The organism is Streptomyces sp. McG3 (assembly GCF_018619185.1).
In the GTDB taxonomy this organism is placed as follows: domain Bacteria; phylum Actinomycetota; class Actinomycetes; order Streptomycetales; family Streptomycetaceae; genus Streptomyces.
Genome location: NZ_JAAXYC010000017.1, coordinates 1 through 54,486 on the forward strand (window position 1 = coordinate 1; position 54,486 = coordinate 54,486).

The 54,486-nt window shown below is 71.7% G+C and carries 36 protein-coding genes and 1 pseudogene; 22 read left to right on the forward strand and 15 right to left on the reverse strand.

The genetic code is table 11. The annotated features are described in order from the left end of the window. Positions 1-45: 45 nt before the first annotated feature. Together HET64_RS04870 and HET64_RS39785 are read left to right on the forward strand one after the other, a co-directional pair. A complete protein-coding gene (locus tag HET64_RS04870) occupies positions 46-2,835 on the forward strand; it encodes a glycoside hydrolase N-terminal domain-containing protein (protein ID WP_215102685.1) in 2,790 nt (929 codons plus the stop codon). 153 nt (positions 2,836-2,988) lie between these two features. Continuing rightward, complete coding sequence (locus HET64_RS39785; protein ID WP_215102687.1) at positions 2,989-5,358, forward strand: SpoIIE family protein phosphatase; 2,370 nt, start codon at positions 2,989-2,991, stop codon at positions 5,356-5,358. A gap of 24 nt (positions 5,359-5,382) precedes the next feature. Here the strand turns inward: HET64_RS39785 and HET64_RS04880 are convergent, their stop codons facing one another. Beyond that, entirely contained in the window at positions 5,383-6,417 is a 1,035-nt protein-coding gene (locus HET64_RS04880) for an Lrp/AsnC family transcriptional regulator (RefSeq protein WP_215102689.1), read from the reverse strand. A 155-nt stretch (positions 6,418-6,572) separates the two neighbouring features. Between HET64_RS04880 and HET64_RS04885 the strand changes: the two genes are divergently transcribed. Together HET64_RS04885 and HET64_RS04890 are read left to right on the forward strand one after the other, a co-directional pair. Then, positions 6,573-8,006 (forward strand): MFS transporter, encoded by a 1,434-nt coding sequence (locus HET64_RS04885; RefSeq protein WP_215102691.1) that lies wholly within the window; start codon positions 6,573-6,575, stop codon positions 8,004-8,006. Positions 8,007-8,067: 61 nt separating this feature from the next. Then, the gene (locus tag HET64_RS04890; protein ID WP_215102693.1) at positions 8,068-9,246 is read left to right on the forward strand and encodes a M20 family metallopeptidase; all 1,179 of its coding nucleotides are present in this window, start codon (positions 8,068-8,070) and stop codon (positions 9,244-9,246) included. Between the two features lie 84 nt (positions 9,247-9,330). Here the strand turns inward: HET64_RS04890 and HET64_RS04895 are convergent, their stop codons facing one another. From HET64_RS04895 to HET64_RS04915, 5 genes are all read right to left on the reverse strand, one after another. Beyond that, entirely contained in the window at positions 9,331-10,029 is a 699-nt protein-coding gene (locus HET64_RS04895) for a phosphonatase-like hydrolase (RefSeq protein WP_215102695.1), read from the reverse strand. A gap of 87 nt (positions 10,030-10,116) precedes the next feature. After that, entirely contained in the window at positions 10,117-10,935 is an 819-nt protein-coding gene (phnE, locus tag HET64_RS04900) for a phosphonate ABC transporter, permease protein PhnE (protein WP_215102697.1), read from the reverse strand. Continuing rightward, positions 10,932-11,645 carry a phosphonate ABC transporter ATP-binding protein gene (locus tag HET64_RS04905; protein WP_215102699.1) on the reverse strand — a complete coding sequence of 238 codons (714 nt, stop codon included), beginning with the start codon at positions 11,643-11,645 and terminating at the stop codon, positions 10,932-10,934. Before HET64_RS04905 ends, phnE begins: the two co-directional genes overlap by 4 nt. Then, positions 11,645-12,547, reverse strand: coding sequence for a phosphate/phosphite/phosphonate ABC transporter substrate-binding protein (locus HET64_RS04910; protein ID WP_215102701.1), 903 nt, complete (start codon positions 12,545-12,547; stop codon positions 11,645-11,647). Before HET64_RS04910 ends, HET64_RS04905 begins: the two co-directional genes overlap by 1 nt. Before the next feature lie 166 nt (positions 12,548-12,713). After that, positions 12,714-14,774 (reverse strand): alkaline phosphatase, encoded by a 2,061-nt coding sequence (locus HET64_RS04915; RefSeq protein WP_215102703.1) that lies wholly within the window; start codon positions 14,772-14,774, stop codon positions 12,714-12,716. A 132-nt stretch (positions 14,775-14,906) separates the two neighbouring features. Between HET64_RS04915 and HET64_RS04920 the strand changes: the two genes are divergently transcribed. Next, positions 14,907-15,635 (forward strand): GntR family transcriptional regulator, encoded by a 729-nt coding sequence (locus HET64_RS04920; protein ID WP_251144792.1) that lies wholly within the window; start codon positions 14,907-14,909, stop codon positions 15,633-15,635. 9 nt (positions 15,636-15,644) lie between these two features. On the opposite strand, the gene HET64_RS04925 is transcribed toward HET64_RS04920, so the two are convergent. Both HET64_RS04925 and HET64_RS04930 read right to left on the reverse strand, forming a co-directional pair. Continuing rightward, a complete protein-coding gene (locus HET64_RS04925; protein ID WP_215102705.1) occupies positions 15,645-16,727 on the reverse strand; it encodes a zinc-binding dehydrogenase in 1,083 nt (360 codons plus the stop codon). A gap of 64 nt (positions 16,728-16,791) precedes the next feature. Continuing rightward, on the reverse strand, positions 16,792-17,220 hold the full coding sequence (locus HET64_RS04930) for an SRPBCC family protein (protein ID WP_215102707.1): 429 nt from the start codon (positions 17,218-17,220) through the stop codon (positions 16,792-16,794). A gap of 378 nt (positions 17,221-17,598) precedes the next feature. On the opposite strand from HET64_RS04930, the gene HET64_RS04935 reads away from it, so the two are divergent. Then, positions 17,599-20,568 carry a family 16 glycoside hydrolase gene (locus HET64_RS04935; protein ID WP_215102709.1) on the forward strand — a complete coding sequence of 990 codons (2,970 nt, stop codon included), beginning with the start codon at positions 17,599-17,601 and terminating at the stop codon, positions 20,566-20,568. A gap of 414 nt (positions 20,569-20,982) precedes the next feature. Here the strand turns inward: HET64_RS04935 and HET64_RS04940 are convergent, their stop codons facing one another. Next, complete coding sequence (locus tag HET64_RS04940; protein ID WP_215102711.1) at positions 20,983-21,276, reverse strand: barstar family protein; 294 nt, start codon at positions 21,274-21,276, stop codon at positions 20,983-20,985. A 158-nt stretch (positions 21,277-21,434) separates the two neighbouring features. On the opposite strand from HET64_RS04940, the gene HET64_RS04945 reads away from it, so the two are divergent. The 4 genes from HET64_RS04945 (at position 21,435) to HET64_RS04960 (ending at position 24,211) form a co-directional block, all read left to right on the forward strand. Continuing rightward, on the forward strand, positions 21,435-21,896 hold the full coding sequence (locus tag HET64_RS04945; RefSeq protein ID WP_308369805.1) for a ribonuclease domain-containing protein: 462 nt from the start codon (positions 21,435-21,437) through the stop codon (positions 21,894-21,896). A 220-nt stretch (positions 21,897-22,116) separates the two neighbouring features. Next, positions 22,117-22,287, forward strand: a complete 171-nt coding sequence (locus HET64_RS04950; protein ID WP_215102713.1) for a hypothetical protein — start codon at positions 22,117-22,119, stop codon at positions 22,285-22,287. 64 nt (positions 22,288-22,351) lie between these two features. Beyond that, positions 22,352-23,248, forward strand: coding sequence for an aminoglycoside phosphotransferase family protein (locus HET64_RS04955; RefSeq protein ID WP_215102715.1), 897 nt, complete (start codon positions 22,352-22,354; stop codon positions 23,246-23,248). Positions 23,249-23,788: 540 nt separating this feature from the next. Further along, positions 23,789-24,211 carry a hypothetical protein gene (locus HET64_RS04960; RefSeq protein WP_251144793.1) on the forward strand — a complete coding sequence of 141 codons (423 nt, stop codon included), beginning with the start codon at positions 23,789-23,791 and terminating at the stop codon, positions 24,209-24,211. 55 nt (positions 24,212-24,266) lie between these two features. Here HET64_RS04960 and HET64_RS04965 read toward each other — a convergent pair whose 3' ends face one another. After that, the gene (locus tag HET64_RS04965) at positions 24,267-25,535 is read right to left on the reverse strand and encodes a pyroglutamyl peptidase (protein WP_215102717.1); all 1,269 of its coding nucleotides are present in this window, start codon (positions 25,533-25,535) and stop codon (positions 24,267-24,269) included. 245 nt (positions 25,536-25,780) lie between these two features. On the opposite strand from HET64_RS04965, the gene HET64_RS04970 reads away from it, so the two are divergent. The 12 genes and pseudogenes from HET64_RS04970 (at position 25,781) to HET64_RS05025 (ending at position 40,539) form a co-directional block, all read left to right on the forward strand. Further along, the gene (locus HET64_RS04970) at positions 25,781-26,599 is read left to right on the forward strand and encodes a FadR/GntR family transcriptional regulator (protein WP_215102719.1); all 819 of its coding nucleotides are present in this window, start codon (positions 25,781-25,783) and stop codon (positions 26,597-26,599) included. A gap of 197 nt (positions 26,600-26,796) precedes the next feature. Further along, positions 26,797-28,116 carry an ABC transporter substrate-binding protein gene (locus HET64_RS04975; RefSeq protein ID WP_215102721.1) on the forward strand — a complete coding sequence of 440 codons (1,320 nt, stop codon included), beginning with the start codon at positions 26,797-26,799 and terminating at the stop codon, positions 28,114-28,116. Continuing rightward, positions 28,116-29,096 (forward strand): carbohydrate ABC transporter permease, encoded by a 981-nt coding sequence (locus HET64_RS04980; RefSeq protein WP_215102723.1) that lies wholly within the window; start codon positions 28,116-28,118, stop codon positions 29,094-29,096. The genes HET64_RS04975 and HET64_RS04980 overlap by 1 nt, the downstream gene beginning before the upstream one ends. Further along, positions 29,093-29,938: a carbohydrate ABC transporter permease gene (locus HET64_RS04985; RefSeq protein WP_215102725.1), complete on the forward strand. Its 846-nt coding sequence runs from the start codon at positions 29,093-29,095 to the stop codon at positions 29,936-29,938. Before HET64_RS04980 ends, HET64_RS04985 begins: the two co-directional genes overlap by 4 nt. 38 nt (positions 29,939-29,976) lie before the next feature. After that, positions 29,977-31,191 (forward strand): D-mannonate dehydratase ManD, encoded by a 1,215-nt coding sequence (gene manD, locus HET64_RS04990; RefSeq protein ID WP_215102727.1) that lies wholly within the window; start codon positions 29,977-29,979, stop codon positions 31,189-31,191. Positions 31,192-31,354: 163 nt separating this feature from the next. Then, on the forward strand, positions 31,355-32,455 hold the full coding sequence (locus HET64_RS04995) for a LacI family DNA-binding transcriptional regulator (protein WP_215102729.1): 1,101 nt from the start codon (positions 31,355-31,357) through the stop codon (positions 32,453-32,455). A gap of 77 nt (positions 32,456-32,532) precedes the next feature. Next, entirely contained in the window at positions 32,533-34,143 is a 1,611-nt protein-coding gene (locus HET64_RS05000) for an FAD-dependent oxidoreductase (protein WP_215102731.1), read from the forward strand. Positions 34,144-34,361: 218 nt separating this feature from the next. Next, complete coding sequence (locus HET64_RS05005) at positions 34,362-36,491, forward strand: hydantoinase/oxoprolinase family protein (RefSeq protein WP_215102733.1); 2,130 nt, start codon at positions 34,362-34,364, stop codon at positions 36,489-36,491. Continuing rightward, positions 36,488-37,120 (forward strand): hypothetical protein, encoded by a 633-nt coding sequence (locus HET64_RS05010; protein ID WP_215102735.1) that lies wholly within the window; start codon positions 36,488-36,490, stop codon positions 37,118-37,120. The genes HET64_RS05005 and HET64_RS05010 overlap by 4 nt, the downstream gene beginning before the upstream one ends. 4 nt (positions 37,121-37,124) lie before the next feature. Continuing rightward, the gene (locus HET64_RS05015; RefSeq protein WP_215102737.1) at positions 37,125-38,405 is read left to right on the forward strand and encodes a TRAP transporter large permease subunit; all 1,281 of its coding nucleotides are present in this window, start codon (positions 37,125-37,127) and stop codon (positions 38,403-38,405) included. Positions 38,406-38,434: 29 nt separating this feature from the next. Then, positions 38,435-39,473, forward strand: a pseudogene (locus HET64_RS05020) (hypothetical protein). 103 nt (positions 39,474-39,576) lie between these two features. Further along, positions 39,577-40,539, forward strand: coding sequence for an alpha/beta hydrolase (locus tag HET64_RS05025; RefSeq protein ID WP_215102739.1), 963 nt, complete (start codon positions 39,577-39,579; stop codon positions 40,537-40,539). On the opposite strand, the gene HET64_RS05030 is transcribed toward HET64_RS05025, so the two are convergent. The 5 genes from HET64_RS05030 to HET64_RS05050 all read right to left on the reverse strand — a co-directional run. Next, positions 40,529-41,719, reverse strand: a complete 1,191-nt coding sequence (locus tag HET64_RS05030; RefSeq protein WP_215102741.1) for a cytochrome P450 — start codon at positions 41,717-41,719, stop codon at positions 40,529-40,531. The genes HET64_RS05025 and HET64_RS05030 overlap by 11 nt on opposite strands. A gap of 48 nt (positions 41,720-41,767) precedes the next feature. Next, complete coding sequence (locus HET64_RS05035; protein ID WP_215102743.1) at positions 41,768-42,826, reverse strand: NADP-dependent oxidoreductase; 1,059 nt, start codon at positions 42,824-42,826, stop codon at positions 41,768-41,770. Next, positions 42,823-44,547, reverse strand: coding sequence for an NAD(P)/FAD-dependent oxidoreductase (locus HET64_RS05040; protein WP_215102745.1), 1,725 nt, complete (start codon positions 44,545-44,547; stop codon positions 42,823-42,825). Before HET64_RS05040 ends, HET64_RS05035 begins: the two co-directional genes overlap by 4 nt. Further along, the gene (locus HET64_RS05045; protein ID WP_215102747.1) at positions 44,544-46,226 is read right to left on the reverse strand and encodes an NAD(P)/FAD-dependent oxidoreductase; all 1,683 of its coding nucleotides are present in this window, start codon (positions 46,224-46,226) and stop codon (positions 44,544-44,546) included. Before HET64_RS05045 ends, HET64_RS05040 begins: the two co-directional genes overlap by 4 nt. Further along, positions 46,216-54,486, reverse strand: an 8,271-nt coding sequence (locus tag HET64_RS05050) for a non-ribosomal peptide synthetase (RefSeq protein WP_215102749.1), incomplete at its 5' end; no start/stop codon positions are given. The genes HET64_RS05045 and HET64_RS05050, both read right to left, overlap by 11 nt.

Sequence of the window (54,486 nt, forward strand, 5' to 3'; positions counted from 1 at the left end):
GTCAGATGAGTATAAGAGACAGCACCTCCCCCCGCCGAGGCTTTGATGTCACGCCGCGGAGTGCTCCGCGCGGCGGCCTCGGTGAGTGCCCTCCTCGCGCTCTCGTCCCTGCCGGAGTTCACATCGAACGCCGCCGCCGTCACGCGCCCCGACACCCTGTCGCTGATCCCGGACGCCGACGCGGTCACGCTCCGGTACACGCGCCCAGGTACGGAGAGCAGGATCATCGAGGAGGGCCTGCCCATCGGCAACGGCCGGCTCGGTGCCCTGGTCACCGGCGACCCGTCCCGAGACGTCCTGATCCTTTCGGACGCGACCCTGTGGACCGGTCACTCCAACGCCGCTCTCCAGTCGGACGGGCAGTTCCCCTACGAGGCATCCACCTTCGGCACGTTCGGGATGCTCGCCAAGGCGTACCTCGACATACCCGCCCACACCGGGTCCGCGATCAGCGGCTACCGCCGCGGCCTCGACATGAGCAACGGACTGGTCACCGCGGAGTACCGGGCCGGCGGCGTCACCTACCGGCGCGAGGTCTTCTCCAGCCACCCCGACGACGTGATCGTGGTGCGTCTGACCCAGAGCGGTGGCGGGACCTGCACCGGATCGATCACGCTGGCCGGAACCCGCGGCGAGACCGTGACGACCAACGCCGGCGCGGCCGAGGCGTCGTTCGAGGCGACCCTGCCCAACACGCTCGAGTACGCCACGGTCCTCAAGGCCGCCGGCCGGGGCGGCACCGTCTCCGCGACCGGCTCGAAGGTGACGTTCAGCGACTGCACCGAGGTCGTGCTGGTCCTCTCCGGCGGCACGAACTACAAGGCGGACGCGTCCGTCGCGTACAAGGACACCTCGATGGTGCCGCTCACCGTCGCCCGCACCAAGGCTTCGCAGGCGGCCGCCGTGACCGGCTCGGCGCTGGTCGCCACACACGTGGCCGACTTCCAGCGGCTCGACCAGCGGATGACGGTGAACCTGGGGACCTCCAGCGCCGCCCAGCGGGCGATGGACACCCCGGCCCGGCTCGCCGCCCGGGCCGCCGCCGATTCCGCCCCCGACCCCGAACTCGAAGCCTCCTATCTGCAGTTCGGCCGCTACCTGACGATCACCGGTTCACGCGACAGCCTTCCGACCAACCTCCAGGGCCTGTGGGTCGACAGCAACGAGCCCCCGTGGTTCAGCGACTACCACACCGACATCAACGTCCAGATGAACTACTGGCTGCCCGACCGGGTCGGCCTGCCCGAGTGCTTCGACGCCTTCACCGACTACTGCGTGGCCCAGCTGCCCGGCTGGGAGGCGACGACCACCGCGCTCTTCCAGGACTCCCGCAACCGTTTCCGCAACACCTCCGGCAGGGTCGCGGGCTGGACCACGGCCATCAGCGCCAACATCTGGGGCGGCAACGGATGGTGGTGGCACCCCGCCGGCAACGCCTGGATGTGCAACTCGCTCTTCGAGCACTACGAATACACCTTGGACAGCGCCCACCTCACCAGGATCTACCCCCTGCTCAAGGGCGCCTGCGAGTTCTGGGAGTCCCGGCTCGTCACGATGACCGTGGCGGGGCACGAGGTCCTGGTCGACGACCACGACTGGTCGCCCGAGCACGGACCGGAGGACGCCCGCGGCATCACGTACGCCCAGGAACTGGTCTGGCAGCTGTTCGCCAACTACCGCACCGCCGCCGCCGAACTCGGCAAGGACGCCTCGTACGCCGCCACGATCGCCGGACTCCAGAACAGGCTCTACCTGCCCGAGGTCAGTGCCACGAGCGGGTGGCTGGAGGAGTGGATGAGCGACGACAACCTGGGCGACACCACCCACCGCCACCTCTCCGCCCACGTGGGCCTCTTCCCCGGCGACCGCATCAACCTCCAGGACTCCTCCGACGCGCTCATCAGGGGTGCCACCAAGTTGCTGGAGGCACGGGGCCTGGCGAGCTACGGCTGGGCGAGCGCGTGGCGGGCCATGTGCTGGGCCCGGCTGAAGCACGCCGACAAGGCGTACGCCCTCATGCTCTCCGTGCTGAACCCGACGGGCACGGCCGCCGCCGGCACCGCCATCAACATGTTCGACATGTACCGCTACGGAAGCGGCTACATCTTCCAGATCGACGGCAACTACGGCACACCGGTCGCGATGATCGAGATGCTGGCGCAGTCCAGGCCCGGACACGTCGAACTGCTGCCCGCACTGCCCGAGGCGTGGGCGGCGGAAGGCTCGGTCACCGGCGTCGGCCTCCGCGGCGGCCTCAGCCTGGACATGAGCTGGAAGTCCGGCAAGGTCACCAGCGCCACCGTGCGCGGGGCGGCGGGCCGGTCCACCACGATCGTCCACGGCGGCTGGAGCCGGCGGGTCACGATCCCCTCCGCCGGGTCGTTGACGGTCACGCCGCCCGCGCAGTACACCGTCTTCCAGCTGATCAACCGCCGGTCGGGACGGGCCATGGACATCCCGGGGGCCTCGACGGCCACGGGCACGGGGGTCGTCCAGTACACCCCGAGCTCCGCGGTGAACCAGCGTTTCCGGTTCACCCCGGTCGGCGGCGACGTGTACGAGATCCACACCACGCACGCCGGCACCCCGCTGGCGCTGGGCATCAGCGGCGGAGGGTCGGCCGACGGCGCGAAGCTCATCCAGTGGCACTCGCTGCACGACACGAACATGCAGTGGAAGATCACCGACACCGGTGACGGCCATGTCGTCATCACCTGCCTCCGCAGCGGCAAGGTGCTGGGCGTGAGGGGCGGCTCGGCGTCCAACGGCGCGGCGATCGAGCAGCAGACCGCCGACGGCGGCACCGGCCAGCAGTGGCGGCGAGTCGGCAAGTGAGCCCGTCGCGTCCGACGACGCTCGATCACGAGGGACGCCCGCGGGCGTCCGGCGTCCCTCGTGTCACATCGTGGCTCCCCCGCGTGCCTGCCCGCGCGAGCGGGCGCATGCTGTGAGGAGGACCGGAAGCCTCTTGCCCGACAAGGGGGCCCTGTGGGATCGAGAGACGAGGCGGGGCACGCCGACCGCCCGAGCCGCGCATCCCCCCTCGACGGCCTCGCGGCAGCCCTGCTCGATGCCGAGGGCGGTATCACGTGGTGGTCACGGGCAGCGCACGAGCTGCTCGGCTGGACCGGTCAGGAGATGGCCCGTCGGCCCGCGAGGTGGCTTCTGGCCGACGCGGAGGACGATTTCTGCCGCACCGAGCGGGCCGTCGTGCACCGGACGGGCCTGCGGCACCGTGCCGGGCACGTGGTCGAAGCGGACATCCACATAGCCGGGGCGGGGGACTCGGACCAAAGGCTGCTCCTCGCTCTGCCGCTCGAAGGGCCGGACAGCTGCCACGAGGACCGGGACATCGCCAGGGCCCTCCTCGCCCAGGACTCCATCGGTGTCGCGCAGTTCGACATGAGGATGCGGCTCGTACGGACGAACGCGGCCATGGACGCGCTGCGGCCCCGGGACGCGGAGGACGGCTGGCTGTGCCGGCTCGTCGCGCGCGACGGCGGCGGTACGGCCCGGGCCGCCTTCGAGCACGTGGCGGCCACGGGGTCCTCCGTCGCCGCCCGTGTCCACGCGCTCGGCCACGACGCCGCCGCGTCGGCGCTGTCGCTGTCCTGTTTCCGGGTCGACGGCGCCCTGGGTGTGCCGGTCGGCGTCCTGGTCGAGGCGACAAGGGTGCCCGAGACCGGTCCGGCCCGCCTCGGCGACGCCTGCCGCACGGCCTTCGACATCGGTCAGTCGCTCGATGTCGTCCAGGTGGCAAAGGACCTCACCGCGGTGCTGGTGCCGGCCCTGGGCGACCACGCCGCGGTCGACTTCCCCGACGACGTGCTGCAGGGCCGCGACCCGGCGTACGGGTACCACGGTCAGGAGGCGGCCGCGCCACGCCGTGTGGCGGTGAAGTCCGCGCACGGCGCGTGGCCGGGCCCGCTGGTCCAGGTCGGCGAGGAGGTTCCGCGCGTCGAGGAGTCTCCGGAGACCGCGGCCAAGTCCGTCGGCGGCGTGCTCGTCGCGGACGCCGCGCTCGCCCGGCGGATCCTCGGCAACGACCCCGTACTGCTGAGGAAGTTCATGCCGGAGGGCATGCACGACTCCCTCGGCTGCCCGCTCTACCGGGGCGGGCGGTTCTTCGGCTACGCGCAGGTGTATCGCAGCGGCGCCTCCCCGCCGTTCGACGACACGGACATCGAGCTGATGCACGACCTGTGCGCCCGGACCGCGACCGCCATCGACAACGCCTTCCGCTTCACTCGCGAGCATCAGACGGCGGTCGTCCTCCAGCGCAGCCTCCTGCCGCCGTCGGCGACCCGCAGCGTGGCCGCCGAGACGGCGGGCGTCTACGTTCCGGCCGGCGGAGCCGTGAGCGTGGGAGGGGACTGGTACGACGCCTTCAACCTCTCCTCACTGCGGGTCGGGCTCGTCGTGGGCGACGTCGTGGGACACGGTCTCGAAGCCGCCGCCACCATGGCCCGCCTGCGCACGGCGGTCCAGACGCTCGCCGATCTGGATCTGCCGCCCGACGAACTGCTCACCCGACTCGACGATCTGGTCAGGCGGATGCAACTGGAGGCGGACGAGCCCGACACCGTGGGCGGTTCCTGTCTGTTCGCCGTGTACGACCCGGTCGACCGGACCTGCCGGATGGCCTCTGCCGGTCACCCACCGCCGGCCCTGGTGACACCCGACGGCGACGTCGGCTTCGTACCCGTCGCACCGGGTCCGCTCCTCGGCGTCGGCGACAACCCCTTCGAGGTCACGACGGTGACGCTGCCGCCCGGAAGCACCCTCGTGTGTTACAGCGACGGGCTGCTGGGACGGGACGTCGTCCAGGGCTCGGCACATCTGAGGTCGGTTCTGGCCGGGCAGCGCGTCGCCGACCTTGCTCTGGCGGCGGTGGGCCGGGCCGTACTGGCCCTCACTCCCCACGCGGAACACCCGACCGACGACATCACGGTCCTGATCGCGCGCACCCACGCCGTGCCGGAGGAATCCACGGCGCTGTGGGAGTACCCCGCCGACCCCGCCGCCGTCCAGCAGGCCCGCGCCCAGGTGAACGCCCAACTGGAGGCATGGGGCCTGCACGAGTTGCTGTTCAGCACGGAGCTGATCGTGAGCGAACTGGTCACCAACGCCATCCGCTATGCCGGCGAGCCCGTCAGGTTGCGCCTGATCCGCGACCGCGTGCTCGTCTGCGAGGTCTCGGACCCGAGCAGTACACAGCCCCGGTTGCGCCGGGCTCTCGCCTCTGACGAGGGTGGCCGCGGCCTCTTCCTCGTCGCCCAGCTGACGACACGCTGGGGCAGCCGTTACACGGACCGGGGCAAGACCATCTGGACGGAGCAGCGGCTGACGCCCCCGTGAACGTCACAGAATTCGCCCACCGTGTCACGCGGGTGGGATCGGACGACGGGGGGACCGATCGGCGGCAGTACCGCCCGGGACGCCCACCGAACGCCCCGCTCGCCTGTACGTGCGCATCAGGAGGGCGGTGCGCACTTCACGCAGTCCGGTGAGTTCGGCGAAGGCCCGGGCGTGGAAGTCGTGCATGCCGGCGGTGGAGGCATGGCTGGCGTAGCCGAGCACGTTGGAGCGGCCGGTGGTGACGACCAGGTGCCGGATGGACGGTTCCCGGGACAGCCGGCGCAGGGCGGCGTCCAGGTGGGCATGCCGCACCTCCAGCTGGAAGCGGGTCTCCACCGGATAGCCGAGCACGGCCGGTTCCGCGAAGAGCCGCAAGTGGAAGACGTGTGAGGCCATCAGGCGGTTCAGCCGGCGGCGCACGCTCGACTCGCTCAGCCGCAACCGCGTGGCAAGCGCGCTCATCGGCATCCGCGCGTCCTCACCCAACAGGCGCACCAGCTCCCGGTCGGAGGGATCCACGGTGATCGGCGGCGGAGGCCGGCCGCCCTCGATGGCCAGACGTCGCAGGGGCGAGGGCTCGGCCTCGTAGGGAGCCCAGTCGGCGGCGGTCAGCAGGAGTCGCAGGACGACAGCGGAGTGGATGTCGAGAACCCCCGGCATCCGGCCGACGGTGCGGTCGACCATCTCGACGAGTGCGGTCTCGTCCGCGACGGTCACCTCGGCCAGCACCACCAGATCGCCGGTGGCCACCTCGACGGACCGGACGTTGGAACGGGTGGCGAGGGCCTTCGCGACCTCCTCCAGAAAACCAGGAGCGCAGCGTACGGCGAGCTCGACCACCATGCCCTCGCCCAGGTACTCGTTCGGCAGGTCGGCGATGAACCGCACCCCGCCGCTCTCCAGCAGCCGGCCCAGCCGGCGGGCGACCGTCCGTTCGTGCAGCCCTACCCTCGCTCCCACCTCGGCGAAGGAGGCCCGGGGGCGTCGGGAAAGGTACTGCAGGATGCCCAGGTCCGCGGCGTCGAGCGAAGGCTGCGGCACACCACTGTTTTCCGCCATGTACGACGCCCTCCTGCCCGATTCCGTCACCACAGAGCCATGAGCGCCTGATTCGCGCTTCCTGATCGGTACCTGTTGCCCGGATCCCTTGATGCCCCGCAGATTACCGGACAGCATCCGACTGCCGACTTCCGGCCATCCGCAGAGGTACGCCCATGACTCAGGCACCCGCACAGGCGCCGTCCGGCTCCGCTCCCCCACGCCTCGCCGCCTCGGGCATGGCCATCCTCGTCTCGATCGTGCTGGTCGAGATGTCCAGCGGCATCACTCAGGGGTTCCTCGCCCCCGTGCTGCGCGGCCTCACCGATGTCCTGCACGTCACGGCCGCCGAGCTGAACTGGATCAGCATCGCGAACCTGATGGCGAGTGTGGCCTTCACCCCGGTCCTGTCGCGGCTCGGCGATCTGCACGGCCACCGCCGGGTACTGCGATGGAACCTGGCGGTCGTCCTGCTCGGCTCGGTCGTGGTCGGGATGTCCGGATCCTTTCGCACGCTGCTGATCGGGCAGATCCTTCAGGGCGCGTTCGCCGGGTTCTTCCCGCTGCTCGTCGGCATCCTGCGCAACCGCACCTCGGAAGCGGAGAGCCGCCGCAGCATCGGAGTGATGGTGGCGGCCCTCGTGGGCGGGCTCTGCGTCGGCATGGTCGCCAGCGGGCTGGTCGCCCACTATGTCGACACCCCGACATCGGCACTGTGGGTGCCCGCCGCGGCCGTCTGCGTCGCCCTGCTGGTGACCTGGCCGCTGCTGCCGGAGACCACCGAACGTCCGGGCGGCCGGCTCGACGCCCGGGGCGGCGTCCTGCTGTGCGTGGGTCTGGTCGCGATCATGCTCGGCCTGGGGCAGGGCGGTCTGCCGGGCTGGGAGTGGACCTCCCCGCGCACCCTCGCCTGTCTGTTCGGCGGCATCGCGGTGACCGCTGTCTGGGCCCTCGTGGAACTCCGGTCACCGGACCCGATGATCGACGTACGCCTGTTCCGCCGCCGCAACGTCACCGTCATGGCACTCGTGACGACCACGTTCTCGTTCTGCATGATCGGCCTCCAGGTCGCGGGAGCCGTCTTCCTCGGCACGCCCCGGGAACTCGGCTACGGCATGGGACTCGCACCGCTCCAGATCGCCTTCGCCACGATTCCGGGTCTCGCCGTCATCGCCCTGGCAGCGGTGGCCGCGCCCCGGCTGTCCGCGAGGATCGGCGACCGCGCCACGCTGATGCTCGGCTCCCTCCTGATGGCCACCGGCTACGCGCTCACCCTGGCCTTCCACACCACGCTGACGCCCTACCTGCTGTCGACCGTGGTGGCCGGCCTCGGCACCGGCCTGCTCCAGCAGTCCACCCGCACCCTCGCCGTCGAGGCCGTCCCGCAGGACCAGGCCGCCGTCGGCTCCGGAATCAACGAACTCCTCATCAACGTGGGCGGCTCCCTGGGCGCGGCGTGCGTACTCGCCGTCACCGCCGCCTACACCTCCGCGGGCTCGGCCCTGCCCGCCTTCGGCGCCTACGCCACCACGTGGACGGTGTGCGTGGGCGTGTCCCTCCTCGGCGCCCTGGTCTCGCTGCTCCACCGGCGCTCCGACCTCCCCGCCTGATCCCCGCGTCACCTCTCGTCGCCCCTGATCCCCGCACCCGCCCTCTTCGACAAGGAACCCCATGAGCCAGGAAGCTCTGCGCGAACGCGCCCGGTCCGTCGTGACCCGCCGTCAGGACGACGTCATCGCCCTCAGCCACAGCCTGCACGCCGAACCCGAACTCGCCTACGAGGAGCACCGGTCGGCCAGGAAGATCGCCGACCTGGTGGAGGCCGCCGGCCTGCGGGTCACGCGCGGCGCCCACGGCCTCGACACCGCCTTCGAGGCGACGGCCGGCGACGGCGACCTCGTCATCGCGATCACGGCCGAGTACGACGCCCTGCCCGGCATCGGCCACGCCTGCGGTCACAACGTCAACGGCGCCTCGGCGGTGACGGCGGCGCTCGCGCTCGCGGAAGTCGCCGACGAGCTGGGCCTCACCGTCAAGCTGCTCGGCACGCCTGCCGAGGAGTACGGCGGCGGCAAGGTCGACCTCCTGAACGCGGGGGCCTTCGACGACGTGGCGGCCGCGATGATGGTCCACGCCGCCCCGACCGACGGAGTCGGCATGACGTCGCTGGCCATCGGCAGCTGGAAGGTCCGCTACACCGGCCGGACGTCCCACGCCGCGGCCATGCCCCACAAGGGCATCAACGCGGCCGACGCGATGATGATCGCCCAGGTGGCCATCAGCGCGTACCGGCAGCAGATGATCCCCGGCGGTGTGGTGCACGGCATCGTCACGCACGGCGGCGAGGCACCGAACGTCATTCCGGGCCTGGTGACCGCGGACTACGACTGCCGCGCCGAGTCCGCTGACGACCTCGCGGAACTCCAGGCCCGCGTACGCGCCTGCTTCGAGGCCGGCGCGCTGGCCACCGGAGCGGAACTGGCGCTGGAAGCCGTCGGCAACGACTACGCCGACCTGCGGCAGGACCTTCGGATGTGCGGGGTGTACCGCGAGAGTGTCCGGGATCTGGGCCGTGCGGTGGACGAGAGCGCCCCGGGGATGCGCGGAGGATCCACCGACATGGGCAACGTCTCCCACCTGGTGCCGACCATCCACCCGACCATCGGGTACGACTGCGGGGACACCATCATGCACAACCCGGAGTTCACCCGGTACGGAACCAGCGCGGGCGCCGACCGGGCGGTCCTCGACGGAGGACTGGCCATGGCATGGACCGCGATCGGACTCGCCACCGACGAAGGGCACCGGGCTCGCCTGCTGGCCCGGCTGGCCGGACGACGGACCACCTGAGTCCCCACCGGCCCCCCTCCTTGCGGGTGTCACCGGCACAGGCGGGATGGCCCCCAAGCCGCATCAGCCACGGCCGCCGCGTTCTCAGTTCTCGACGCGCAGCAGAGCGGGCAGGTCGACGACGGAGTCCAGGATGTGGAGGGCGCCGGCCTCACGGAGGGCGTTGTCGCCATGTGCTCCGGTGCGCACTCCTGCGACCAGGCCCGCGCCGGCTCGTATCCCGCTGAGTACGTCGTAGGAGGTGTCGCCGACGACGGCGACCTGGTGCATGGAGTCGGCGGACCCGGTCCGCAGGAAGGCCTCCAGCACCATGTCCGGGCAGGGTCGTCCGCGCCCGCCCACGTCGGCGGGGCACAGGGTCACCGGCACCAGCTCCCGCCAGCCGAGGGCATCGAGGACGGCGTCCTGGGTGACGCGGGCGAAGCCGGTGGTCAGGACGACGGTGCGGCCGTCGGCGGTCAGCTGCTCGATGGTCTCGCGGGCGCCGGGGACCGGGGAGATCAGGCCGTCGTCGACGAGATCGCCGTATGCCTTCTCGAAGGTGTCGTTGGCGTGCTGGGCGCGGTCCTCGTCACCGAAGAGGTGGCGGAACACGGTGATCTTGGACTCGCCCATGGTGGTGCGGACGTGGTCGAGCTTCTCGGCGTGGTCCTCGGTGCCGGGTTCGACACCCAGTTCGCGGGCCGCGGTGTCGAAGGCCCGCTCGACGAGGCCGCCGTCGGAGACGGTGGTGCCGGCCATGTCGAGGATGACGAGGCGGATGTCAGAAGCGGGGAGCGTCATGATGGACCCTTTCGGTTTCGTTGCGAGGCGGGTGCGGCTGTCGCAGGCAGTGAGGTCGTGGGGCGGCAGCGAACATCCGTGGTTCTGTCAGGACAGACGGTGGCGCACCAGGGCCGAGAGCCGGTCGACGGCGACGATGAGGACCAGGACGACGAGGATGTGCGTCAGCATTTCGTCGAACTTGAAGAGCTTGATCGACTGGTTGATGAGGAAGCCGATTCCGCCCGCTCCGACCAGGCCGAGGACCAGGGACGAGCGGACGTTGACGTCGAGCCGGTACATCAGCAGACCGGTCAACTGCGGTGTCACCGTCGGCAGCAGGGCGTGCGCCGCGATCTGGATCCGGCCGGCCCCGGCCGAGCGCAGGACCTGTACGGGCCCGGGGTCCGCGTCCTCCAGCGCCTCTGCCCAGAGCTTGCCCATGACGCCGACGTTGTGCAGCAGCAGGGCGAGTACGCCGGGGAAGGGGCCGAGGCCCACGGCGGTGACGAAGATCAGGGCGAACACCACGTCGGGCACGGCGCGCAGGAAGGACAGCAGCGATCTCGCCAGCTGGTAGACGGTCGCCGACGGGGATGTGCCGCGTGCGGCGAGCAGGGCCAGGACGAGTGAGAACGGTACGGACAAGGTGGTGCCGAGCAGCCCGATCCACAAGGTGACCAGGGCGCCCTCCAGACTCGGCCGCAGGACGGTCCAGCTCAGATCAGGCGGGATGGCCTCGCCGAGGAAGTCGGCCATGCCGCGCCAGCCCTCGGCCAGGGCGCCGAAGGACATGCCGGTGGTGTCCCAGGCGATCAGGTGGGCGGCGACCACGACGGCGGTGATCACCGCGCCCAGGACGGTGGTGCGCGGATTGCGGGGCCTGGCCGGGACGGGCAGTCTGCGCACGTCGTGGATCGTGGTCATGAAGCGGCCTTCACCGTCGTGGGCTGGTACAGGATGTCGACGTTGTCCTCCGGCGGGCCGTCCAGCGCGACGCGGCCCTCCCGCAGCCCGACCACGCGGTCGGCGTGGAGCGCGGCGAGGGACGGCTGGTGCAGGACGGCCAGCACGGCCAGGTGTTCTTCGTGGGCGAGTTCGGCCAGCAGGGCGAGGACCTGTTCGGACGCGGCGGGGTCCAGGGCGGACACCGGTTCGTCGGCGAACAGGACGCGCGGGCGCTGGCACAGTGCCCGCGCCACCGCCACGCGCTGCTGCTGCCCGCCCGAGAGCCTCCCCGCGCGGTCGTGTGCCCGGTCGGCCAGACCCACCCGGTCCAGGCAGGCCATGGCCTCCTCGCGCAGGTCCTTGGGAAAGAGCGCGGGGGTCAGGGAGTGCCGGAGCGGGAGTCGGCCGAGGGCCCCGGCGCAGACGTTCTCCAGAACGGTGCGGCGGCGCACGAGGTGGATGTGCTGGAAGACCATGGCGATGTCGAGGGGGCCGCAGGGTTCTTCGTCGATGGTCACCTCTCCGGCCGCCCTGGGTTCCAGGCCGGCGGCGGCGCGCAGCAGGGTGGACTTCCCCGAGCCGTTGGCTCCGAGTACGGCGAGCAGCTCACCGCGGGCGACGTTCACGTCCACACCGTGCAGAACCTGCCGCTCGCCGTACCGCACGGTGATCGCGGTCAGGGCGAGCATCAGACGTCCTTCTCGGTGAGCTTGAGGGTCTCGGCGAGGTCGAACAGCGGCTGGTAGGTGGACTTGTCGACGGCGACGAGCGGCGCCGGCGGGTCGACGTCGAGCAGGGCGCCGATCTCACCGACCCTGTCGGCCGGCAGCTGGAGCAGCGCCTCGCGTACGGCCGTCTTGAACGCCTTGTCGTGGTCGCCGCGCACGGTGATCGGGTCGTTGGGTATCGGGTCGGACGTCCAGACCTTGCGGAAGCCGGAAGGGTCGAAGGTGCCCGCCTCGGTGGCGCCGGCGAGCTGCTGGGAGTTGATCTCGGCGGCGTCCACCGTGTTGTTGGCAAGAGCGAGGAGCGCTTCGGGGTGGCCGCCGGCGTAGGTGACCTCGACGTCGTCCTTCTTCAGTCCGGCATCGGTCAGGGCCTGGCGGGGCAGGGCGTCGCCGGAGGTGGAGCCGACGGAGCCGAGGGCGAGGGAGTGTCCGCGCAGTTCCTTCACCGAGGTGATCTCGGAGTCCTTGGGGACCCAGATGCCGGCCGTATAGCTGGAGAGGTTGCCCTTGGTGTCGCCGAAGGAGGCCAGCGCCTCGGCGTCGGCGCGCTGGTGGGCGAAGACGAAGCCGAGCGGGCCGAAGATCCCGATGTCGAGCTTGCGGTTCTCCATGGCCAGGACCGCTGCGGCGTAGTCCTCGGTGACGGTCAGCTCGACGGGGCAGTCCAGACTGTCGCCGAGGGCTTCGGCGAGGACCTTGGCCGCGGGGGTGAGCTTGGCGGGGTCCTCGAACGGCTCGACGCCGAAGCGGATCTTGCCGCCGGGGCAGGTGGCGGACTGCGGCCCTTCGGAACCCTGGCCGCAGGCGGTCAGGGTGAGAGCGGCGACGGTGATGCCGACAAGCGTGAGACGGCGCAGGGACACAGTGCACTCCGATGAATGAGTGAGTGAGGAGCTCGATGGCGAGTGGGCGGCACGGGAGCGGTCACCGGGCCGGCGTCAGCCAGCTTTCAGCCATCGCCGACCCGGGTCAAGCCTTGTATGTACAAGTCGTACGGTGTTCATCTCGCGGTCGCCCGCAGGACCGGTTTCAGGCCCGGTGCCCCAGCTCCGTCGCGGTTCGGGTCACTTCGAAGAGGCGACGGCCGGCGCGGTTGATCCAGGTCGCGGTCAGGGTGGGGTCACTCACGGTCGTGTCGGCGACGAGCTTGAGGAACACGTGGGGTTCCACGGCGCTGTGCACCAGGTGGGGACTGGGCACGTTCAGGCTGGGGATCGTGCGGTCGTGCAGGGGGCTGATGATGAACTGCCACAGGTCGTAGCCGACCCGCGGACCGTAGTTCAGGGCGCGCGAGACGTGGATGTCGCCGCTGAGCAGGAAACAGCCGGGAATGCGTTCGGTGGCGACGAAGTCGAGGATCGCGTCCTTCTCGTAGTGATAGGTCGCCCAGTCATCGGACTCGGCGTTGCCCTTGTCGTCCCAGATCATGCCGGAGGCGATGGCCTTGAAGGTGGCGGTGCTGGCGCGCAGGCGCGCTCGCAGCCAGTCCCACTGGATCTCTCCCAGGCAGGTCCCCCGCGCGGGGTCGGCCCAGCTCGGGCCGGTCCTGCTGAACCAGCGCGGGTCGAGCAGGAACACCTCCACGGGGCCGCGGCGGAAGGAGGTGTAGACGCCCTGTCCGTCGCTCCTGGCGGTCAGGCGTGTGCCGTCGGCCGCATGGCCGAAGGAGGCGTTGGCCCGGTAGTCGACGAAGGCGGTGCGCGTGTTCTTCTTTCCCGCGAAGCTCCCGTCGATGTCGTTGCCGCCGAAATCGTGGTCGTCCCAGGTCCCCCAGACCGGCATCGAGGCGGCCATGCGGGCGATCTCCGGCTGGGAGAGGAACGCGCGGTGCTTGGTGCGGGCGACGGCCAGGTCGCCGGAGTCGATGTACGGGGTGTCGCCGAGCAGGACGAAACTGTCGCAGCCCTCGTCCACGACGCGGGTCCAGATGGCATCAGGGGTGGAGGGGGCGCAGGAACCCAGCCCCATCGTGATCCGGGCCGGGGCTCCCGCCGACGGCGCGGTGGTGAACGAGCCGGACAGCGGGGTGAAACCCGGTGCGGGACGCTGCGGGGTGATCGTGAAGTCGTAGCGGGTGCCGGCGCGCAGACCCGTCACGTCCACCAGGAGCGTGTCGTCATTGGCCGTGGAGAGCCGGGCGCCGACCGTGCTCGACCATCCGGAAGCGCCCCGCAGGACGCACGACCAGTCGAGGTGGACGGCCGGATCCAGACCCGGCCGGGCCCACAGGCGGGCGCTCCGCTCGTCCACGTGGCCCACCAACGGCCCGACCGGAGCCTGCGGGGGCATGGGGGTGGGCAGCACCGGGGGCGCGGTGCCGGCCCGCACCTGCCCCACGTATCCGGCCAGAGCGGTGAAGAACGTGACGCTGTCCCGGAGGGCCGCCGCGGGCTGCAGGGCCGAGCCGGACGCGTTGAAGCACTTGTCGAGCGTGAGGCTGGAGACCAGGAAGCGGCCGGCCCCGTGCGCGCCCTCCAGGAGACACGGCGCCGAGCCGCCCGTCGCGCACGCCATGAGCACGCGCATCGAACGCCAGGACCCCATCGTCTCCCAGCTGACCCGTATGCCGGCGGCGCGACCGGTCAGCACCCGCCCCGAGACCACCGGCAGCGCCGCCACCAGCGGATGGCCGGCGGCGACGGGGAAGACCGTGTCGAAGTCCGTGTCGGTGCGCACCGCTCCCAGTTCCGCGGGCAGATAGGGCACCGCCGCGCCGAACTGATCCGACTGTGCGAGATCGAGCACCACGCCGCCCCCTGCGGCGAAGTCACGTAGTGAGGAGGCGTGTTGGGTTACGTAGGACGGGTAGCGGGTGTCGTTGTTGGTGAAGCTGCCGAACGCGATCAGATCCACGCCCTGCGCCGTCGCGGGCCGCGACAGGTCCAGCGCGGTCACGACGAAGCCGGCGCGCCGCAACAGCTCCGCCAGCCCCGTGGCCCTGGTCCACTGGTCGGCGAATTCCAGAACCGCCGCACGGGGAGCTCCGTCCCCTGCCGCCGCGGCGGCAGGGGACGGAGCGGAGGCAGCCGCGGTGAGCGCCGCCATGCCGCCAATCACCAGTGCGCGCCGACGAATTGAGTCTTTGATCATGTTTTCTTCCATGGCGCAAAGGTGGCAGAGCCCGTCGCCTGGGCACAATCACCTGTCAGTACAAGTCATGTACTGTTCATGTCGGTCTCTCCGTCCGGACGCCGCATTTCCCCCACCTGTAGAGTCAGGTGCATGAGAGAGCCCCTGTACCGCACCGTCGCGGACGAACTGCGCCGACGCATCCGCAGCGGCGCCATCGCCGTCGGGCACCCGCTGCCCTCGGAGGCGGACCTCTGCCAGGAGTTCTCCGCCTCCCGCGGTCCCGTCCGGCAGGCTCTGGCGGCACTTCGCGACGAGGGCCTCATCGGCGGAAGCCAGGGCAGGCGCGCCGTCGTCCTGGACGCCGTCCCCGCCCAGCCCTTCGCATCCTTCCTCTCCTTCACCACCCGCGCCGAACTCACCGGCCACGTCCCGGGCCAGCGCCTCCAGGAGATCGCCCTCCGCCGCCCCGGGCCCACGATCGCCGCCGCCCTCCAGATCGAACCCGACGCCCTCGTCGTACAACTTCTGCGCCTGCGCCTGCTGGACGGCCGCCCGGCGATGCTGGAGCGCATGACCTACACCGAGTCCGTCGGCCGCCCGCTCCTGGACGCCGACCTCGACGCCGGCTCGATCTACGCCCTGCTCACCGAGCAGGGCGTGGACCTGGACTCCGCCCGGCACACCTTCGACGCCGTCAACGCCGACACGACCGACGCCGAACTGCTCGACGTCCCCGAAGGCGCCCCCCTCCTGCGCGAGCGGAGACTCACCACCGACTCCCAGGGTGTGCCGATCGAGTGGTCCGACGACCGCTATCGCCCCGACGTCGCCACGGTGACCGTCACCAACACCCGCAACTCCCGCACCGCCATGCTCTGACCCCCCTGCTCACATCGGGAGGACGCACCCCGGGGCCACCGCCTGGCGGGGTGCCGCCCGCAGCCGGGCGGCCTCGAAAGCCGACCCCACGTCTCCCAGCGCGAACCGCCCTTCCACCAAGTCGGCGAAGGGGAACGAGTCGTGATGGGCGGCCAGGAACTCCACGCCTGTCAGCAGATCCTCGGGCCGGTAGTTGTGCACGCCGACGATCCTGTTCAGCCCGCGGACCAACCGCTCAGGATCCACCCGTACGGGGTCATCCGGGGCGACCGAGCCGACCAGGACCGCCGTACCGCCCATCCCCAGGGAGTCGAAACACACCCGCACGGCCGACGACCGGCCTGAGAACTCCAGCGCCACGTCCACCTCCTCGGGAGGAATCGCACCGCCGAGCACCTCCGCCGCGCCGAACATCCTTGCCTGCTCCCGACGCAGCGGGTCCGGATCAACGGCGACCACCCGTGCGCCGGCCGTCACAGCCATGGCCACAGCGGTCAGCCCGAGCATGCCCGCTCCGGTCACCAGCACCCGCCTGTCCGCCAGGGGGCCTGTCGCCGCCAGCGCCGCGGCAACCGTGGCCGTTGCGCAGGACGCCGGACTGGCCACCTCATCAGGCACCCCGTCCGGGACCGCGACCACGGCGGTCCCCGGCAGCACCACACAGTGCGAGGCGAACCCCCCGGTCAGCGGAGCACCCTCCAGCAACGGTTCATGGCCGTACTTCCGCAGCCCCCGGCACTTCTGCGACAGACCACGAGCACACCGGTCACACCGACCGCACGAGCTGATCACCGACCAGACGACGCGCATCCCCAGCGCCACCGGGGTCCCGTCCACGCAGAGGACCCCGCCCTCACCCACACCCACCACCGTTCCCACCTGCTCATGCCCCAGCACCCCGGGCACGGGTGAGCTCCGCCGACCGCTCACGGTGTGCAGGTCGCTGCCGCACACCGTGGCCATGTCCACGCGCACCAGCAACTCACCGCGCCCCGGAACGCGAGGAGTCGCCCGTTCCACCACCGCGAAAGGACGCCCCACACCGTCCCACCGCGCATAACAAGCCAGAACCAAATCTTTCGCGTGCGTCATGGGTGGAAGATGTCACGTCGGACCCACGTCCGCCCATACTTATCAATACAAGTTGTGCTGATGTTCACCTCAGCCCTTGCCCGGCCCTGCGCCCCGTTGACCACCTGGCGGACGAACGCGGGCCGTCGAGGAAGGTGCCCTGCTCGGTGAGGACCAGCCGGGTGCCCTCATCGGCCGGGCAGAACTCCACGGTCGTCAGCGACGCCGCCGCGAGCTCCCGCCCCACGTGCGGCACCGAGGTGCAGACGATGCGCTCGTCCGGGACGATGTCCCGGTACCACGACTCGAACGTCAACGACGGGCCGCTGTCCGGACGGCTCCGGTTGGCCTCGCGGCCCCCGACCCGGAAGTCCAGTTCATGGTCGGCGTCGGGCGTGGAGAACCAGCGGGCCTTCGTCCTCGGGTCGGCCCATGCGGCGAACACCCGGGCCGCCGTGGCCGGGTAGAGGCGTTCGAGGGTGAACGTGGCGTGCGTGACAGAACGGTCGATCATCACAAACCCCCTTGCTCCGGTGTGCCGGAATCGTCGAGCAGGTAGTCGCCGAGCCGGTCCAGGCGCCCTTCCCAGGACGTGCGCTGCCCGGCGAGCCAGCCCTCGGCCGTCCGCAGCACGTCCGGCTCGATGCGGCAGGTACGAACGCGGCCGGCCTTCCCGGATCGGCCAGGGCGGAAGGCTCGACGGAACGCCCCGGACCTGGTGAAGATGACAGCGCTTCCTGCCCAGAAGCGAGTTGTAGCACTATTTTTCAACGATGGAAGAGAAAGCGCTTGCCTCCCTGTTGCCTTTTCCGCGAGGGCTGTCCTTCACTGTGAACGGCAGCCCGTCGGCCACCGGACCGACGGCTGCCCCGGCCCTCAAGGAGGAAGGCCCATGCGGCGTTTGGCCGTACTCGTCTCAGCCCTGTTCCTCGTTTCCCTCGTCCCGGGCCAGGCCGCAGCCCAGCCCCCCGACATACCGCCCCAGGAGCCGGGCGTGACCATGCGGGTGTTCGACGTACAGATGCCTCTGGACGACTTCTGCGAGCTCAAGCCCGGACAGACGCCCAACGTCGACGAGTTGAAGCCGACGATCGACTGGAGGACCGCCGAGGACTTCGGGCTGAGCGGGAAGTTCGTCACCGAGGTCACCGCGTACCTGAACGTCGAGTCGGCAGGGAAGCACGACTTCCGCATCACCAGCGACGACGGATCCCGGCTGATCCTCGACGGCACGGAGATCATCGACAACGGCGGCAAACACGGCGCCCAGGCCAAGGAAGGCTCGGCGGAGCTGACCGAGGGCCACCACGCGCTGCGCATCGATCACTGGGACGGCGAGTACGACCAGCGCCTTCTGCTGGAGTGGCGGCCGCCCGGAGCGGGCGGCTTCTCCGTCGTACCCTCCTCGGTGCTGAGCACGGACGCCGACGTCACCCGGGTCACCTCTCCGGGCCGCAAACTGTGCGAGGGCGTCGACGAGTCGCCGGGCGACGGCCTGCCGCTGGCCGGTGTCCACCCCGACTACACACTGACCGACCTGCGCCCCGACGGTTTCGAACCGCAGGTCACCGGCATGGACTGGCTGCCGGACGGCCGACTGGCCGTCAGCACCTGGGGCGGCAGCAGGGAGAGCGAGCTCGGGCAGGTGTACCTGCTCGACAACGTCACCGGCGCCACCGACCCGTCGAAGGTGACCAAGAAGCTGGTCGCCGAGAACCTGCTGGAGCCGATGGGCCTCAAGTACGTCGACGGCACCCTCTGTGTGTCCGAGAAGGACGGCCTGACCGCACTGGTCGACAAGAACGGTGACGAGGTCGCCGACGAGTACCGCAAGATCGCGACCTGGCCGTTCGGCGGGAACTACCACGAGTTCGCGTTCGGGTTGCTGTACGAGAAGGGGCACTTCTACGTCAGCACGGGCATCGCCATGGTTCCCGGGGGCGCGACCCAGGACCCGCAGAACGTGCCCAACCGGGGATCCACCCTCAAGATCAACAAGAAGACCGGCAAGGTGTCCTACGTGGCCGGGGGGCTGCGCACGCCGAACGGCCTCGGCCGGGGTCCGGGGGGCGAGATCTTCGCCACCGACAACCAGGGCGCGTACGTGCCGACGTCGAAGCTGGTGCGGATCGAGCAGGGCGCCTTCTACAACCACCACACCAACCCGGACGGCGTCTACGACGACCAGCCGGTGACCGAGCCCGTCCTCTGGCTCCCGCACGGTGAGATCTCCAACTCGCCGAGCAACCCCCTCCTCCTGCCCGAAGGGCCCTTCGCCGGGCAGATGGTGTTCGGTGACGTGACCTACGGGGGCCTTCAGCGGGCGTTCCTGGAGAAGGTCGGCGGCGAGTACCAGGGCGCGGTGTTCCGGATGACACAGGGCCTGGAGGCCGGGGTCAACCGGATCAGCCTCGGCCCCGACGGAGCGATCTACGCCGGCGGCATCGGCGACTCGGGGAACTGGGGCCAGGAGGGCAAGCTCAAGTTCGGCCTCCAGAAGCTCGCGCTCACCGGCGACGAGGCCTTCGACATGCGTGCCATGCGCGCGATCGACGGCGGCTTCGAGATCGAGTACACCCAGCCGCTGTCCGAGGCGACCGCCCAGGATCTGGCGGCCACGTACGAAGCCCAGCAGTGGCGTTATGTGGCGACACCCAGGTACGGCGGCCCGAAGGTCGACGAGGAGAGCCTCGACGTCACTTCGGCGACGCTGTCCGAGGACCGTACGACCGTGACGCTGAAGATGGACGGTCTGCGCCCGGGCCGGGTGGTGCACGTGCAGTCCCCGCGCCCGTTCGCCGCGGAGTCCGGAGCGGAGCTGTGGAGCACCGAGGCCTGGTACAGCCTCAACACGCTGCCCGACGGGTCGAAGCCGCCGCCGGTGTACGAGGCGGAGTCCGCCTCGCTGGACGGCGGCACCAAGTTCAACGACAACCACTCCGGCTACTCCGGCACCGGCTTCATCGACAACAACTGGGAGCCCGGCTCCCGCACCACCTTCGCCGTGCGCGCCGACAAGAAGGGGAAGCACGACCTCGCGCTGCGGTACGCGAACGGCCAGAACTCCGACCCGCAGCCCACTCCCCGCTCGATAACCCTGTACGTCAACGGCCAGCGCCACAAACAGATCTGGCTGAACTCCACCGTCGCCTGGAACAAGTGGGCGGCCCACATCGAATCGGTGCCCCTGCGGAAGGGCGCGAACACGATCACGTACGCCTATGAGCCCGAGGACGACGGCCATGTGAACCTCGACAGCCTCACCGTCACCCCGACGAAGCGCACCACCCTCTTCGACGGCACGGACCTCGACGCCTGGGAGGCGAACGACGGCAGTCCGGCGAAGTGGCCGGTGGCGGACGGCTCCATGGAGTCCCTCGGCGGAGACATCCGTACGAAGGAGAAGTTCGGCGACTTCCGGATGCACGCCGAGTGGTACCAGCCCCCCTACCCGCCGGACGTCACCGGACAGGCCCGGGGCAACAGCGGGGTCTACATCCAGGAGCGTTACGAGCTCCAGGTCCTGGAGTCCTTCGGGGTCGACGTACCCGCCACCAACGACGCCGGTTCGATCTACCTGCGCAAGGCTCCCGACGTCAACGCGGCGACCCCGCCCGGCACCTGGCAGAGCTACGACATCGAGTTCCGGGCGGCTCGCTTCGACAGCGACGGGAAGAAGGTCCAGGACGCACGGGTGACCCTCCGGTGGAACGGCAGGACGGTGCACAGGAACGTCGCCATCGCCGGGCCGACCGGGGCAGGCCGGCCCGAGGGCCCCGCACCGGGCCACATCAAGTTGCAGGACCACGGGGACCCCGGTGAGAACCCGAGGTTCCGCAACATCTGGATCGAACGGCTCTAACCTCCACGTTCACCGCGCACGGACAGCGGTACGTCCTCCCGGTCGCGGGCCCGCGACCTCCAACGTCCTCACCGGCGTCGGAACGGGCTCCCCGAACAAGCTGCTGGGCTCGCTCCCGTGATCACGGGAGCGAACTGAAGCGGCGCTCGACGGCCGGGCACGGACACGGCGGCATCCCCGTCTCCGTGTCCGTGCCCGGCCCGAGCCGTTCGGCGCCCGCCCGGCGTGCGGATACACGTCGATGGTCGTCCAGGGCTTCGCGGGCCGGCCGCACGGCACGCTCGACGTACCGTGCGAGCGGCTGGAGGCGCACCGCGTGGCGACCGGGTGGTCGTCGGGCCCGCCCGCGCCGCAGGGCTCCGGCGTCACAGCTCCGTGGGTCACCGAACCGGCCGACGCCCGTCGAGCAGCCGCTCAGACGGCGTGGACGACGAGCTTGTTCCGTTCGCCGTCGAAGACCTCGCCCAGGGCTCGGGCGTCCTGGTCGTCCGCGGCGAAGATCCCGGTCCGGTCGACGTGGACGGACAGGGTGCTGTGACGGTCGATCACATCGGAGATGCCGCGTCCATGGATGGTGTCCGCCCAGGCGTCGAGGTTCCGGCCGAACCAGTCGGGCAGCCCGCAGGGCCCGGTCACCGCATCCCAGAAGTCATCGAGCGTCTCGATCCGGCGCCCACGCAGGTCGATCACCAGCTCACTTTCCGTCATATCGGCATCCTATCCGGACTGTCCTCGCCGCTGCCCCGTACAGGTAAGCCGGCCCGGCGGTAGCGCCGATCGGGTTCCTTCCACACCGATGAACTGGGCCGGAAGAAGTTCAGCCGTGGCGAGCCGTGTCCCCGGCACTCGCCTGCTGTTGCAGAAGCGTGACTACTCTGCGCAACCTTCGCCAGGTGGCGGCCGCCGCCCTGTTCCTGACCGCGCTCGCGGCCCCGGCCGCTTCCTCCGCCGCTCCCCTCCCGACACCGGTGCTTACCCCGGTGCGCTCCGCCGAGGTCATCGAGCCGGCTCTGCCGGTCGAGGAGTTCCCCGGGCAGGTCCGGGAAGCCTGCGCGATCTGGAAGGACCTCACGTGGCCGCAGTCCTCCCGGCCGACCGACTACCCCGTCGCGGAGACCCTTCTGGTCATCCGCGGCAGCAACGTCTACCGCAACCGCTCCGGTGACCTGCCGCTGGAGGGCCACTACCGCGAGTACGACGTCAACCCCCGCAACCGGGGAGAGCACCGCGACGCCGAACGTGTCGTCCGCGACGAGGACACCCACACCGTCTGGTACACGGGCGACCACTACAACAACTTCCAGGAAATCTCCTCCGGTTGCGAGTGACGAGCGCCGAGGGCTGCCCCAGCCGGCCCCGCCGCGGGGTGGCCCGGCAGGCGATCTCGTGGGAGAGGTGGTCGCCCACCGGGACGGCCCCGGTGCTCTCCGCGATCTTCGCTGTCGGGGAAGCCGCCGGGCACCGATGGCCAGGTGGTGGTGGTCCGAGCCTGCTGCGTCGAGTCGGCCGCTCACACCGACGGACACGCCCCTGGAGTACGGCCAGGCGTTGGTCTACGGCACAAACGGCCGCTTCCTCGTCGAGGTGCTCAAGGTCGCCGACAGCGGGCCGTCGGACGCGGCCCCGGCGCCGGGCGAGCAGCCGAGCGGCCCGACGGCCACCAAGGCGCTGGACATCCTCAGCACGGTACTGACCGGTTTCCAGGGCGTCCCCGAGTAGTTCCAGCGAGAGGGACCGGAGAGCGGGAGCCGCTCCGCCTGCCGCATCAGTAGGGTGAATCAGCATGACCGACACCGAGATCGAGATCACCGCAGACCTGGTCCGCTGCCTGCTGCGGGAGCAGCATCCAGATCTCGCAGGACTGGCCGTCCGAGAGGTGGCGGGCGGCTGGGGCAACCAGATGTGGCGTCTCGGGGAGGAGCTGGCCGTTCGTGTGCAGCGAAGGGACCCCACCCCGGAGCTCCAGCTCAAGGAGCGGCGGTGGCTCCCCGTGCTGGCCCCGCGCCTGCCGCTCCCGGTGCCCACCCCGGTGCGGTTCGGCGAACCGTCCGAGCGATTTCCCCAGCACTGGACCGTGATGACGTGGGTTCCCGGCGAGCCGCTGGACCACGGCTCGATCAGCCGCGGCGACCACGCGGCCGACACCCTGGCGGGCTTCCTGCGGGCGCTCCACGTGGCGGCGCCCGCCGACGCTCCGATCGCTGCCGGCTTCCGCACCCGCCCCGGGAACTGCGCGGACAGCTTCGAGACCTTCTTCCAGGCTGTTGCGCCCGACGACCTCGCTGCTGACGTCCGGGCCGTCTGGGACGACGCCGTCGCGGCCCCGGCCTGGGAGGGCCCGCCGGTGTGGGTGCACGGCGATCTCCACCCCGCGAACGTCGTCGTCTCGGACGGAACGCTCGCGGGCATCGTCGACTTCGGCGACATGTTCGCCGGCGATCCGGCCTGGGACCTCTCAGCCGCATGGGTGCTGCTACCCGCCGGCACGGCGCCAGGGTTCTTCGACGGGTACGCGCACGCGGACGAGGCGGCGGTCCGGCGCGCCCGCGGGCTGGCCGCGATGAAGAGCCTCTTCCTCATGCTCATGGGGCAGAACGGAGATCGAGGTCTCCCCGGCGGCAAGCCGCACTGGGGGCCCGCGGGGCGGGCGGCACTCGACCGGGTTCTGAAGGGTGTGTGACGCACGCTTCTCCGAGCTCGTTCTCGATCCTGGCCGGGGGCATGCGGCTGCCCGTCCCGGCCCCGTCCGCCACGGAACCCATTCCTCCGCGGCATGGCACACATGCCATCCAGTCGCTGGTGGAAGGCATCACCTCGTCCTACCGTCGATCGGGGCGGCCGTGCACCGGCCACCCCGATCGACGCGGGGACCTGATTCCCCTGCCGAACGAGGGGAAGTTCCGTGTTACGAGGACGCAGGCGCCCAGGCGGCCGACAGATGCGCAGAGGTCGTGACCGTGGCTTCCCGGGCCTGTCCGCTCGCCGTCCTGATCACCACGACGCCGCGATGAGCCGCCCCGGACGCGTCCTCGTGCCGCTGCTGCTCACAGCCGTCACCGCCGTACTGCTCACGGCCTGCGCGGAAGCCGGCTCCGCCCCGGCCGCGGGCGGCCCGACGCCGTCCGCACGACCGACCCCGGCAGCGACTTCGTCTCCGGCTCCGAGTTCGGCCCGCCCGCCGTCTCCGACCGCCTCGCCGACACCGAGTACGGCCGCCGAGATGACCGAAGCCGTCACCCACTGGTACGAGTACGGAGGCGAGACGGCCATGGTCAGCTTGGTCGAAGAGGCAGTGAAGGCGCAGTCCGGCCGTCCCAGCGAGAAGGAGGAATTCGAACTCGTGATCCTGGACTTCAGCGGTCTTGAGGGGGCCCTCGACACAGCCCGGCTGTTCGGTTCGATCCCCGACCCCAAGACCGAGCGGACCTGGTCGGCCGCCATCGATCGCCTCGACGAGGGCGCGCGTGAGGTTCTGGCGTCGGCGCCGGAGGGCAGAACGTTCCAGTCGCCCGCGGAGGCCGGACAGGCCTTGCGGGGGTGGAACACCTTTGACGAGGGGCTCAAGAGCCTCCAGAAGACCGGATCGAGACTCGACCGCACCTTCGGGTTGAAGCCGCCGTCGGACCCGTGGGAAGAGGGGTAGTCGGCGGCTGGAGAGGTGGCGGACGCAGCGGGGCCGAGCCACCGTCGTCGTGCTCTCAGCCGGCCTCCCCCACGGCCGTCCTCACCAGCTCCCGCACCTGGCGCACGATGTCCGCCCGGTTGCGCTCGAAGTCCGGGTCGGTGACCGCGCCCGTCCGCGGGTCCGTGTTCCCCGCGCCGAACTGCAGCACCGGGGTGTGGAGATGGCCGCCCGGCAGGTCGGGCAGCCCCAGCCGGTCGCGCAGCAGGGTGGCCCGGTAGGCGATCTCGTTGGAGAGGTAGTCGCCGCCGCCGCCGGCCCGCGAAGCCGAGCCGGGCGTGGGGCCGTCCGGCCTGGTCACCGGTTGGGTGCCGCCCGCCGGGATCTCGGTCACCTCGGTGTTGTCGTACACCGGGAAGCGGCCCGAGTCCGCTTCGGTGAGCTGTCGGTACGGGAGCGTGGTCGTCGTCCACTGCGGCTGCGAACCCGGGTCCTCCACGGGGACGGTCCCGGTGCTCGCCGTGTTCTCGTTGTCGGGGAAGCCGCCGCGCCAGGCGCCGTTGGTGCGCTCCACGTCGAAGCGGCCCTGGCGGCCCTGGCTGACGGTGGTGAACAGGTCCAGGCGGGGCAGCTGCCGGGTGAGGGCCCGCTCGACGGCTCCCTCCGCGAAGTCCGCCCAGCGCACCGGGAAGACGACCGTCTCGATCCGGGCCGGCCCCTCGGCGGTCCGCACCAGGGTGCCGTCCAGGGCGAGCGCGCTCGCGCCCGAGGGGTTGCCGATTCGGACGTCCCTGTCCAGGGTGAACGGGTCGAAGCCGGTGACGAGGACGCGCTTCACCCGGTGGCCCGGGAAGCGGATGTCGTCCTGGCCGCGCGAGGAGGTCTCCAGGGCGGTGCGCAAGGCCTTGCGCTGTTCGTCGCTCATCCCGAACCCGGGTGTCCATGACCGGAGTTCGCTGCTGAGCGCGAGTCGGGCCCAGTACAGCGGGCGGTCATCGCCCCGGCTCAGGTCGCCCGTGGCGGGTCCTCGGCCCTGGGCGCGGTCCACGGCGCGCCGCCACAGCGCGGAGGCGTGGCGGGTCACCGTTCGCTCGGCCTGGGCGTAGCCGTCGGAGCCCCGCAGGGCACGCTCGAAGCGCGGGGCGAAGGAGTCGAATCCGCTGCGCCGCAGGATCTCCCGCGGCGCGGTCCGGTCGAGCCGCTGCTCCTCGACGGTCTCCGCCGCGGGGGTGCGGGCGGCGTCCGCCGGGGACGCGGCGGCGGGCAGGGCGGGGCCCGCGAGGACGAGCAGGAGCGCCATGCCGCCGAGGCCGAGCCGGGTGGTCGCGGAGAAGGGGTGCGTCACGTGGGTCCTTTCGGGTCAACGGCTCGTCGCAGTATCGCGGCACCGCCGGAGGTGAGGCCAGAGGGCAAGAACTGTGCAAGCGCGTGGAGAAGGGGACGGAGTACGCAGAACACACCGGACGCGTCGGCGGAGGTCCCGGCGGCGTGCGGGGCCCGCTTCGGTCTCCGCCGCGCGCGCTGTCCCCGCGCTGCCGGGCCGGTGCCGGAGATGCCCGACGGGCCGCGACCGGCCTGTACGCTGCGATCATGCAGCCGTCCGCCCCCTCCTCCCCGTCGGGTTCCGCGCGGCCGGGTCCGGTCGCGGACCCCGCCCGGCGCGGGCTCCTGACGGAGCGCATCGCCCGTGAGCTGGAACACGACATCCGCTCCGGCGAGATCGCCGTCGGGACCAAACTCCCCTCCGAACGTGAGCTCGCCGCCCAGTTCGGCGCCAGCAGGAACGTCGTGCGCGAGGTGCTGCGGCGGCTGGAGGCCCAGCATCTGATCGAAGTGGCCCCGGGACGCGGTTCCTTCGTCCGGGAGCAGTCGTCGGGGCAGGCCCGGGGTTACGACGCGCTGTACCGGGCGGGCCGGCCCACCGTCCGGCAGCTCATCGAGGCGCGGATCCCGCTGGAGGTCGAGATGGTCCGGCTGGCGACCGAGCGGGCCACGGACGAGGACATCGCGGCGATGCGGGCCGCCCGGGACGCCCTGGAGTCGGCGACGGACGTCGTGGTCAAGGCCCAGGCTGACATGGACTTCCACGAGGCCATCGCCGTGGCCAGCAAGAACCCGGTGCTGAGGATCATGCTGTCGTCGATCGGCGGGATGATGTTCGAGATGATGCTCCGCTCGAACTCCGATCCGTCGATCGGCGAACCCGGGGTACCGCACCACCCGGAGATCTTCGAGGCGGTCGAGGCGCGGGACGTGGAGCTGGCCTGCGCGCGGATGCGGGAGCACCTGATGCTGGGCCTGCGGACGTACGGGGCCGATCTCGACGTCCAGGTCGACACGATGGCGCGCAACCACATCGAGACGCTGCTCGATCGGGCCGAGGGCCGCCGGACGCCTCCGGGGCGGTAGCCGACGCGCGGGCGAGCCGGGCGGAACTCATCCGTCCGGTCCGTGGAATCTTCGCTTCAGGGTCTGGTCGGGGAGGTTTCCCTGCTGTTACGGTCCCGCGTATACCAACTGGTCCTACCAGTTGGACCAGGTCGGACCAGCCCGGTTTTCCCCGGGGGCCGGCAGGCAACACGTACCGCAGAGAAACGAGGACGAGGATGTCCACGAGCAGCCAGCTCCTGAGCCGGCGTGCCTTCGGCAGGCTCGCCGCAGGCGCCGCGGCGGCCGCCGGGGCGGGAGCGCTGAGCGCCTGTTCGGGCGGGAGCGGCAAGCCCTCGGCCGACGCGCCGTTGCGGATCATGGCGATCAACCACGTCTGGTCCCAGGCGGTCAAGCGCCGCACGGCGGAGTTCGAGGAGCGGATCGGGCGGCGGGTCTCGATGACGCTGCTCACCGCCGATCAGCTCGCCAGCAGCTACAACGTCAAGCTCAACGCGTCGGGCACCGACGTGGACGTGATGATGGTCCGCGCGCTCCAGGAGCAGTTGCTCTTCGGCCACAACGGCTGGCTCGCCGACCTCAGCGACCGGGTCGCGGACGACGGGCGGTTCGCCTGGGACGACTTCCAGGAGGCGCCGCGCGAGGCGTCGACGACCGCCGGGAAGGTGCTGAGCGTCCCGGTGGTGACCGAACGCCCCGCCCTCTACTACCGCAAGGACCTGGTGGAGGACCTGGGCGGGCCGCCGCGCACCCTGGAGGCGCTGATGGAGGCCGCGCGGGAGCTGACCCGCCGGGACAAGGGCTTCTACGGTTACGTCGGCCGGGGGCAGCGCAGCGGCGCGGTGTCCCAGTGGTCGAGCTTCCTCTACTCGCACGGCGGTGACTTCGTCGTGGACGGGAAGTCCGGGATCGGCAGCGCCGAGGCCGTGGCCGCCTACGAGTACTACGGCCGTCTGCTGGCCGGCTCCGGACCGCCCGGGGCGACCAACATGAGCCTCGAACAGGCGATGCCGATCTTCGCGCAGGGCAAGGCCGCCTTCTTCATCGACGCCGACGCGATCTACAGCAGCTTCCTCGACCCGAAGGTCTCCCGGGTGCGCGAGAGCGTCGGCTTCGCGCCCTTCCCCGCCGGGGCGGCCGGCGCCAGGCCGCACAACATCCCCTCCTGGAGCCTCGGCATCAACACCTTCTCCCGACTGCGGGACGACGCCTGGGAGTTCATCCGGTGGGCGGCCGGGCCCGAGATGTCGGCCGCGCTCCAGTCGGAGGGCATACCCGGCGCCCGCTCCTCGGTGTGGTCCGACCCGAAGACGCTGGCCGCCTTCCCGCCGGAGCTCGCCGAGTCGATGCGGCTCAACGCGGAGCGCGGCGTGGGGTACGACCGGCCCCGGGTCCTCCAGGTCGGCCGGGCCCGGGACATCGTCGGTCGTCCGCTGGTCGCGGGCATCCTCGGCGAGTCCGTCCGGCCCGTCGTGCGCGACGCGGACGCGGAGTTCGCCGAGTTCCTCGTACGCGACAACCGCCACAAGGAGTCCTGATGCCCGCCACCGAGGCCGCCCGGGTCGCAGACACCACCCGGGGCTCCACCACCCGCACGCCGAGCCCGACTCCGCCCGGCACCGGCCGACGGCAGCGGACCTTCGAGCAGGCCAACCGGCGGCTCAAGTGGGCGATGCTCACCCCGGCGGTGCTCTTCGTCGGCCTGATGATCGTCTTCCCGCTGGTCTTCACCCTGAATCTCAGCCTCACCGACGCCTTCGGGGCGGTGAACGCCGACAGCGCCCACATCGGTCTGCGCAACTTCACCGACGCGCTGGGCGACACGCGCCGGTTCTGGCCCGCCGCCCGCCGCACCCTGGTGTTCACCGTGGGCGCGGTGGTGCTGGAGACGGTGCTCGGGCTCGCCCTGGCGATGCTGATGCGCAAGCCGTTCCGGGGGATGCGCTGGGTGCGTACCGTGCTCATCGTTCCGCTGCTCGCCACGCCCGTCGCGATCGGCATCCTGTGGCTGTTGATCCTCGATCCCACCAACGGCATCGCCAACCATCTGCTGGAGGCGGTCGGCGTACCCCGTCAGGAGTTCCTCGGCTCGGTCGGGCAGTCGCTGCCGACGCTGATGCTCATCGACGTGTGGCAGTGGACCCCGATGATGACGCTGCTGCTGCTCGCCGGGCTGACCACGCTGCCCGAGGAGCCGGAGGAGGCCGCCCTGGTCGACGGCGCGAACGCCTGGCAGCGCTTCCGCTACGTCGTCCTGCCGATGCTCGGGCCGACGCTCGCCACCGCGCTGGTGCTGCGCGCCGTCGACGCCCTGAAGACGTTCGACATCCTCTACGCCACCAAGGGCGCGGGCGGCGGTTCGGACTTCGAGGTGGAGACCCTCAACGTCTACGCCTACGGGCTCACCTTCGACTACCAGGAGTACGGCCTGGCCGCCGCCGTCCTGGTCCTGTTCACGCTGTTCATCATCGGTGTCGTGGTGCTGCTGCGACGCCGGGGCGGAAGGAAGAACGCATGAGTGCCACCCTCTCCCCCGCCCGGCCCCGGCGCGGCCGGCCCTACGGTTCATGGCTCCGCTCCATCGCCATCACCATCGTGACGCTCGTCTTCGCGCTGCCGCTCGTGTGGATGTTCGCCGCGGCCTTCAAGACCAACGTCCAGGTCACGGACCCCTCGGTCGGGCTGTGGTTCACCCCGACGCTGGACAACTTCCGCGCGGTCGTCGAGGCCGGGCAGATCGTGCGGTCCATGGGCAACTCCCTGCTGGTGGGGGTGGTTTCGACGGTGCTCTCCGCCGTGATCGCCGTACCGGCGGCCTGGGCCGTGGGCCGGTTCTCCATGCACCGCACCGGCTCCGTGATCCTCGTGGCGCGCATCGTCCCGGCGATCTCGCTGCTGGTGCCCTGGTACTACCTGTTCGCACGGATGGGACTGGTCGGCTCCTACACGGTGCTGATCCTCAGCCACATGTTCGTCTCGGTGCCACTGATCATGTGGATCATGATCAGCTTCTTCGCGGGGCTGCCGGTCGAGCTGGAGGAGGCCGCCCGCACCGACGGGCTGAGCGCGTTCGGGGCGTTCTGGCGCATCTCGCTGCCGCTCGCGGCCCCCGGAACGGCGACCGCGTCGCTGCTGGCCTTCGTCTTCAGCTGGAACAACTTCATGTTCGCGCTGGTCTTCTCCGACGACCGGACGCAGACCGTGCCGGTCACCCTGTTCAACTTCATCTCCTACGCGAGCACGGACTGGGGCGGTCTGATGGCCGCCGCCTCCCTCATCACCGTGCCGGTCGTCCTCGCCGCCGTCCTCGGCCAGAAGTACCTGGTGGCCGGGCTGACGTCCGGCGCCACCAAGGGCTGAACCCCTCACTCCCCCACCTGCGGAAAGAGCACACACGCATGAAGATCGTCGACGCGAAGGTCGTCGTCACGAGCCCCGGCCGCAACTTCGTCACCCTGAAGCTGACGACCGACGAAGGGCTCACCGGCCTCGGCGACGCCACCCTGAACGGACGGGAGCTGGCCGTCGTCAGCTATCTCGCCGACCATGTCGCCCCCCTGCTGATCGGACTCGACCCGCACCGCGTCGAGGACACCTGGCAGTCGCTGTACCGGGGCGCCTACTGGCGGCGCGGCCCGGTGACGATGGCCGCCATCGCCGCCGTGGACGTGGCCCTGTGGGACATCAAGGCGAAGGCCGCCGGACTGCCGCTGTACCAACTCCTGGGCGGTGCGAGCAGGGAGCGCGTCGGCACGTACGGCCACGCGAACGGCCGGGACATACCCGAACTGCTCGACTCCGTACGGGCCCGGCTCGCCGAGGGCTACCCCGCCGTCCGCATCCAGTCCGGCATCCCCGGCCTCAAGGCGGTGTACGGGGTCTCCGACACCGACGACACCGGCGCACCGGTCCTCCACCAGCAGGCCCGCCCCCTGGTGGAGGACTGGGACACCGCCGCGTATCTGCGCCATGTGCCGGCCGTCTTCGAGGCGGTGCGCGCGGAGTTCGGCGCCGAACTGCCACTGCTCCACGACGCCCACCACCGGCTCACCCCGATCCAGGCCGCCCGGCTCGGCAAGGACCTGGAGCCCTACCGGCCGTTCTGGCTGGAGGACTGCACGCCGGCCGAGAACCAGGAGGCGCTGCGCCTGGTGCGCCGGTCCACCACCACGCCGCTGGCCGTCGGCGAGGTGTTCAACACGGTGTACGACTACCAGGCCCTGATCACCGAGCAGTTGATCGACTACGTGCGCTCGGCGGTGACCCACTTCGGCGGGATCACCCCGCTGCGCAAGCTCTTCGACTTCGCCGCGCAGTACCAGATCAGGAGCGCGATCCACGGCCCCGAGGACATCTCCCCGGTCGGGATGGCCGCCGCCGTCCACCTGGACCTCGCCGTGCACAACTTCGGCATCCAGGAGTACTCCGGCCACACCGCGCTCACCGACGCGGTGTTCCGGCACGCCTACACCTTCACCGACGGCCACCTGCACCCGGGCGAGGCGCCCGGCATCGGCGTGGAGCTCGACGAGGAGCTGGCCGCCGCCCACCCGTACGAGGCCGCGTATCTGCCGGTCAACCGGCTCCACGACGGGACCGTCCACGACTGGTGAGCCCCCGGTGCGGGGCCCGGCGAGCGCCGGGCCCCGCACGCAGTGGCCTGTACCCACCAGGCCGAAAGAAGTCTTGCGCAATCCCTTGACCCCTGCGGAACGGAGGTTCACAGTACTCACTAATGCGCATTAGTAATACGCATTAGTGATCCGGAGGAACACCGTGGAAGAACCCAGGAAGCGGTCCAGGCCGGGCCGGGCGCCCGCCCCCGCGGGCCGTACGTCCCGCCCGCGCCAGGCCGAGGTCGCCCGGCTCGCCGGGGTCTCGCAGGCCACCGTCTCGCTGGTGCTGGGGGCCCGGAAGCAGGGCGCGACGATCTCCGAGGAGACCCGGCAGAAGGTCCTCGACGCGGTCCGGGCGCTGGGCTATGTGCCGGATCCGGCCGCCAGCCGCCTGGCCGCCGCCCGGAACAACCTGCTCGGGGTCTTCAGCTTCACGTCCACCTTCCCCACCGACGTACAGCACTCGTACTACCCCTTCCTGGTCGGGGTCGAGCAGGAGGCGGCGGCCCGGGGCTACGACCTGGTGCTCTTCACCGGCTCCAGCACGGGCGGCGCGGGGGCCGCCGGGCCGCACGCCCTCAACCGGGTGCGGCTCGCCGACGGCTGTCTGTTCCTGGGACGCCACGCCCCCGCCGACGAGTTGCTGCGGCTGGTCGCCGACGGCTTTCCCGTGGTCCACCTGGGCCGCCGGGACGAGCTGGAGGGGCTGGCCTGGGTCGGCGCGGACTACATCAGCGCGAGCCAGGAGGTCGTCGCGCACCTCGCCTCGCTCGGTCACCGGCGCATCGTGCTCGTCCGGGAGGACGACGAGGCGCCCGCCTCCACCGACCGTGAGCACGGCTTCCTCAAGGGCCTGGAGGAAGCGGGGCTGTCCGGCGGTCCCGCCGCCGTCTTCCGCTCCGCCGACCCCGAGCGCGATCTGACCGCCGAGCGACTGCGGGGCTGGCTCGACGACGGCGTGACCGCGTTCGTGGCGGAGGAGACCGACACCGGTGACGCCTGGCGCGCCCTGCACGGCGCCGCGCACTTCGTCGGCATCGACTGCCCCCGCGACGCCACGCTCGCCCTGCTCGGCAGCCCCCCGCCGGATCTCGCGGACGGGCCCGTGCCGACCGGCTTCGACGTCCCCCGGCCCCAACTCGGCGCGGCCGCCGTGCGGATGCTCGCCGCACTGGTGGCCGGGGAGGAGGCGACGGAACCCCTGGTGCCCTGCGCCTTCCGGCCCGGCTCGACGGCCGGCCCGGCCCCCGTACAGCTGTGAACATCTCCGACCCGGCCCCGGAGGAGGCCGGGAGACGCTCCAACGCAGCAAGCACACCCAGCACTTCAAGGAGAACCGTGATATCCGAACCCGACATCCTCATCGTGGGCGCCGGACTCGGCGGCGTGGCCGCCGCTCTCGCCGCCTGCCGGGCGGGGCGCACCGTCGTCCTCACCGAGGAGACGGACTGGATCGGCGGCCAGCTCACCTCGCAGGCGGTCCCGCCGGACGAGCACCCATGGGTCGAGGAGTTCGGCACCACCGCCTCGTACCGCACCCTGCGCGACTCCATCCGGGACTACTACCGCCAGTGGTACCCGATGCGTTCCGAGGCCCTGGCCCTGCGCAACCTCAATCCGGGCGCCGGGCGCGTCAGCAAGCTGTGCCACGAGCCGCGCGTCGCCCTGACCGTGATGGAGGCCATGCTCGCCCCGCACCGCTCCTCGGGGCGGCTGACGCTCCTCACCGAGCACCGGCCGGTGGCCGCCGAGGCCGGCGACGACGACACCGTACGCTCCGTCACCCTGACCGACGCGCACGGCAACAGCCTTACAATCAGCCCCCGTTATGTCATCGACGCCACCGAGACCGGTGAACTGCTCGAACTCGCCGGGGTGGAGCATGTGATCGGCGCCGAGGCGCGGAGCGAGTTCGACGAACCACACGCGCCCGAGGAGGCACAGCCCCTCAACCAGCAGGGCATCACCGTGTGTTTCGCGCTCTCGCACCACGAGGGCGAGGACCACACCATCGAGCGCCCCGTCGACTACGACTTCTGGCGCTCCTACCGGCCGGACTTCTGGCCGGGGCCGCTGCTCGGCTTCCTCGCCCCCGACCCGCGCAGCCTGGAGGCCGTCCCGCGGACCTTCGTGCCCAACCCGGAGCTGGACCCGCTGGACGTCAACGCCGACCAGTCGGCCGACGCCGGTGACAAGGAGCTGTTCGGCTTCCGCCGGATCCTGGCCCGCAAGCTGCACCGGCCCGGTGCGTTCGACTCCGACATCACCCTGGTCAACTGGCCCTTGAACGACTACTGGTTGAAGCCGCTGATCGGCGGGGGCGAGGAGACGTCGGCCGCCGCGCTGGCCGAGGCCCGCCAGCTGTCGCTCTCCGTCCTGTACTGGCTCCAGACCGAGGCCCCCCGGGCGGACGGGGGCACGGGGTTCCCGGGTCTGCGGTTGCGCGGGGACGTCACCGGCACGGCGGACGGGCTGGCCAAGGCCCCCTACGTACGGGAGTCGCGGCGGATCAAGGCCGTCACCACGGTCACCGAGCACGACGTCTCGATCGACATCGTCGGTCCCTACGGCGGCACCCGCTACCGGGACTCGGTGGGCGTCGGCAACTACCGCATCGATCTGCACCCCTCGACCGGCGGCGACAACTACGTCGACATCGGTTCGGTGCCGTTCGAGATCCCGCTCGGCGCCCTCATCCCGCGCCGCGTCCGCAATCTGCTGCCCGCGGGCAAGAACATCGGCACGACGCACATCACCAACGGCTGCTACCGGCTCCACCCGGTGGAGTGGAACATCGGCGAGGTCGCCGGAGCGCTGGCCGCGCACTGCGTCGCCGAGGGCGTCGAGCCGCACCGGGTCCAGGCCGAGGACAAGCGGTTCGAGGCGTTCGCCGCGCTGCTGGAGCGCGACGGCGTGCAGCGCCACTGGCCCGACGTACGCGGCTACTGACCGACCCCGTCCGCGCACGACGGACGGCGCGGACGTCGCATCACCCGCTTGACCGCGGTACGCATCACCCGCTTCACCGCACGGCCCCCCAGGGGTGGGCGCGGAGCGCCGGGCGGGCGCAGCTCCACCTGTACCCGCCCGGCCCCAGGACCCGGCCGTCTCGCGACGCCCGGACCTGCCGCCCTCGCCCTGCCACCCGCACAAGGAGGTGCCCAGCCATGAACACCCACCGCATCCGCGTCGGCATCGACGTGGGCGGAACCTTCACCGACGCCGTGGCCGTAGACGCCACGACCCTGAGCCTGCTGGGGCAGGTGAAGGTTCCCACCAGCCACCATCACGAGGACGGCGTCGCCCACGGCATCGTCGAAGCTCTCGACCGCCTGCTGGAGCAGACCGGCCACACGCCCGAGGACGTGACGTTCCTCGCCCACGGCACCACACAGGCTACCAACGCCCTGCTGGAGGGCGACGTCGCCACCGTCGGTCTGATCGGCATAGGTGCGGGCCCGAGCGCCGCACTGACCCGCCGGCTGGCCGCGTTCCGGAAGCTGGAGCTGACGCCCGGCAAGCGGCTGCCGCTCGTCTACGGGCATGTGGCCGACCCGGACGACGCGCCCGCCGTGCGCGCCGCACTCGACGCGGTCGTACGGGAGGGCGCCGAAGTCGTCGTCGCCAGCCAGCCGTTCAGCGTCGACCGCCCCGAGGGGGAGGACACGGTCGTGGCCGCCGCCGAGGAGCGGGGGCTGCCGACGACCGCCGCGCACGACATCACCTCGCTGTACGGGCTCCACAAGCGGACCCGGACCGCCGTGGTGAACGCCGCGATCCTGCCGCGCATGCTCGCCACCGCCGATCTGGTCGACGCCTCCATCACCAAGGCGGGCGTGAGCGCGCCGCTGATGGTGATGCGGTGCGACGGCGGAGTGATGTCGCTGGACGAGATGCGGCGCAGACCGCTGCTGACGGTGCTGTCCGGACCTGCGGCGGGCGTCGCCGGGGCGCTCATGCAGGAGCGCGTCAGCGAGGGCCTGTTCCTGGAGACCGGCGGCACGTCCACGGACATCAGCGTCGTGCGGCGGGGCAAGGTCGCCGTCCGGCACGCCACCATGCTCGGCCGGACGTCGTACCTCTCGGCGCTCGACGTGCGGACCGTCGGGGTCGGCGGCGGCTCGATGGTCCGGGTCGACGGCGGCAGGGTCGTCGGCGTGGGGCCGCGCAGCGCGCACATCGCGGGGCTGCCGTACGCCTGTTTCGCGACCGAGGACGACCTGCGCGACGCGAAGGTCACCACGATCCGTCCGCTGGCGGACGACCCCGCCGACTACGCGGTGCTCGACGCCGCCGGGGGCCGCTTCGCGATCACCATGACCTGTGCGGCGAACGCGCTGGGCCGGGTGCCGGAGGGGGACTTCGCCCGGTGCGACCCGGCCGTGGCGAGGGCCGCGATCGCCCCGCTGGCCGCCGCGCTCGGCACCGATGTCGCCTCGGCCGCGACGAAGCTCCTGGACGCGGGCACCGAGCAGGTGAAGTCCGTGGTCGAGGAGATGACGCGCGACTACCGGCTGGACAAGGACACCGCACTGCTCGTCGGCGGGGGCGGCGGCGCGGCCTCCGTGACCCCGCATCTGGCGGCCATGACCGGCCAGGAGGGCAGGATCGCCCAGCACAACGAGGTGATCAGCCCGATCGGCGTGGCCCTGGCCCTCATCCGGGAGCAGGTCGAGCGGATCATCCCGGGCGCCGGCCAGGAGCAGATCCTCGCCGTGCGCGCCGAGGCGGAGGCCGCCGTCGTCGCCCAGGGGGCCGCCGCCGACGGGGTGGAGGTGGAGGTCACGGTCGACCCGCAGACCAGCACCGTACGGGCCGTGGCGACCGGCGCCACCGAACTGCGGACCCAGGACCGCGCCCACCGCGCCGACGAGGCGGACCGGCTGCGCGCCGCCGCGATGAGCCTGCGGACCGATCCGGCCTCGGTGCGGGTGCTCGCGGGCACACCGGCCCACACCGTGTACGGCACCGAGGTGCACCGGCGTTTCCGGGCGGACCGGCACCCGGTGCGGGTCGTGGACGCGGACGGCGTCGTACGGCTGCACGCACCGGACGCCCGGGTGGAGACGACCACCGTGGGGCAGGCGCCCGAGGTCCTCGCGGGGCTGGTGAAGGAGGCCACGTCGTACGGTGACGGCGGCGTCCGCGCCCCGGCGCTGCGGCTGCTGCTCGGGTCCCGGATCGCGGACCTGTCCGGGGTGATCGACCCGGATCCGCTGCTGGCGCTGGCCCGCAGCGAACTGCGCGCCCGCGCCGCGGACGAACCGGTCGTCGCGGTCGTGGAGGTGCGCTCATGACGACCGCCCTGCTCGACCGGGCCGCACGCACGGCCATTTCGGCGCTGGAGGCCGACGACGACATCGCGTTCGGCGCCCGGCTGCTCGCGAACACGCCCACGCACGAGGGGCGCGACCCGGAGCTGCTGCGCCACTGGGCCCGTACCGCCGGCGCGTTCGGCGCGGCGCTGCCGCCGGTCCCGGCGACGGCCCGGATCGTGGAGAGCGACGGGGGCCTCGCGAAGGGGCTCCTGGCCCGCTACACCTCCCGGCCGGTGCCCACCGTCGAGCTGTTCACCGACACCCTGGCCCTCGCGGACGAGCTGATCGACCTGCTCGGCTGGCGGGAGCTGTATCCGGCCGGGTCCGTCCGGGCGGCGGCGATCGCGCACGAGGCGGTGCACGAGCGGCTCCACCACGGTCCGGCGAAGAAGGCGCTCAAGCACGCCCTGGGCCACGTCGTGCTGCGCGCCGGCCGGCACACCCTGTACGGCCATGTCGCGGGCGCCGACGAGATCGCCGCCCATGCCCATGCCCGCGCGGTCTGCGGCCTGGGCCGAAGTCCGCTCCTGCTGACGGCCGCCCTGGCCACCGCGGCCGAACCCCGGCACGGGTCCGCAGCCGGATCCCCGCACGGAAGAGAGAAGTAACGCCATGGGCGTCGTCATCCTTCTTGTCATGGCGGCCGGTGTCGCCGCCATGCTCACCCGCAGGCTGCCCACGGCCTTCGCGCTCGTCATCCTGGCCGTCGTCATCGCCTTCGTCGCGGGCGCCCCGCTGACCGGCGAGAACAGTGTCCTCGACACGGTCGTCCAGGAGGGCGCGCCGGCTCTCGGCGCCACGATGATCGCGATCCTGCTGGGCTCCTGGCTGGGCAGGCTCCTCGACGAGACCGGCATCGCGGGCACCCTGGTGCGCAAGATCGTCGAGTTCGGCGGGGACCGGCCGGTGGTGGTCGCCCTGGGCGTCCTCGGCGTCTCCACCCTGGTCGGCACGGTCACCGGCTCGGCTCCCGCGGCGATGCTCGCCGGGATCATCGGCATCCCCGCCATGATCGCCGTGGGCATCCCCAAGGTCACGGCGGCCGGGACGATCCTGATGGGCATCGCCGCCGGCATGCCGTTCGAGCTGCCCATCTGGCAGTTCTTCTCCACCGCGCTGGAACTGCCCGTCGAGACCGTGCGCGGCTTCATGTTCAAGCTGTTCCCGTTCGCCCTGGCCGCGGCCGTCCTCTTCGTCGTCGTCGAGACCCGCAGGCGCGGCGTCGAGCACGCCTGGTCGCTCAAGTCGGCCTCCGCCAAACCCCTTTCGCGGCGCAAGCAGCTGGGCGACGCCCCGTGGTACGCGCTCCTCACCCCGGTCGTGCCGCTGGTCCTCGCCCTCGGCTTCGAGGTGGCGATCCTGCCGTCGATGCTGGCGGGCATCCTGTTCGCGCTCGTCACGACCACCCGGCCGCGCGAGATGAACAAGCGGCTGCTGCGGACGCTGTACGGCTCGTTCGAGGTCGCGGCCGCTCCGATCGTCCTGTTCATCGCCATCGGCATCCTGCTCGCCGCGGTGAAGCTGCCCGGTGCGGTGGAGTCGCTGGAGCCGCTGGTCAAGGCGGTCAGCCCGCAGAACCCGGTGCTGTTCGTCCTGGTCTTCACGCTGCTCGTGCCGCTCTGTCTGTACCGGGGGCCGCTGAACGTCTTCGGTCTCGGCGCGGGCATAGCGGGCGTCCTCATCGCCGCCGGCATCTACCCGGCCGTCGCGGTGCTGGGGCTGGCGACCTCGTACAACCAGGTGTTCGGGGTGTCGGACCCCACCAGCACGCAGACCGTGTGGAGCGCGCAGTACGCGGGGGTGACGCCGCAGCAGGTGATGCTGCGGACCCTGCCGTACGTCTGGGCCGTGGCGCTCGGCGGTTTCTGCGTCACCGCCGCCAGTTATCTGTGATCGCTCATCCTTTCGGGACGGAGAACGACATGACACAGCACGAGGACACTCCGGTCGCGGCCGCCGCACCCCACCCGAGCCGTCGGATCTTCCTGCGGGGCGCGCTGGCCGGCACGGCGGCGACCGCCGGACTGATCGCCACCGGCGCGGGGGCGGCCCCCGCCGCCGCTGCCCCGGGCGGCTTCCCCGACTACCGCCACCTGAAGCCGCTCCTGACACCCTCCCAGCTGAAGTACAACCCGACGGGCGAGATCATCTTCCCGTGTATCCGGGGCGTGTACGACAAGCTGGCGAACCCGCTGGGCCGCTACTACCTCTACTACGCCCCCCCACGACGCGCCCGGTGGCATCTGCCTGGCCTACGGCGACTCGCTGGAGGGCCCGTTCACGGAGCACCCGGCCAACCCGCTGGTCTCCAACGACTGGCAGCCGCACTACAAGGTCAGCCATGTCTCCTCACCGCACGTCCTGTGGAACGAGGACGTCAAGGAGCTGTGGCTCTACTTCCACGGCGAGAACCACACGACCCGGCTCGCCCGGTCCAAGGACGGCGTCACCTTCACGTACGACAGGACGGTGCTCACCAAGGACATGCTGCCCGCGGGCACCAACGAGACGTCCTACGCCCGGGTGTTCCGGCACGACCTGCCCGCGCGCGGCGCGCGGTACGTGATGCTCTTCATGATCAACAATCAGTCCAACCATCGCGACATCGCCTGGGGCTGGTCGAAGGACGGCCGCGACTGGACCTTCGCCCAGCAGCCGCTGGTGCGCCACTCGGACGTCGGCGTGAACAACCTCAGCGGTCCGCACCTGCTGACCCGGGGCGGCAGCTGTTACGTCGTCTACCACACCGGCAAGGAGGACGGCGGGAACATCCTGATCACCGAGGTCGGCAACGACTTCTCCCGCCGCGACCACCTCGGGGTGTTCTACGACTCGGGCAGCGCGGCCCCGGAGAACGGCCGCAGCGCCTCACCGAGCTTCGGCACGGACCGGGGCGTACCGTACCTGGTCTACGAGGCGGGCGACCGGCTCGGGGGCTCGATCGCCGTCGCACGCGGCTGACGGTGGCCGGGGTGCGCCGGACGGACCGGCGCACCCCGGCCGTTCCCCTTTCCGCCTGCCGCCGCCCTTCCTGCCGCAGTCCATCCCGAGGAAGGCTCCCCCGATGCCCCACGATCCCCGACTGGACCCCGAGATGGCCGCGGCGCTCGCCGCCGAGCCGCTGCCGCCCACCGTCCTGCACCGTCTGGACCGCCGGGAGTTGGCCGCCCTGCGCGCCGCCCGCGCCGAAACGGCCTTCCCGCCGCCCGCCGAGGGTGTCGTGGTGACCGACCACCGGCTGCCGGGCCCCGGCCCGGTCCGGGTCCGCTTCTACCGGCCCCGCGAGGCGCCTCCCGGGCCGCTTCCCTGCCTGGTGTGGATCCACGGCGGCGGCATGGTGCTCGGCACACCCGAGACGGACGACGCCCGGGTCTCGGCGTACGTCCTGGGGGCCGGGTGTGCCGTGGCGTCCGTGGACTACCGGCTCGCGCCCGAGCACCCCCATCCCACGCCCGTCGAGGACTGCTACCGCGCACTGCGGTGGACCGCGGAGCGGGCGGGTGCGCTCGGCGTCGATCCGGAGCGGCTCGCGGTCGGCGGGATCAGCGCGGGCGGCGGCCTCGCGGCCGCCACGGCTCTGATCGCCCGGGACCGCGGCGGGCCGCCCCTGGTCTTCCAGTTCCTGCTCTGCCCGATGCTGGACGACCGCAACACCACGGAATCCAGCCGGGAGTTCACCGAAGCCGTCACCTGGCCACGCGCCAACAACCTCTACGGCTGGGCGGCGTTGCTCGGTCCGCTCGCGGGTGGCGACGAGGTCTCCCCGTACGCGGCCCCCGCCCGCGCCGCCGATCTGTCGGGGCTCCCGCCCGCGTACGTCGACGTCGGGGAGCTGGAGGTGTTCCGCGACGAGTGCGCCCAGTACGCGCTGCGGTTGATCGGCGCCGGGGTGTCGACCGAATTCCATCTGTGGCCCGGGGCGTTCCACGGATTCGACGGGGCGCTCCCCCGTCTCTCCCTCCCGCGAAGGGCCGCCGGGGAGCAGATCGCGGTGCTGCGACGGGCCCTCGGCGGCCCTACCAACTGACGCCCAGACGCAGCGGGCCGCGGGAGGTCGTCCCGGTCCGCCACACGACCGTGTCGACGGGGGCGGCCAGGCGCAGCCCCGGGAAGCGGGCGGCCAGGCGGTGCAGGGCGAGCTGGAGCTCCGTGCGGGCCAGCCAGGCGCCGAGGCAGTAGTGGGGGCCCGCGCCGAAGGAGAGCGTGGGGGCCTCCAGCGGGGCGAACAGGTCGTGGAGGGTGGCGGGCGGAAAGACCTCCGGGTCGCGGTTGGCCATGCCGCAGTCGGCGAGCACGATCGCGCCGGCCGGGATCGTCACCCCGCCGACCTCGACGTCCTCACCGGCATGGCGGGTGCTGCCCCGGTCGTCGCCCAGCGGGACGAGGTGGACGAGACGGTCCACGAGGTGCCCCGCGGCCTCCTCGTCGGCGCCGAGGCGCGGCCAGGTCTCACGGCGTTCACCCAGCAGGTAGAGCAGGGCGTTGCCGAGCATGGTCATCGTGCTGTCGTGGCCTCCGACGACCAGCCCGCACACCAGGCTGACCAACTGGGCCTCGGGGACGCCCCCTTCCTCGTCGGCCGCCGCGACCAGACCGCTGATCAGGTCCTCGCCCGGGGTCCGGCGCCGCTCCGCGAGGAGGTGCGCGCCGAACGCGCTGAACTCCTTGAGGGCCGCCGCCACCTGTTCGCCGTCGTGGGTGCCGTCGGAGAAGGCGTGCTCGCTCCAGTGCCGCATCCGGTCCCACGCGGACTCGTCGAGCCCCATGAGGCGGCTGATCACCGCCACCGGGAGCGGGAGGGCGAACTCGGCCACCGCGTCGGCCGGTTGCGGTCGCGTCTCCAGCCGGTCGAGGAGCCCCTCCACTATCGCGGCGATCCACGGCCGCCAGCGGGCGACGGCCCTCGGGGTGAACGCGCGCCGCAGGGTGCGGCGCAGCCGCAGATGGTCGGGGCCGTCCTGGTTGAACATCAGGTCGGGGTCGTTCACGAGGTCGGGTACGCCGGAGAGGGCGGGCGCGTCGGGGGCGTACAGCCGGGCCCGGCCGAACCGCGGGTCGGAGAGCACCTGGCGGACGTCCTCGTAACGGCTGACCTGCCAGGCGGGGGCGCCGCCCGGCAGCTCGGCGGGGCGGGGCGGCCCGGGTTCCTCGAAGAACAGGCGGTGCATCGGCTCCGGGGCCGGATGCGTGGGGTCGGTGGTGGTCAACGTGCCTCCTGGGCAGCACCGTTGGATCGGGCGGAGGGAGGACGGCGCTCAGAGTTCGACGAGCACCTTGCCGCGGTTGGCCGCCCGGTCGCCGTAGAGGCTGCCGTAGGCGGCGGGGATCCTGTCGAAGCCGTGGTGCAGGGTGTGGTCGCAGACGACCTCACCGCGCCGGACGCGGCCGCCCAGGTCGGCGTGGAGGTCCTGCCAGTTCTGTTCGGTGAACCATTCCAGGGAGAAGATGCCGCGGACGGTGGCGCGCGGGAACATCAGGTAGGGCAGGAGCCGGGGGCCGGTGGACTCGTTGCCGACCTGGGTGGCCCACTGCCAGCACACCGCCACCTGGCTCCCGATGTTGAGCAGGGAGAACACGGCGTCGGTGACCGCGCCGCCGAGGTTGTCGAAGTACCGGTCGACGCCGTCGGGGGCGGCCCGGACGAGTGCGTCGCGGACGGTCTCCGCGCTGTCCCCGTGACGGTAGACGATCACCGCGTCGAACCCGAGCCCGGTGAGGTAGTCCGCCTTCTCCGGGGACGAGGTGGTGCCGATGACCCGGGCCCCGGCGAGCGCGGCGAGCTGCCCGACGAGGGAGCCCACCGAGCCGGACGCCCCGCTGATGACGAGGGTCTCGCCGGGACTGATCGTCATGTACTTGGTCAGGGTCCCCCAGGCGGTCATGCCGGGGCCGCCCATCACGCTGAGGGCGGTCGTCAGCGGCAGGGCGTCGTCGTCGTACCACCGGGGGTCGAGCCTGCGGTAGGCGGGGAAGACCATGGGGAACGTGCCGGTCTGCCAGAGTTCGGGGACGCCGGTGCCGATCACATGGGTGCGCCAGCCGCCGAAGCCCTGGACGAGGTCGCCGACGCGGTGGGCGGCGCGCGGTCCCGCCTCCACCACCTCCATGATCGAGTCGGCGCCCATGTGCCGGCCGATCGGGGTGTCGAGGGCGATGCCCTGGAGATAGGGGTCGACGGAGACGTACAGGGTGCGCAGGAGCATCTCGTCGGGGGCGAGGGTCACGTCGACGTTCTCGACGACCTTCTCGTAGACCCGGTCCACGTCGGGGACTCCTTCGACGTGTTCGCGGACCACCCATTTCGCGATCTTCATGGTTTCCTCTCGGTCGGTGCGGCGGGGCGCACGGGCACGGGGATGACCCGGTGGGTCGGTGGTGGTGCGGTGAGGTCGAGCGACGCGGTGAAGGGCCGGTCGTCGTCGCGGCAGACGAACTGCATGACGTGGCGTCCGGCGGCGGCGGCCCGGATGAGCCCGCCGGTGGTGGCCCAGACACCGGACTGGTAGAAGTCGCGCAGCCCGGGGAGGCCCGGGCCGTGCTTCTTGATCAGCTCTTCGAGGGTCTCGCCGCTCTCCACGAAGGGCTGCCAGCCGAGGACGGTCCCGTCGTAGTTGCCGGTGTAGCGGACCTGGGTGAGGGGGCTGGAGACGTCACGGACGACGATCGCGTCCCGCAGGCCGGGGTAGCGCTGCTCCAGGAAGCCGACGAGTGTTTCGCGGGCCCGCCGTTTCGCCGCGTAGTAGCCGCGCCCGTGCCGTACGGGCAGGGTGTGCAGCTCCTGTCCGCCGCGGGTGCGGGTGATCTGTTCGGGGCCCTCGTCCAGGGCGCGCCAGGGGGCGATGTCGCAGAAGTAGGTGGCGTAGACGACGGTGGTGCCGTCCGGGGACAGTTCGGGGTAGTGGCGGCTGCGGAACTGGACGTTGATGCTGGGGTGGCGGATGCCGGTCAGTTCGGCGGCCGTCGCCCCGTCGAGGAGGTAGGTGGTGCAGGGGTCGCCCTCGGGGAAGGGGCGGGAGAGGCCGAGGAAGAGGGTGAAGTAGCCGGGGAAGACCATGCCGGGTTCGTGGATGGTCTCGGTGTAGAGCTTGCGGTAGTCCTCGCCCAGGTACTTGCCCTCCAGGAACTTCATGGTCGTGGTGTAGCCGTCGCAGGCCGACACGACGATGTCGGCGCGCAGTTCTTGACCGTCGCTGAGGCGGACGCCCACCGCCCGGTCGTCCTCGACGATCACCGTCTCGACCCTGGTGTTGTAGGAGACCTCGCCGCCGAGCCGGCGGTAGCGGGCCTCGATCGACTCGGCGAGGCCGAGGGAGCCGCCTTCGGGGACTCCGGCGGAGAGGTTGGCGTGCGAGGCGAGCTGGAAGTGGAAGGGGAGGACGGGGAAAGCCGGGTGCTTCTCGTACAGGATGAAGTTGAAGGCCTCCCGCAGGAGGGGGTCCTTGAACTTCTGGGAGAAGTCGCTCATCAGGACGGTGATCGTGGTGCGGACGGAGTTGAAGTACGGCAGGAACGAGGCGAGCATCCGCCAGCGCTCCCGGCGTCCCATCAGTCCGACGGGCTTGAGGAAGGGGTAGACCGCGAGCGCCTTGCGGAAGCTGCGCAGTTGCGCGCAGAACTTCCGCACCAGCCGGGCGTCGGCGGGCGAGATGTCGATGAGGTGGGCTTCGAGGCGGTCGGGGTCGGAGTAGAAGTGGACGGCCCGGCCGTCCGAGCCGCGCACGATGTTGAAGACGTCGAAGTGGCGGATCTCCTTGCCCTGGAGGGCGCCGAGCTCCAGCCAGATCTGGTGCATCTCGTTGCCGGGGCCGCTGCCGAGGAGCCAGCTGACGCAGGCGTCCAGGGTGAAGCCGCCACGCTCCCAGGCGGTGCAGCAGCCGCCGGGGATCTCGTGCATCTCCAGGATGCGGGTGCGGTAGCCGTTCATCTGGGCGTAGCAGCCGGTGGAGAGCCCGCCGAGGCCGGCCCCGATGATGATCATCGTCTCCCGGGGCCGGCGGGCGCCGCCGGGCCGGGGCCCGTTCCTGTCGCCGCTCATGAGCCCTCGCTCTCCCGTGCGGACCACCGGTCGAGCTGGGGCAGATGTCCCAGCTTCCCGGGGTGCCAGGGTTCGGCGCCCTTGCTCTCCCAGGCCCGGAATTCCAGGCCCAGGTCGCGGCAGAGGTACTGGACGGCGAAGCGGCCGGTGGAGGCGGCGCGGATCAGGCCGCCCATGCCGACCCACTGTCCGGCCATGGAGAAGTCGCTCAGTCCCGGCAGCCGCATCCGGTCCTTGCCGACGAGGCGCGCCGCGACGTCGTCGGCGTCGGAGAACGCCTTCCACGCGAGGATGGAGCCGCCGAGGTTGCCGGTGTAGCGGTGGGTGGTGGCGGGCGTGGCGACCTCGACGATGGCGATGCGCTCCGCGATGCCCGGCGTGCGGCGCTCCAGGAAGTCGCGGACGAAGTGGGCCACTTCGCTCTTGCGCCGGCGGTACTCCTTGCGGTCCCTGGTGCGCAGGTCCTTCCAGTGGGCGTAGTCGCTGAAGTAGGTGCAGTGCAGGACGGAGTGGCCCGGCGGTGCGAAGCCGCCGGAGTAGCGGGAGCGTGCCTGCACGACGAGGCTGTCCTGGAGGGCTCCGGGGAGGTGGGCCGCGTCGTCGGGGCCGAGGAGGTGTGTGGTGCTGTGCGCCTCCTCGGGTTCCAGGTCGCCGCGCAGGCCGACGAAGGCGGAGACGACGGCGGGGAAGAGGGTGCCGGGGCGGTGGAGGAGGTCGGTGTAGAGCTTGTCGATCCGGGGGCCGGTGTACCGGCCGCCCAGGAGTCCGTAGACGGTGGTGTGGCCGTCGCAGGCGGAGACCACGTGCTCGGCGAAGTACTTCTTCCCGTTGCGGAGTTCGATGCCGATCGCGCGGTCGTCCTCGACCAGGATGCGTTCGGTACGGGCCCGGTAGGTGACCGTTCCGCCGAGGCTCTTGTAGCGCTCCTCGACGGAGCGGGCGAGGCCGAGCGAACCGCCCTGGGGGAAGCCCGCGTTGCCGTGGTGGGCGGCCGCCATGTTGAAGAGGTAGGGCAGCATCGGGAAGCCCTCGGGGTCCTGGAAGAAGATGTTGCGGAACGCCCTGCGCAGCAGCGGGTCCTGGAACCGGTCGGCGAACACGTGCATCGGGGTGGCCGCGGTCCGCCAGAACAGCCGGAACGCGGGGAGCACCGTGCGCAGGGTCTGGGCCCTCTCCCGTACGGTCCTGAGCGCGGGCGCCGTCAGGAACGGGTACAGCTCGATGTCGATGAAGCGCCGCAGGTCCCGGGTGAAGGCCCGGATGAGCGGGGCGTCGGCGGGTGAGACCTCCAGGAGGTGGGCCTCCAGCCGGTCGGGGTCGTTGTAGAACGTCACCGACCGGCCCGAGGCGTCCTCGACCTTGTTGAACAGTTCGAAGTTGGTGACCGTCTTGCCGTCGAGCGCGCCGAGTTCGCTCCACACCTGGTGGGCGTCGTTGCCCGGGGCGGTGCCGATGAGCCATTCGATGCAGTAGTCGAAGAGGTACCCGTCGCGCGACCAGGCGGTGCAGCAGCCGCCGGGCAGCACGTGCTTCTCGAAGATGCGGGTCCTGGCTCCGCTCATCTGCGCGTAGACGCCGGTGGAGAGGCCGGCCACGCCCGCGCCGATGACGATGACGCGGGGCGGGGTGCCCGGGGTGCGTTCCCTGCTGGTCCAGTCGGTGGGGTCGTCATCCGCCATGGGCCGCGTCTCCCCTCAGGACGGAGCGCACCAGCTCGGCGTTGCGGGGCAGGTGCTTGGCGTCGAGCATGTCGGCGTGGACGCCGGAGCCGCGCAGTACGGCGGTGGCGCCGGTGGAGCTGCCGTGCCAGGTGCCGTGCTCCCCGGCGGCGTAGAGGGCGGCCTTCTCCTCGTCGGTGATCACGCTGACCGTCGCGGCGACCGTGCCGGTGTTGGGGGTGCGACCGCAGAAGGCGAGGTACTCGGCGGCGTGGGCGAGGGTCTCGCGGGCGACGGCCTCGGAGCCGGTGTGCTTGCGTACGTGGTCGGCGAGTTCGCTCTCGAAGGCGGCGATGCCCGAGGCGTCCGGTTCGTAGGCGGCGAGGATGCGGCGGGAGTCGAGGATGACGACGTGGGCGACCTCCCGGCCGCGCCGCTCCAGCTCCTTGGCCGTCTCGAAGGCGAGGTTGCCGCCGAGGGAGTAGCCCAGGAGCAGGTAGGGGCCGTCGGGCCGGTCCGCCTCGATCAGGTCGGCGTACCGGCTGACCTTGTCGTCGCCGGGGAGGTAGTTGAAGCCGGTGACGGAGTGGTCGGGGAGCTGGGCGGCCAGCCCTCGGTAGACGAGTCCGTGGCCGCCGGCGGGCGGGAAGCAGAAGAGGGCGGGGGCCTGTCCGGCGTTGAAGGTGAGGCTGGGCAGTTCGTCGGCGGTGGTGCCGAGCAGGACGTCCTCCACGGTGGCGGCCATGCCGTGCAGCGTGGTGACCTGGTAGAGCCTGCTGACGGGGACGCCGACGCCGAACTCGGTGCGCAGGTGGTGGAGGAGTTCGATGAGTTTGATCGAGCTGCCGCCGAGTTCGAAGAAGTCGTCCTCCAGACCGATCTGTTCGCGGCCGAGCAGGGTCTTCCAGTGGCGGGCGACGCTGACCTCGTACAGCGTCACGGGCTCCTCGTGCGGTCGGGCTCCCGCCTCGGCCCGGGGGGCGGGCAGGGCGGCCGTGTCGACCTTGCCGTTGGCCGTCAGCGGCAGGGCGGGCAGTTCGGTGAAGTGGGACGGGATCATGTACGAGGGCAGTGAGCGCGCCAGGTGGCGGCGCAGGGCCCGGACGTCCAGGGTCGCGCCGGGCGCGGGGACGCAGTAGGCGCAGAGTGTCGCCTCTCCCCCGGTGTCGGTGCGTACGGTGACGACGGCCCGGGCGAGCGGGGGCCACTGGGCGAGCTGCGCCTCGATCTCGCCGATCTCGATGCGGTGGCCGCGCAGTTTGACCTGTCCGTCGGTGCGGCCGAGCAGGTGGACCCGGCCGTGCGCGTCCCAGCGGGCGATGTCGCCGGTGCGGTAGAGGCGTTCGGTCCGGGCGTCGGCTCCCCGGCCGAGGGCCCGGGTGACGAAGCGCTCCTCGGTCTGTTCGGGGTCTCCGGCGTAGCCGAGGGCGACTCCGGCGCCGCCGATCCAGAGTTCGCCGGGCACGCCGGGCGGGACGGGTTCGCCGTGGGCGTCGAGGACGTGGAGGGTGCTGTTGGGCAGGGGCCGGCCGATCGGGACCATCGCGCCGGGTTCCAGGTCGTCGACGGGCCCCTCGAAGAACGCGCTGTCGATGGTGGCCTCGGTGAGGCCGTAGGAGTTGACGAGGCGGGTGCCGGGTCCGCACAGCTCGGCCAGCCGGCGGTACTCCCCCACGCTCCAGGCGTCCGAACCGACCACCAGCAGGCGCAGGAAGTCCAGCCGCAGCCCTTCCCGTGCGCAGTGGTCCATCAGGCCGCGGACGACGGCGGGAACGAACTCCGCGCAGTCCACGCGTTCCTGACGCATTGTCCGGTAGAGCCGGGTGGTGTCGAAGAGGAGGTCGCGGTCGGCCAGGACGAGGGTGCCGCCCGAGCACAGGGCGCGCACCAGGTCGCCGGTGAACACGTCGAAGGACGGTTCGGCCATCTGGAGGTGTGTGCGGACGTCGCTGTCCAGCCGGTACTCCTGGCGCCACGCGGCGTGGGCGGAGGCGAGGTTGCGGTGGCTGACGCGGACGGCCTTGGGCCGGCCGGTGGATCCGGAGGTGGTGATGACGTACGCGGGCGAGTCGGGGCCCGCCTCGGCGGCCGGTCCTTCCGGGTGCGGTTCGGTACGTCCGAGCGCGGCGAGGGTGAGCGTCGGGACGGTCAGCGCTCCGGTCTGCTCCGGCGCGGCGTCGTCCGCGACGAGGACGAGTGCCGCGCCCGTGGTCGTCACGAGGTGGGCGAGCCGGTCGGCGGGCTGGTCGGGGCGGAGCGGGAGGTAGGCGGCGCCGGCCCTGAGCACGCCGAGCAGGGTGACGATCAGCTCGGGCGTCTTGTCGAGGCACAGCACGACCACCGAGCCCTCGCCGACGCCGAGCGCCCGCAGCCGGGCGGCGGTGCCGGCGGCCCGCCGGTCCAGTTCGGCGTAGGTCAGCCGGCGCGTCCCGCCGTGTGCGGTGGGCAGGGTGACGGCGACGGCCGCGGGGTGTTCGACGGCGACGCGGCCGATCAGCGTCTGGACCGGGGTGAACGGCTCCGCCCCGGGTCCGGCGGACGGCAGGGCCGGGCGGCTCCATTCCCCGACGAGCCGTTCCCGCTCCCGGTCGCCGAGCATCTCCAGTCGTGAGGCGGGCTGTTCGCCCGGCACCCGGGTCATCCGGTCGAGGAGCCGGGTGTAGTGGGCGGCCATGCGGCGCATGGTCTCGGGGAGGAAGAGGTCGGTGTTGTACTTGAACACGCAGTGGAAGCGGCCCTCGGCCTCGTCCTCGTAGGCGGACAGCGTTATGTCGAACTGCCCTTCCTCCTCCGGTAGTTCGATGTACTCCAGGCGGTAGCCGTACTGCTCGGTGGCCACCTTGTGGGTGAGGAGGATGAACATCGCCTGGAAGACGGCGGAGCGGCTGGGGTCGTGCTGGAGGCCCAGCTCCTCGACGAGGAGGACGAAGGGGTACTCCTGGTTGTCCAGGCCGCCGAGCACGGTCCGGCGGACCTGTTGCAGCAGTTCGGCGACGGTCGGGTCATCGGACAGGTCGGCGTGCAGGGGCAGCGGGTTGACGAAGTAGCCGTAGACGGACGAGAAGTCCTGCCGGGTGCGGCCGGTCACCGGGCTGCCGACGACGATGTGGTCCTGCCCGGAATAGCGGTGCAGCAGGAGGTAGTACGCGCTCAGCAGCACCATGAACGGGGTGACGCCGTGGGCCCGGGCCAGGGCCTGGACCCGGGCGCTGAGGGCGTCGTCCAGGACGAAGAACTCGGAGGCCCCGTTGTGCGTCTGGACCGCCGGGCGCGGCTTGTCGACGGGGAGGTCGAGGAGCGGGACCTCGGCCGGCAGGTGGGAGCGCCAGTAGTCGAGCATGCCCGCCGCCCCGGGCCCGGCCAGGAAGGCGTTCTGCTGGTTGAGGAAGTCGAGGTAGCGGGCCCCGATCGGTGGGAGCTGGGGTTCCTGGTTGCGGCGCAACGCCTCGTAGACGGCGAGGAGTTCCTCGATGAAGGTGAAGGTGGAGATGGCGTCGGAGACGATGTGGTGGACGGCCTTCATGATGATCCAGCGGTCCGGGCCCCGCTTGAAGAGCCGGAAGCGGACCAGGGGGTCCTGGGCGAGGTCGTAGGGCTTGCGGTACTCCTGGACGATCGTCGCGTGGATGGACTCCCAGTCCTCTCCCTGGACGTCGAAGAGGGCGAGGTCCATCGCGGCGTCCTCGGAGACCCGCTGCACGGCCTGCCCGTCCACCAGGAGGAAGTTGGTGCGGAGCGCGGGGTGCCGGGCGATGAGCCGGCGGACGGCCTCGAACATCAGGTCCGGTTCGAGCGTGACGGTCACCTCGACGGCCCCGCCGATGTTGTACGCGTAGCCGTCGGGGTTGAGGTGCTTGAGGAACCAGAGCGCTTTCTGGTTCTGCGTCAGTGGGTACTGCCCCTCGTCACTGTGGAGTTCCACAGCTCCCGGGGCCCCGTCGGGGGCGTCGGCCGAGGCCAGGGCGGTGAGGCCGTCGTGGAGCTGGGCGGCGAGTTCCCCGGCCGGGGTGCCGCTGAGCAGGGCGACCACGGGGAGGGCGACGCCGAGCTCGGCGTGGATCCGGGCCCGCAGCTCCATGGCGAGGAGTGAGTCGAGGCCGAGTTCGCCGAGTCCGGTGGCGGGGTCGATGCGGTCCGTGCCGGTGCGCAGCACGGTGGCCGAGAGCGCGGCGAACCGCTCGGCGACCAGGGCCCGGCGGGTCTCCTCGTCGGCGGCGCGGAAGACGTCGAGGAATCCGTTGCCCGAGGCGGCGTCGGCCGGCGGGGCGGCGGCCGCGGCGAGGTCGGCGACCAGCGGCGGCGGGGACGGGTACCAGGCGAGGAAGACGGGCCAGTCGACGACGGTGGCGACGACCAGCTGGGCGTGGTCCTGGCCGATGACGCGTTCCAGGACGGCCATGCCGGCGTCCGGGGACAGCGAGCTCATGCCACGGCTGTGCAGATAGTGGTCGACCAGTCCGAGTTCCTCGATCATTCCGGTGGCCCAGGGGCCCCAGTCCAGGCTGAGCGCGGGCAGTTGCCGGGCGCGGCGGTGGTGGGCGAGGGCATCCAGGAAGGCGTTGCCCGCGGCGTAGTTGGTCTGGCCGGCCGTGGTCAGCAGCGAGGCGATCGAGGCGAAGAGCACGAAGTGTTCGAGGGGTTCGTCGCGCAGGTGCCGGTGCAGGAGGTGGGCGCCGACGGTCTTGGGGTCGTGGACGGCGTCGAAGGCGGCCCGGTCCAGATCGGCGACGAGCGTGTCACGGACCTGTCCGGCGAGGTGGAACACCCCGCGTACGGGAGGCGCCCCGCTGTGCCGGTGGGCGTCGAGCCAGCCGGCCAGGGCGTCCTCGTCGGTGATGTCGAGGGTCGCGAGGACGGGCTGCGCGCCGAGCGCCTCCAGCTCGCGGAGCAGGGCCACGGCCCGGCCCTCGGCGGTGGCGGGGTCGGTGCCGGCCCACTTCTCGCGGGCCGGGACGGGGGTGCGCCCGACCAGGATGATCCGGCGGGCCCCGCGGCGTACGAGGGTGCGGCACAGCAGTCGGCCGAGCGCGCCGAACGCGCCGGTGACCAGATAGCTGCCGTCCGCCCGCAGGCGCAGGGGCAGCGGCCTGGTCAGGCCCTCGGCGGGGCGGAGGCGGCTGGTGCGGCGGACCCCGTCGCGCAGGGCGATCTCCTCCTCGTCGTCGCTGAGGACTTCGCCGAGGAGCGCTTCGGCCTCGGCCCGGTCGCCGTCGGGGCCCGGCTGCCGCCCGGGGTCGAGGTCGATGAGTTTGCCGGGGTGTTCGATCAGTTCCTGGTGCCGCAGCACGCGGCCGATGCCCCAGGCGGGTGCCCCGAGGGGTTCGGGCCCTTCGCCGGGCAGGGCCGGCTGGGCGCCGCGGGTGACGATGTGCAGGCGGCCTCCGCCGTCCCGGGCGGACAGGAGCCGGGCGAGGGCGATCAGTGAGTACGCTCCCGCGCCGGTGTGGTCGGTCAGGGAGGTCCGGTCGCAGTCGGCGAGGGCGGGCGCGTCGAGGTTCCACAGGTGCAGGACGGCCCCCCGGAAGGGACCCCCGTCGCGGTCCAGGTCGGCGAGGAGCCGGCGCAGACCGGCGTCGGACGCGGGGTCGACGGTGAACGTGGCGCCGTCGCCGGACGCGGTGTAGGCCGCGCCCCGGCGCACCAGGCGGCAGCGTTCGCCGCGGGCGCCGGCCAGGGCGGCGAAGGCGTCCGCGACTCCCCCGGTGTCGGCGAGGACCAGCCAGTCGTGGTCCCGTACGGCTGTCGTGGGTACCGGCCGGCGATCGGCTTCGCGCCCCGTCGGCCCGCCGCGTACGTCGCCGTCATTCACGTCACCGTCGTTCACCTCCTGCGGCAGGGCGCGGGCGTCGACGGCGGGCAGCGGTGGGCAGTCGGTCCAGACGGGTTCGGCGAGCCAGGAGTCGATCGTGGTCCGGGCGACGGCGGTGGCCGCCTTCTCCACGTCGGCGGCGCGGAAGCCGAGGACGCGGCCGAGCGGCGCCCCGTCGTCGGCGTACAGGGCGATGTTGCCGAGGGTGGTGTCGGCGTCGCCGGGGAGCAGGGTGGCGTGGGCCCAGAACGGCTGGTCGCCGATGGGTTCGAGGGCGACCTCGTCCAGGGAGAGCGGCAGCCTGATCCCGGTGACCGGTGCGGGGTCTTCGGGGGCCGGCGGGATCAGCGGAGTCAGGAGGGTCTGGAAGCAGGCGTCGAGGAGGACGGGGTGGAGGTGGTGGCCCGCGGCGTCGTCGCCGATCGCCCGGGGCGGGCGGATCCGGGCGAGGACCTCTCCGGCGCCGATCCAGACCTCCTCGATGGCCTGGAAGGCGGGGCCGTAGTGGTAGCCGAGGGCGGCCAGCGCGGTGTAGCAGTCGGGGCCTTCGAGGCGCCGGAGTGCCCTGGCGCGGAGCGCGGGGGCGTCGAGCGGCGGGGCGGTGCGGCGGCGTTGCCCGGTGCGGACGATCCCGCTCGCGTGCACGACCCGTTCCGCGTCGTCCCCGGTCGGGGAGGCGATGGTGAAGGCGGCGTTCTCCAGGGAGAGCGACACCTCCACGGTCCGGTCCTCGCCGTCGGGCAGGAAGAGGGCCTTGCGCAGATCGATGTCGGCGAGGACGGCGGTGGTGCCGCCGGTGAGCCGCAGGACGGCCTGGGCGGCCATTTCCAGATAGCCGGCGGCGGGGAAGACCACGGTGTCCTGGATGCGGTGGTCGGCGAGGTACGGCAGGTCCTCGGTGTCCAGGCGGGCCTGCCAGGTGGGCTCCGTACGGTCGGTGCGGCGGCCCAGGAGTTGGTGGTCGCGGTGGCCGAGCCGGACCTGGGCGACCGGCCGGGGTTCGGTCCAGTGACGGTCGCGCCGGAAGGGGTGGCGGGGCAGGGTGACCGGCCGGCCGGCCGGCTGGAGGACGCTCCAGTCGACGGCGACGCCCAGGTTGTGGAGCGAGCCGAGGGAGGCGGCGAAGCGCTCGCTCTCGTTCTCCCGGCGGCGGATCGAGGGCAGGGTGAGCCCGCTCGTCCCGCCCGTGTCGAGGCATTCGCGGATCGCGTGGCCGAGGACCGGGTGCGGGCCGATCTCCAGGAACACCTGGTGGCCGTCGTCGGCGATGCGGTCGACCGCGGAGCGGAAGCGCACCCGCTCGCGGACGTTCTTCCACCAGTACGCGGCGTCCAGTTCCTCGCCCCGGGCGGTTCCCTCGACACCGGTGAGGTACAGCGGAACCCGGGCCGCTCGCGGCTCCAACGGAGCGAGTTCAGCGAGCAGTTCGTCCTTGATCTGCTCCATGACGACGCTGTGGTAGGGCACTTCGACGGTGAGGAACTTCGCGAATTGCTGCTCGGCCCGCAGTTCCTCGGCCAGCAAGGTCAGCGCGGCCTCGTCCCCGGCCAGGGTGATCGCGGTGGGGCTGTTGACGGCGGCGATGGAGACCCGGTCGCTGTAGGGGCGTACCCGGCGCTCCGCCTCGTCCTCCGAGAGGCTGACGGCGAGCATGGCGCCGGTGCCGGCCAGGGTCTGCTGGAGGCGGCTGCGGTGCACGACGATCCTGGCCGCGTCCCGCAGGGAGTAGACGCCCGCCGCGTGGAAGGCGGCGATCTCACCGGTGCTGTGGCCGACCACGGCGTCCGGGCGCACTCCGTGGGACCGCCACAGGGCCGCCAGGGCGACCTGCACGGCGAAGTTCGCGGGCTGGGCGAGCCAGGTCTCCGCCATCCGGGAGACGGACTCGTCGGCGGTCATCTCCTCGATGAGAGACCAGTCGGCGAACTCCCGCAGCGCCCGGTCGCACGCGGCGACGGCGTCGCGGAAGACCGGCTCCTCCTCCAGGAGTTGGCGGCCCATGCCCCACCACTGGGGGCCCATGCCGGTGAAGACCCACACCAGCCGCCGGTCGGCGGCGTCCCGGGTCCGGCCGTGGACGACCCGGGGATGGGCCTCGCCGCGCGCGTGGGCGGCGAGGGCCTCGTCGAGGGAGGCGCGCGAGGTGTAGGCGACGGACAGCCGCTCGGGGAGGTGCTGGCGGCGGTGGGCCAGGGTGTGGCCGAGGTCGTCGAGGGCCACGGCCGGGCCGTTGTCGCCCGCCAGCTCGCCCCGGATCCCGGCCGCCATCTCCGTCAGGGCGTCGGGGTTGCGGGCGCTGAGGGGCAGGATGCTCCAGCGTCGCCCGGCGGTCGCGGCGGGGCGGATGTCCGGCAGGGGCGCGGGTGCCTCCTCCAGGACGACATGGGCGTTGGTGCCGCCGAATCCGAAGGAGTTGACCCCGGCCCGGGCGGGCCCTTCGTGCTCGGGCCAGGCGGTGGGCCGGGTGGGGAT

Excerpts from the sequence above, each read along its gene's own strand:
- HET64_RS04870 (WP_215102685.1), top strand. The coding sequence starts at position 46 with ATGTCACGCCGCGGAGTGCTCCGCGCGGCGGCCTCGGTGAGTGCCCTC.
- HET64_RS04880 (WP_215102689.1), bottom strand. The coding sequence starts at position 6,417 with ATGGCGGAAAACAGTGGTGTGCCGCAGCCTTCGCTCGACGCCGCGGAC.
- HET64_RS04885 (WP_215102691.1), top strand. The coding sequence starts at position 6,573 with ATGACTCAGGCACCCGCACAGGCGCCGTCCGGCTCCGCTCCCCCACGC.
- HET64_RS04890 (WP_215102693.1), top strand. The coding sequence starts at position 8,068 with ATGAGCCAGGAAGCTCTGCGCGAACGCGCCCGGTCCGTCGTGACCCGC.
- HET64_RS04895 (WP_215102695.1), bottom strand. The coding sequence starts at position 10,029 with ATGACGCTCCCCGCTTCTGACATCCGCCTCGTCATCCTCGACATGGCC.
- phnE (WP_215102697.1), bottom strand. The coding sequence starts at position 10,935 with ATGACCACGATCCACGACGTGCGCAGACTGCCCGTCCCGGCCAGGCCC.
- HET64_RS04905 (WP_215102699.1), bottom strand. The coding sequence starts at position 11,645 with ATGCTCGCCCTGACCGCGATCACCGTGCGGTACGGCGAGCGGCAGGTT.
- HET64_RS04915 (WP_215102703.1), bottom strand. The coding sequence starts at position 14,774 with ATGATCAAAGACTCAATTCGTCGGCGCGCACTGGTGATTGGCGGCATG.
- HET64_RS04920 (WP_251144792.1), top strand. The coding sequence starts at position 14,907 with ATGAGAGAGCCCCTGTACCGCACCGTCGCGGACGAACTGCGCCGACGC.
- HET64_RS04925 (WP_215102705.1), bottom strand. The coding sequence starts at position 16,727 with ATGACGCACGCGAAAGATTTGGTTCTGGCTTGTTATGCGCGGTGGGAC.
- HET64_RS04930 (WP_215102707.1), bottom strand. The coding sequence starts at position 17,220 with ATGATCGACCGTTCTGTCACGCACGCCACGTTCACCCTCGAACGCCTC.
- HET64_RS04935 (WP_215102709.1), top strand. The coding sequence starts at position 17,599 with ATGCGGCGTTTGGCCGTACTCGTCTCAGCCCTGTTCCTCGTTTCCCTC.
- HET64_RS04940 (WP_215102711.1), bottom strand. The coding sequence starts at position 21,276 with ATGACGGAAAGTGAGCTGGTGATCGACCTGCGTGGGCGCCGGATCGAG.
- HET64_RS04955 (WP_215102715.1), top strand. The coding sequence starts at position 22,352 with ATGACCGACACCGAGATCGAGATCACCGCAGACCTGGTCCGCTGCCTG.
- HET64_RS04960 (WP_251144793.1), top strand. The coding sequence starts at position 23,789 with ATGACCGAAGCCGTCACCCACTGGTACGAGTACGGAGGCGAGACGGCC.
- HET64_RS04970 (WP_215102719.1), top strand. The coding sequence starts at position 25,781 with ATGCAGCCGTCCGCCCCCTCCTCCCCGTCGGGTTCCGCGCGGCCGGGT.
- HET64_RS04975 (WP_215102721.1), top strand. The coding sequence starts at position 26,797 with ATGTCCACGAGCAGCCAGCTCCTGAGCCGGCGTGCCTTCGGCAGGCTC.
- HET64_RS04980 (WP_215102723.1), top strand. The coding sequence starts at position 28,116 with ATGCCCGCCACCGAGGCCGCCCGGGTCGCAGACACCACCCGGGGCTCC.
- HET64_RS04985 (WP_215102725.1), top strand. The coding sequence starts at position 29,093 with ATGAGTGCCACCCTCTCCCCCGCCCGGCCCCGGCGCGGCCGGCCCTAC.
- manD (WP_215102727.1), top strand. The coding sequence starts at position 29,977 with ATGAAGATCGTCGACGCGAAGGTCGTCGTCACGAGCCCCGGCCGCAAC.
- HET64_RS05005 (WP_215102733.1), top strand. The coding sequence starts at position 34,362 with ATGAACACCCACCGCATCCGCGTCGGCATCGACGTGGGCGGAACCTTC.
- HET64_RS05010 (WP_215102735.1), top strand. The coding sequence starts at position 36,488 with ATGACGACCGCCCTGCTCGACCGGGCCGCACGCACGGCCATTTCGGCG.
- HET64_RS05015 (WP_215102737.1), top strand. The coding sequence starts at position 37,125 with ATGGGCGTCGTCATCCTTCTTGTCATGGCGGCCGGTGTCGCCGCCATG.
- HET64_RS05025 (WP_215102739.1), top strand. The coding sequence starts at position 39,577 with ATGCCCCACGATCCCCGACTGGACCCCGAGATGGCCGCGGCGCTCGCC.
- HET64_RS05035 (WP_215102743.1), bottom strand. The coding sequence starts at position 42,826 with ATGAAGATCGCGAAATGGGTGGTCCGCGAACACGTCGAAGGAGTCCCC.
- HET64_RS05040 (WP_215102745.1), bottom strand. The coding sequence starts at position 44,547 with ATGAGCGGCGACAGGAACGGGCCCCGGCCCGGCGGCGCCCGCCGGCCC.
- HET64_RS05045 (WP_215102747.1), bottom strand. The coding sequence starts at position 46,226 with ATGGCGGATGACGACCCCACCGACTGGACCAGCAGGGAACGCACCCCG.